This is a genomic window from Thalassospira sp. CA1, assembly GCF_059052855.1.
Window position 1 is genome coordinate 1 of record NZ_JBZCIA010000001.1, and the last position, 57,671, is coordinate 57,671.

52 protein-coding genes and 1 riboswitch (1 of these 53 running past the window's edge) are annotated in these 57,671 nt (G+C 54.8%); of the genes, 27 read left to right on the forward strand and 25 right to left on the reverse strand.

Annotation, left to right across the window (positions count from 1 at the left end):
* Nucleotides 1-53: 53 nt before the first annotated feature.
* From AC5Q5A_RS00005 to AC5Q5A_RS00035, 7 genes are all read left to right on the forward strand, one after another.
* Nucleotides 54-488 carry a YeeE/YedE family protein gene (locus AC5Q5A_RS00005; protein WP_493893889.1) on the forward strand — a complete coding sequence of 145 codons (435 nt, stop codon included), beginning with the start codon at nt 54-56 and terminating at the stop codon, nt 486-488.
* Nucleotides 488-913 carry a DUF6691 family protein gene (locus AC5Q5A_RS00010; protein WP_064780331.1) on the forward strand — a complete coding sequence of 142 codons (426 nt, stop codon included), beginning with the start codon at nt 488-490 and terminating at the stop codon, nt 911-913. The genes AC5Q5A_RS00005 and AC5Q5A_RS00010 overlap by 1 nt, the downstream gene beginning before the upstream one ends.
* Nucleotides 914-1,123: 210 nt before the next feature.
* On the forward strand, nt 1,124-1,849 hold the full coding sequence (locus tag AC5Q5A_RS00015; protein WP_493893890.1) for a type 1 glutamine amidotransferase: 726 nt from the start codon (nt 1,124-1,126) through the stop codon (nt 1,847-1,849).
* 223 nt (nt 1,850-2,072) lie between these two features.
* The gene (locus AC5Q5A_RS00020; RefSeq protein WP_493893891.1) at nt 2,073-3,743 is read left to right on the forward strand and encodes an adenylate/guanylate cyclase domain-containing protein; all 1,671 of its coding nucleotides are present in this window, start codon (nt 2,073-2,075) and stop codon (nt 3,741-3,743) included.
* Between the two features lie 200 nt (nt 3,744-3,943).
* Entirely contained in the window at nt 3,944-4,441 is a 498-nt protein-coding gene (locus AC5Q5A_RS00025) for an Hsp20 family protein (protein WP_040822570.1), read from the forward strand.
* A gap of 16 nt (nt 4,442-4,457) precedes the next feature.
* Nucleotides 4,458-4,724, forward strand: coding sequence for a DUF1150 family protein (locus AC5Q5A_RS00030; RefSeq protein ID WP_008888938.1), 267 nt, complete (start codon nt 4,458-4,460; stop codon nt 4,722-4,724).
* An 80-nt stretch (nt 4,725-4,804) separates the two neighbouring features.
* The gene (locus tag AC5Q5A_RS00035) at nt 4,805-5,641 is read left to right on the forward strand and encodes an alpha/beta fold hydrolase (protein WP_493893892.1); all 837 of its coding nucleotides are present in this window, start codon (nt 4,805-4,807) and stop codon (nt 5,639-5,641) included.
* A gap of 22 nt (nt 5,642-5,663) precedes the next feature.
* Here AC5Q5A_RS00035 and AC5Q5A_RS00040 read toward each other — a convergent pair whose 3' ends face one another.
* The 8 genes from AC5Q5A_RS00040 to cobA form a co-directional block, all read right to left on the reverse strand.
* Nucleotides 5,664-6,416 (reverse strand): MBL fold metallo-hydrolase, encoded by a 753-nt coding sequence (locus AC5Q5A_RS00040; RefSeq protein ID WP_493893893.1) that lies wholly within the window; start codon nt 6,414-6,416, stop codon nt 5,664-5,666.
* A 213-nt stretch (nt 6,417-6,629) separates the two neighbouring features.
* Nucleotides 6,630-8,120 (reverse strand): methyl-accepting chemotaxis protein, encoded by a 1,491-nt coding sequence (locus tag AC5Q5A_RS00045; protein ID WP_493893894.1) that lies wholly within the window; start codon nt 8,118-8,120, stop codon nt 6,630-6,632.
* An 845-nt stretch (nt 8,121-8,965) separates the two neighbouring features.
* Nucleotides 8,966-10,456, reverse strand: coding sequence for a methyl-accepting chemotaxis protein (locus AC5Q5A_RS00050; RefSeq protein ID WP_493893895.1), 1,491 nt, complete (start codon nt 10,454-10,456; stop codon nt 8,966-8,968).
* A 272-nt stretch (nt 10,457-10,728) separates the two neighbouring features.
* Nucleotides 10,729-11,193 (reverse strand): YcgN family cysteine cluster protein, encoded by a 465-nt coding sequence (locus AC5Q5A_RS00055; protein ID WP_008888934.1) that lies wholly within the window; start codon nt 11,191-11,193, stop codon nt 10,729-10,731.
* Between the two features lie 88 nt (nt 11,194-11,281).
* A complete protein-coding gene (locus tag AC5Q5A_RS00060) occupies nt 11,282-12,625 on the reverse strand; it encodes a cobyrinic acid a,c-diamide synthase CobB (protein WP_493893896.1) in 1,344 nt (447 codons plus the stop codon).
* Nucleotides 12,626-12,686: 61 nt separating this feature from the next.
* The gene (locus tag AC5Q5A_RS00065) at nt 12,687-13,301 is read right to left on the reverse strand and encodes an SCO family protein (RefSeq protein WP_008888932.1); all 615 of its coding nucleotides are present in this window, start codon (nt 13,299-13,301) and stop codon (nt 12,687-12,689) included.
* 143 nt (nt 13,302-13,444) lie between these two features.
* The gene (locus tag AC5Q5A_RS00070; RefSeq protein ID WP_063086011.1) at nt 13,445-14,221 is read right to left on the reverse strand and encodes a sulfite exporter TauE/SafE family protein; all 777 of its coding nucleotides are present in this window, start codon (nt 14,219-14,221) and stop codon (nt 13,445-13,447) included.
* Nucleotides 14,222-14,324: 103 nt separating this feature from the next.
* On the reverse strand, nt 14,325-15,188 hold the full coding sequence (gene cobA, locus AC5Q5A_RS00075; protein WP_493893897.1) for a uroporphyrinogen-III C-methyltransferase: 864 nt from the start codon (nt 15,186-15,188) through the stop codon (nt 14,325-14,327).
* A 226-nt stretch (nt 15,189-15,414) separates the two neighbouring features.
* On the opposite strand from cobA, the gene AC5Q5A_RS00080 reads away from it, so the two are divergent.
* Together AC5Q5A_RS00080 and AC5Q5A_RS00085 are read left to right on the forward strand one after the other, a co-directional pair.
* Nucleotides 15,415-16,533, forward strand: coding sequence for a cobalt-precorrin-5B (C(1))-methyltransferase (locus AC5Q5A_RS00080; protein WP_493893898.1), 1,119 nt, complete (start codon nt 15,415-15,417; stop codon nt 16,531-16,533).
* 83 nt (nt 16,534-16,616) lie between these two features.
* Nucleotides 16,617-17,402: a cobalt-precorrin-6A reductase gene (locus tag AC5Q5A_RS00085; protein ID WP_493893899.1), complete on the forward strand. Its 786-nt coding sequence runs from the start codon at nt 16,617-16,619 to the stop codon at nt 17,400-17,402.
* A gap of 107 nt (nt 17,403-17,509) precedes the next feature.
* On the opposite strand, the gene AC5Q5A_RS00090 is transcribed toward AC5Q5A_RS00085, so the two are convergent.
* Nucleotides 17,510-18,517 carry a complex I NDUFA9 subunit family protein gene (locus tag AC5Q5A_RS00090; RefSeq protein ID WP_064780318.1) on the reverse strand — a complete coding sequence of 336 codons (1,008 nt, stop codon included), beginning with the start codon at nt 18,515-18,517 and terminating at the stop codon, nt 17,510-17,512.
* A 223-nt stretch (nt 18,518-18,740) separates the two neighbouring features.
* Nucleotides 18,741-19,646, reverse strand: a complete 906-nt coding sequence (locus tag AC5Q5A_RS00095) for an SDR family oxidoreductase (protein WP_493893900.1) — start codon at nt 19,644-19,646, stop codon at nt 18,741-18,743.
* Between the two features lie 268 nt (nt 19,647-19,914).
* On the opposite strand from AC5Q5A_RS00095, the gene AC5Q5A_RS00100 reads away from it, so the two are divergent.
* Together AC5Q5A_RS00100 and AC5Q5A_RS00105 are read left to right on the forward strand one after the other, a co-directional pair.
* Nucleotides 19,915-20,733 (forward strand): tetratricopeptide repeat protein, encoded by an 819-nt coding sequence (locus AC5Q5A_RS00100; RefSeq protein ID WP_493893901.1) that lies wholly within the window; start codon nt 19,915-19,917, stop codon nt 20,731-20,733.
* A 105-nt stretch (nt 20,734-20,838) separates the two neighbouring features.
* On the forward strand, nt 20,839-21,867 hold the full coding sequence (locus AC5Q5A_RS00105) for a substrate-binding domain-containing protein (protein WP_493893902.1): 1,029 nt from the start codon (nt 20,839-20,841) through the stop codon (nt 21,865-21,867).
* A gap of 46 nt (nt 21,868-21,913) precedes the next feature.
* Here the strand turns inward: AC5Q5A_RS00105 and AC5Q5A_RS00110 are convergent, their stop codons facing one another.
* From AC5Q5A_RS00110 to cobU, 9 genes are all read right to left on the reverse strand, one after another.
* Complete coding sequence (locus AC5Q5A_RS00110) at nt 21,914-22,726, reverse strand: class I SAM-dependent methyltransferase (RefSeq protein ID WP_493893903.1); 813 nt, start codon at nt 22,724-22,726, stop codon at nt 21,914-21,916.
* The gene (locus AC5Q5A_RS00115) at nt 22,723-23,397 is read right to left on the reverse strand and encodes a glutathione S-transferase family protein (protein WP_493893904.1); all 675 of its coding nucleotides are present in this window, start codon (nt 23,395-23,397) and stop codon (nt 22,723-22,725) included. Before AC5Q5A_RS00115 ends, AC5Q5A_RS00110 begins: the two co-directional genes overlap by 4 nt.
* Before the next feature lie 219 nt (nt 23,398-23,616).
* Nucleotides 23,617-25,137 carry a cobyric acid synthase gene (locus AC5Q5A_RS00120; RefSeq protein ID WP_493893905.1) on the reverse strand — a complete coding sequence of 507 codons (1,521 nt, stop codon included), beginning with the start codon at nt 25,135-25,137 and terminating at the stop codon, nt 23,617-23,619.
* 51 nt (nt 25,138-25,188) lie between these two features.
* Nucleotides 25,189-25,815 (reverse strand): cob(I)yrinic acid a,c-diamide adenosyltransferase, encoded by a 627-nt coding sequence (cobO, locus tag AC5Q5A_RS00125; RefSeq protein ID WP_493893906.1) that lies wholly within the window; start codon nt 25,813-25,815, stop codon nt 25,189-25,191.
* Nucleotides 25,816-25,868: 53 nt separating this feature from the next.
* On the reverse strand, nt 25,869-26,690 hold the full coding sequence (locus AC5Q5A_RS00130; RefSeq protein ID WP_493893907.1) for an endo alpha-1,4 polygalactosaminidase: 822 nt from the start codon (nt 26,688-26,690) through the stop codon (nt 25,869-25,871).
* A 124-nt stretch (nt 26,691-26,814) separates the two neighbouring features.
* Nucleotides 26,815-27,516, reverse strand: coding sequence for a hypothetical protein (locus AC5Q5A_RS00135; RefSeq protein ID WP_493893908.1), 702 nt, complete (start codon nt 27,514-27,516; stop codon nt 26,815-26,817).
* Nucleotides 27,517-27,702: 186 nt separating this feature from the next.
* Complete coding sequence (cobN, locus tag AC5Q5A_RS00140) at nt 27,703-31,467, reverse strand: cobaltochelatase subunit CobN (protein ID WP_493893909.1); 3,765 nt, start codon at nt 31,465-31,467, stop codon at nt 27,703-27,705.
* 99 nt (nt 31,468-31,566) lie between these two features.
* Nucleotides 31,567-32,607 (reverse strand): cobalamin biosynthesis protein CobW, encoded by a 1,041-nt coding sequence (gene cobW / locus AC5Q5A_RS00145; protein ID WP_493893910.1) that lies wholly within the window; start codon nt 32,605-32,607, stop codon nt 31,567-31,569.
* Between the two features lie 34 nt (nt 32,608-32,641).
* Nucleotides 32,642-33,181 carry a bifunctional adenosylcobinamide kinase/adenosylcobinamide-phosphate guanylyltransferase gene (gene cobU / locus AC5Q5A_RS00150; protein WP_493893911.1) on the reverse strand — a complete coding sequence of 180 codons (540 nt, stop codon included), beginning with the start codon at nt 33,179-33,181 and terminating at the stop codon, nt 32,642-32,644.
* 58 nt (nt 33,182-33,239) lie between these two features.
* Nucleotides 33,240-33,430: riboswitch (cobalamin riboswitch) on the reverse strand.
* A 551-nt stretch (nt 33,431-33,981) separates the two neighbouring features.
* Here cobU and AC5Q5A_RS00155 point away from each other — a divergent pair.
* Nucleotides 33,982-34,620 carry a hypothetical protein gene (locus AC5Q5A_RS00155; RefSeq protein ID WP_493893912.1) on the forward strand — a complete coding sequence of 213 codons (639 nt, stop codon included), beginning with the start codon at nt 33,982-33,984 and terminating at the stop codon, nt 34,618-34,620.
* 20 nt (nt 34,621-34,640) lie between these two features.
* On the opposite strand, the gene AC5Q5A_RS00160 is transcribed toward AC5Q5A_RS00155, so the two are convergent.
* Both AC5Q5A_RS00160 and cobS read right to left on the reverse strand, forming a co-directional pair.
* Nucleotides 34,641-35,252 carry a histidine phosphatase family protein gene (locus AC5Q5A_RS00160; RefSeq protein WP_493893913.1) on the reverse strand — a complete coding sequence of 204 codons (612 nt, stop codon included), beginning with the start codon at nt 35,250-35,252 and terminating at the stop codon, nt 34,641-34,643.
* Nucleotides 35,253-35,282: 30 nt separating this feature from the next.
* Nucleotides 35,283-36,095: an adenosylcobinamide-GDP ribazoletransferase gene (gene cobS, locus AC5Q5A_RS00165; protein WP_493893914.1), complete on the reverse strand. Its 813-nt coding sequence runs from the start codon at nt 36,093-36,095 to the stop codon at nt 35,283-35,285.
* Nucleotides 36,096-36,291: 196 nt separating this feature from the next.
* Here cobS and cobT point away from each other — a divergent pair, with 196 nt between their 5' ends.
* The gene (cobT, locus tag AC5Q5A_RS00170) at nt 36,292-37,326 is read left to right on the forward strand and encodes a nicotinate-nucleotide--dimethylbenzimidazole phosphoribosyltransferase (RefSeq protein WP_493893915.1); all 1,035 of its coding nucleotides are present in this window, start codon (nt 36,292-36,294) and stop codon (nt 37,324-37,326) included.
* A 48-nt stretch (nt 37,327-37,374) separates the two neighbouring features.
* Here cobT and AC5Q5A_RS00175 read toward each other — a convergent pair whose 3' ends face one another.
* Nucleotides 37,375-38,604 carry an EAL domain-containing protein gene (locus tag AC5Q5A_RS00175; RefSeq protein ID WP_008888909.1) on the reverse strand — a complete coding sequence of 410 codons (1,230 nt, stop codon included), beginning with the start codon at nt 38,602-38,604 and terminating at the stop codon, nt 37,375-37,377.
* Between the two features lie 233 nt (nt 38,605-38,837).
* Here AC5Q5A_RS00175 and AC5Q5A_RS00180 point away from each other — a divergent pair, with 233 nt between their 5' ends.
* From AC5Q5A_RS00180 to rfaE1, 3 genes are read left to right on the forward strand one after another with little or no spacing between them, the layout of a single operon-like run.
* Entirely contained in the window at nt 38,838-39,794 is a 957-nt protein-coding gene (locus tag AC5Q5A_RS00180) for a UDP-glucuronic acid decarboxylase family protein (protein WP_493893916.1), read from the forward strand.
* A 30-nt stretch (nt 39,795-39,824) separates the two neighbouring features.
* The gene (locus AC5Q5A_RS00185) at nt 39,825-40,409 is read left to right on the forward strand and encodes a D-sedoheptulose 7-phosphate isomerase (RefSeq protein ID WP_120223789.1); all 585 of its coding nucleotides are present in this window, start codon (nt 39,825-39,827) and stop codon (nt 40,407-40,409) included.
* 54 nt (nt 40,410-40,463) lie between these two features.
* On the forward strand, nt 40,464-41,936 hold the full coding sequence (gene rfaE1, locus AC5Q5A_RS00190; protein ID WP_493893917.1) for a D-glycero-beta-D-manno-heptose-7-phosphate kinase: 1,473 nt from the start codon (nt 40,464-40,466) through the stop codon (nt 41,934-41,936).
* A 9-nt stretch (nt 41,937-41,945) separates the two neighbouring features.
* Here the strand turns inward: rfaE1 and AC5Q5A_RS00195 are convergent, their stop codons facing one another.
* Nucleotides 41,946-42,572, reverse strand: coding sequence for a nucleotidyltransferase family protein (locus AC5Q5A_RS00195; RefSeq protein WP_493893918.1), 627 nt, complete (start codon nt 42,570-42,572; stop codon nt 41,946-41,948).
* Nucleotides 42,569-43,645: an adenosylcobinamide-phosphate synthase CbiB gene (cbiB, locus tag AC5Q5A_RS00200; RefSeq protein WP_493893919.1), complete on the reverse strand. Its 1,077-nt coding sequence runs from the start codon at nt 43,643-43,645 to the stop codon at nt 42,569-42,571. The genes AC5Q5A_RS00195 and cbiB overlap by 4 nt, the downstream gene beginning before the upstream one ends.
* Nucleotides 43,646-44,016: 371 nt before the next feature.
* Here cbiB and AC5Q5A_RS00205 point away from each other — a divergent pair, with 371 nt between their 5' ends.
* The 10 genes from AC5Q5A_RS00205 (at nt 44,017) to AC5Q5A_RS00250 (ending at nt 54,563) form a co-directional block, all read left to right on the forward strand.
* Nucleotides 44,017-45,027, forward strand: a complete 1,011-nt coding sequence (locus AC5Q5A_RS00205; protein ID WP_493893920.1) for a sirohydrochlorin chelatase — start codon at nt 44,017-44,019, stop codon at nt 45,025-45,027.
* Nucleotides 45,028-45,060: 33 nt separating this feature from the next.
* The gene (locus tag AC5Q5A_RS00210; protein ID WP_493893921.1) at nt 45,061-45,744 is read left to right on the forward strand and encodes a precorrin-8X methylmutase; all 684 of its coding nucleotides are present in this window, start codon (nt 45,061-45,063) and stop codon (nt 45,742-45,744) included.
* Nucleotides 45,741-46,994 (forward strand): precorrin-6y C5,15-methyltransferase (decarboxylating) subunit CbiE, encoded by a 1,254-nt coding sequence (cbiE, locus tag AC5Q5A_RS00215; protein WP_493893922.1) that lies wholly within the window; start codon nt 45,741-45,743, stop codon nt 46,992-46,994. The genes AC5Q5A_RS00210 and cbiE overlap by 4 nt, the downstream gene beginning before the upstream one ends.
* The gene (gene cobI / locus AC5Q5A_RS00220) at nt 46,991-47,728 is read left to right on the forward strand and encodes a precorrin-2 C(20)-methyltransferase (RefSeq protein ID WP_493893923.1); all 738 of its coding nucleotides are present in this window, start codon (nt 46,991-46,993) and stop codon (nt 47,726-47,728) included. The genes cbiE and cobI overlap by 4 nt, the downstream gene beginning before the upstream one ends.
* On the forward strand, nt 47,725-49,674 hold the full coding sequence (cobJ, locus tag AC5Q5A_RS00225; RefSeq protein ID WP_493893924.1) for a precorrin-3B C(17)-methyltransferase: 1,950 nt from the start codon (nt 47,725-47,727) through the stop codon (nt 49,672-49,674). The genes cobI and cobJ overlap by 4 nt, the downstream gene beginning before the upstream one ends.
* A complete protein-coding gene (gene cobM / locus AC5Q5A_RS00230; protein ID WP_493893925.1) occupies nt 49,674-50,435 on the forward strand; it encodes a precorrin-4 C(11)-methyltransferase in 762 nt (253 codons plus the stop codon). The genes cobJ and cobM overlap by 1 nt, the downstream gene beginning before the upstream one ends.
* 174 nt (nt 50,436-50,609) lie before the next feature.
* Entirely contained in the window at nt 50,610-52,013 is a 1,404-nt protein-coding gene (locus AC5Q5A_RS00235) for a circularly permuted type 2 ATP-grasp protein (RefSeq protein ID WP_008888897.1), read from the forward strand.
* A gap of 17 nt (nt 52,014-52,030) precedes the next feature.
* Nucleotides 52,031-52,978, forward strand: a complete 948-nt coding sequence (locus AC5Q5A_RS00240) for an alpha-E domain-containing protein (protein ID WP_008888896.1) — start codon at nt 52,031-52,033, stop codon at nt 52,976-52,978.
* A 1-nt stretch (nt 52,979) separates the two neighbouring features.
* The gene (locus tag AC5Q5A_RS00245; protein ID WP_063086062.1) at nt 52,980-53,798 is read left to right on the forward strand and encodes a transglutaminase family protein; all 819 of its coding nucleotides are present in this window, start codon (nt 52,980-52,982) and stop codon (nt 53,796-53,798) included.
* A gap of 15 nt (nt 53,799-53,813) precedes the next feature.
* Nucleotides 53,814-54,563, forward strand: coding sequence for a proteasome-type protease (locus tag AC5Q5A_RS00250; RefSeq protein ID WP_008888894.1), 750 nt, complete (start codon nt 53,814-53,816; stop codon nt 54,561-54,563).
* Between the two features lie 72 nt (nt 54,564-54,635).
* Here AC5Q5A_RS00250 and AC5Q5A_RS00255 read toward each other — a convergent pair whose 3' ends face one another.
* The gene (locus tag AC5Q5A_RS00255) at nt 54,636-57,122 is read right to left on the reverse strand and encodes a plasma-membrane proton-efflux P-type ATPase (RefSeq protein WP_493893926.1); all 2,487 of its coding nucleotides are present in this window, start codon (nt 57,120-57,122) and stop codon (nt 54,636-54,638) included.
* 128 nt (nt 57,123-57,250) lie between these two features.
* Here AC5Q5A_RS00255 and AC5Q5A_RS00260 point away from each other — a divergent pair, with 128 nt between their 5' ends.
* Nucleotides 57,251-57,671 carry the 5' portion of a GntR family transcriptional regulator gene (locus tag AC5Q5A_RS00260; protein ID WP_493893927.1) on the forward strand. 233 nt of this gene lie beyond the right edge of the window, so only the first 421 of its 654 coding nucleotides appear in the window; the start codon lies at nt 57,251-57,253; its stop codon lies off the right edge, out of view.

Here is a 57,671-nt window from a genome sequence, read left to right on the forward strand (position 1 = left end):
GATCAATTAATTATCATACATTAATATAAATTCTGATTTTGATGGATTGAATGATGGAAAACTTCACTCCGATTTCCGCCCTGATTGGCGGTGGACTTATTGGTCTGGCCTCTGGCCTTTATCTTTTGCTCAATGGGAGAATTGCCGGGATTAGCGGCATTCTTGGCGGTTTGTTGACTCCGACCAGGGGTGGTTCTGCTGTTTTTGAACGACTGGCCTTCATCATCGGACTGGTTGTCGGTCCGTTCATCCTGATGAACACAACCGAGATCGAAGCCCAGAGTGTCGTGACAAGCTCATTACCGGTCATCGTCATTGCCGGTCTTCTGGTTGGTCTTGGCACCACGATTGGTAGCGGTTGCACCAGTGGTCATGGCATTTGCGGCCTGTCGCGGTTCTCGCTGCGATCGCTGGTCGCGACCCTGTCATTTATGGCAGCAGGCTTTGTCACGGTTCTTGTCACCCGCCATCTGATGGGAGGCATGTAATGCGGATAATTGTTTCCCTGATTTGCGGCACGATTTTCGGCTTTGGCCTTTACATTTCGGGCATGATCGACCCGCAAAAGGTTCTGGGTTTTCTTGATATCTGGGCGATTGCCGATGGGGGATGGGATCCGAGTCTTGCGTTCGTCATGGGCGGTGGGCTGGCGGTTGCCATTCCAATCTTCCAGTTTGCAAAGAACCGGACCGAGGCGGTCTGTGGCGGCGAGATGAGCCTGCCGACCAACCGTGCCATCACCACCAAACTGGTTGTTGGCGGCCTGTTGTTTGGTACCGGTTGGGGACTGGTTGGGTATTGCCCGGGTCCGGCCCTTAGTGCACTGGCCTTCGGCCATACAGATACGATTATTTTTGTGGTCGCGATGATTGCCGGCATGGGCGGCGCGCGTGCCATCGGTCTGAACAAATAAACCCGGCCAAAGACTGAACCCGATAATCTGCGGCCGGTTTGATCCCCCAGACGCTGGCCGCAGGTTTTGCAACCGCCCGTGCTTTACGCCGGGCGGTTTCGCATTTCCGGTCAAAATTTGACTAAAATCTCGCAGCACCGGGCTTGTCTTTAGCGTTAAAATCCCATAACTCAGCAAGAGCGCCACATTGACGACCACAGAGGTTTTTGCATGAAGATCGGCATTCTTGAGACCGGATTCGCCCCGGAAGAACTTCGCGACGATTTCGCCTCCTACCCCGGGATGCTCGAAAAGCTGCTCGGCGACGTTGACCCGAGTCTTGAGTTTCAAACCTGGACCGTTCTGGAAGACGTTTTTCCGGATTCAATCCGCGATGCTGATGGCTGGGTGATCATGGGATCAAAACATGGCGTTTATGAAAACTTGCCTTGGATGATCCGCCTGCAGGACTTCCTGCGCGATGCGGTTTCTGCCGGTCAGCCGGTTTTTGGCATCTGTTTCGGTCATCAGATCCTGGCAACAGCACTTGGTGGCAAGGTCATCAAGTCCGACAAGGGTTGGGGTGTGGGCGTACATGAATACGCGGTTGATGCACGCAACAGCGACTGGCTGTCTGACAGCCCGACGAAGATCCGCATCAATGCTTTCCATCAGGATCAGGTGGTTGAGCCACCAAAGGGTGCAACTGTCTGGGCAAGTTCCGACTTCTGCCCCTATGCCGGCTTGCAATATGGCGATAATGCCGCCTCGATCCAGCCGCATCCGGAGTTCATGAAACCATACGAGACCGCCCTTTTGCAGGCCCGTTATGACCTGATCCCCGATGATGTGCATGAAGCTGCCATGAAGTCACTTGAGACGCCGATCACGAGTGTCGATTTCGCGCGCTCGCTCGTGAAGTTCATGACACGAAAGCGTATCAAGTCCGCTGCCTAAGGCGCGGATCATATCGACATCACGCACCAAATCACAGAAAGCCACCGGAAATCCTGGTGGCTTTTTTCGTGCCTGAAGATGCAAAACACTTTATCAACCAAAGGTGTTGCATGATCCTGTTCAACCATGGACGCAGCAAAATGATGTGATCGACCGCAGAATGTCGACGTTCAAGTTTGGACCACCGAGAGACTGCGCAAATGAAGAATAGGCACCCGAAGCGATGATCCAGAATCTGCGGCTGTATTCCGGCCTGACCATGTTTGCCTATGTGCTGACGCATTTGCTGAACCATACGGCAGGCATCGTTTCACCGGAACTGATGGAAAAAGCCGGGGAATACACCACGGAAGTCTGGCAGTTTCCACCGCTTGAGATCCTGTTGGTGTTGTCGCTGATAACGCACTTTTTGTTGGCAACCGCACGCCTGACCAGCCGCCGCACCTTGCGCCTGCGCAAATCGGAATGGGCACAGATGATCCTTGGCCTGTGCATTCCGTTCCTGCTGTTCCGCCATATCATCGCGACCCGGGTTATCGATCTGGGCTTTGATGTTGATTCACCGTTTGAACGCGTTCTTCTGGATCTGGCCGTGTTTATTCCGCATCAGGGCATCTTGCAGGCGATCACGGTGATTGTTGTCTGGGCGCATGGCTGCATCGGCATTCATTTCTGGCTGCGGGTCAAACCGTTCTATCCGAAATGGCGCAATACGCTTGGCACGCTGGCAATTCTGATCCCGACACTTTCGCTTGCCGGTTACTCAGCCGCGGCGGCCGAGGTGATCCGCCGCGCAGAGGAAGGCGGACGCAAATATGTGTTTGGGGTGATTGATGCCGCCAATGTCAATCAGGACGCCATCACCTTCTATGAAAACGCGATTTTGCCCTTCACGATCCTGAGTGTCGCCCTTGCGCTGGCACCTTTTGGTGTGCGCCAGATCCGACAGACCTTTGATCGGGTCAAGCGCGGCCCGATGTTGAGCCTGCCCAACGGGCGTTTCGTGCGTGTACCGCCCGGTGCCACAGCGCTTGAGGCGCTGCGCGATGCCGGTGTTCCGATGGCATCGGTTTGCGGCGGGCACGGGCGCTGCACGACGTGCAGGATCCATTGTGGATCAGGCAGTGATCACCTTGCCCCTCCCGGTGATATCGAGGCCGCAGCACTCAAAAGCATTCAGGCCCCCAAGGGCATGCGCCTTGCCTGTCAGATCAGACCGCAGAATGATCTGGCGGTCGCCCCGCTTTTGCCGCCCAACGCCACCGCGCGTGACGGACGACGTCCCGGCGGACTTTCGGGCAGTGAAAGACAGGTTGTTTGTATCTTTATCGACTTGCGCGATTCGACCAAGCTTGGCGAAAGCAAGATGCCCTATGACGTGCTTTTCATCCTCAACCAGTTCTTTGCCGAGATGACCGAGGCATTGCGCGGCACAGGTGGTTATTACGCGCAGTTTACCGGCGATGGCCTGATGGCGCTTTATGGTCACGAAAGTGATGATACCGAACGCACCATCTTGCAGGCCTTTGAGGGAGCCGCCGAGATGCTGCGCCGGATCGAAGGCCTTAACCTGCATCTTAAATCCGAACTTCCCCATGCGTTGCGCATTGGAATTGGCATCCATATGGGCAAGGCAATTGTCGGGGAAATGGGCCCGCCCGGCCGCGAAAACATCAGCGCAATCGGCGATACGATCAACACCACCGCCCGCCTTGAAGCCCAGACCAAGGGGCATGGCGTACCCTTGGTGATTTCCAAGACGCTGTTTGATCACGGGCCGATTCCCTTGCCGGAAAACGCCGTGATGCATGAGGTTGCGCTGCGCGGCAAGGATCAGTCGGTTGCCTATTATGCGCTTGAAACCATGCCGGATCTGACACAAACCAAGAATTAGTCGATGTCTTATGTCTGTGCCTCAGGCAAGGCTTGACTATTGGCAGGAAAACCACATTTATTTAGTCAGGGTCTGTACCCACTTGAATGCTTAAAACGTTCGGTGCCGAATGCCTCGGGTCGAACACTTAGATGCCCGAAACGCACAATGCGTGGGATCTGAAAACAACCACACTCGCTCTGATGGAGGAGGTGCTGCAAATGTCACGAATTTCAATGTTCAACAGCCCGTTGCTTTTGGGTTTTGACCAGATCGAACGCGTTCTTGATCAGGTCTCGAAAACCAAGGCCGAGGGTTATCCGCCCTATAACATCGAACAGATTGGTGAAAACAAACTGCGAATCACTGTCGCAGTTGCCGGATTTGCCGAGGAAGACCTGTCGGTAACCACTGAAGACAACCAGCTGATCATTCGCGGCAAACATACCGATGATGACAGCGAACGTGTTTATATCCACCGTGGCATTGCGTCACGACAGTTCCAGCGCTCCTTCGTCCTTGCCGAAGGCATCGAAGTCGTCGGTGCGCATCTGGATAATGGTCTGCTGCATGTTGACCTGAACAGACCCCTACCGGAACCGGTCGTCCGCGAAATTGCGATTGGCTCGAACAAGAAAAAAGCTGTGCCGTCAAAAACCATCGACATGAATGTCGAGGACGAGGATAGCAATGCTGATCAAATAGACGGCAAAGCCTAACCAAGGAGTGGTTCAAATGACAAATCGAACAAATAACCACGATACCGAAAGCGATCAGCGGATCGGCCAGGATACCGGTCTTCTGTCAAATGGTGACTTCGCCCTGTTGGGTATTCATGATTTTGCCTATGTGCGTCCGGTTCCCAATACGGAGAACGACAGCGACGAACTGGTCTATGGCGTCTTCACCGCCGACGGTACCCATATCGCGTCGTTTGAAAACCATGCCGTCGCGGATGCCGCCATCCGCCAGCACGACATGGAGCCCCGCGCGGTTCACTAAGTCGCCTACAATGCTAAGATGCTTTTGAAGTACCCGGCCCGCCGGGTACTTTTTTCAGTTCATTCGGAGGTTTGACCAAGTTGAGCGACACGTCGAACGAGAAAGCATCGAAAACACTGTCAGAGCTGCATAACTGGCGCCTGATCCGCAATGCTCGCGGGCGCGCGGATGCCCCTTTGATGGTGCTGTCGCACGGGTTCGGGACCGATCATCGTAGTTGGCGACTGTTGTTGCCAGACCTTCTTAAACATTACGATATCGGGGTGTATGACCTTGCAGGGGCAGGCCCGAACAGCAGGGCAACATTCGAAGACGGAAGACATACATCCATTACCGCTTTTGCCGATGATCTGATAGCGATCCTTGATGAACAAGGCATTTCATCTGCAAAAATACTGACGCATTCCGTGAGCGGTATGGTTGCCTTGATCGCGGCCTGCAAACGCCCCGAGATATTTGATCATATTTCCATGATTGCGCCTTCACCACGCTATCTCAATGAAGGTGACTATCACGGCGGTTTCTCGCAAAATGATCTTGATGGTCTTTTTGGCGCAATGGAAGCAGGTTACGAAGATTGGGCAAACGGGTTTGCCCCGGTGATTGTCGGCGACGAATTTCCTCTGTTCGTTCGTGAATTTGCGTCCGGCCTTCTGGCCATGCCAACCCAAACCGCAATAAAGATAGCACGGTTCATTTTTCAGTCTGACTTCCGCGATATCCTGCCAAAAATTACGATCCCAACCACAATCATTCAACCCGCCCGGGATCCTGCCGTACCGCTGGAAGTTGGTCATTATCTGAATGCTAAACTTGCCAACAGCACGTTACACATCATCGATTCATACGGGCACCTGCCACAACTGACAGCGCCCTATGAGGTGCTTTATTGCCTGAAAGAAAGCATACCCGAATAAATAAGGTGCTCTAAGATATGGTCTAGCGGATTTCGATGACTTCGCCGGGTGCAGCGATGCGGACCTGCTCGTTCCCACGCAGCATCTGGGCCATTTCCGCGCGGACATTGCGTTTGACGTGATAAAGCCAGAAACGCGCGCCGGGCATGTCAGAGGCCAGTTTCAAAACCGTTTCCAGATCACAGTGAGCTGCATGTTGCGGGTCATGTTTGATCAGATAGGTTTCCTGAAACACCAGATCCGCACCCGTAAACAGGGCGGCGGTTTCTGCTGTTACATTGCCATCACCGGAATAGGCAAATCCCTTGTCCGCGTAGCGCAACAGGATCGCGTGATTCTGCACACTGTGATCGGACCGCGCGAAACGGCATTCAAACGGACCAATTGAATTTGTCTCGGCAATCGAATGCCAGATGATGGTAAACGGCCAGGCTGACCCAAGCCCGGTAAAACCGAGTTCCATCAGTTTTTCAAGATGCGTGCGCAATTGCGGGCTGCATAGAATGCGCAACGGCTTTGAACGGCCATCATCGCGCCAGTTCAGCATGACCGGCACAAGACCGAAAACATGATCGGGATGCATGTGGGTGAAATAGATCGCATCAATCGCATCCGGATCGGGAAACTTGGCCATCAGCCGCCCGGCCGCCGTTGCCCCGCAATCGATCAAGAGGCGAAAGTCGCCCGCAGACACCACGACCGACGAATTTTCAAAGTTCGGATCGAAGGCCTCGCCCACACCAAGAACATCAATGCGCAGATGATCGCTGTTCATTCCTTATCGCCCCGTATTTCCCCTGCAAGCCCGGAGCATATCAGCTCCAAGTGTCTCAAGCCGACATTCTTGTGACTTCCCCCTGCTTAAGGCAAGTGGTTCCCCGCAGGATACCTTGATCATCTTCAAACTGTCATATTCCATGACAAAAGGGCGGAGCCGTTTGGCTCCGCCCTTTCAATGGCAGCTTTCGATCGAAGAATTCGGCCTTGATTAGCGCGTCAGCACTTCGGCCGCTTCGCGCGTGCGCTGTACAGAGGATGCGACCGTATCGGTCGTCGTGCGAATGGCGGCAAGGTTATCTGACATGTTTTCGACAGACCGGGCCATGTCGCGCACGCTGGTACTGACATTTTCGGTAACCGCCGTTTGCTCTGTCACCGCCGAAGAGATGTTGGTGACATCGTTACGGACAGTTTCAACCGAACCACGGATGGTCTCCAAAGCACCGGCGACCTCGGCGGAAATTTCCTGAATACCGGTAATTTCCTGGGTGATGTCTTCGGTGGCACGCGCCGCCTGATTGGCAAGGTTCTTGACCTCGTTGGCAACAACGGCAAACCCTTTGCCAGCTTCGCCCGCACGGGCACTTTCAATCGTCGCGTTCAGTGCCAACAGGTTGATCTGCCCGGCAATGTTGCGAATGACTTCAACGATATTGCCCATCTCGTCAACCACGCCTGTCATGCGCTGGGTCATTTCGTTGGCGGTGTTGGTCTGCTCGTAGGCGCGCTCGGTTGCGCCCTGTGACTGGGCCATGCTTTGGGAAATCTCGGCAATTGAGGCGGCCATCTGTTCGGTGCTGGCCGCAACGTTGCGGGTCAGTTCCATCGTGTTGGTTGACGCATCAACGCTTTGAACCGTGCGCGTGTTGAGCTCGGTGATATTGTTGTCGATCTCGGTAAAGTTACCGTCGATCATTTTTTTAAGGTCGATCAGAAGCTTGGTTTTTTCGGTGATATCGGTGGCAAATTTGATCACCTTGATCGGTTTGCCAACAGCATCAAGAACCGGGTTATAGGTCGCTTCGATCCAGACTTTCTTGCCATTCTTGCCCACACGGGCGAACTGACCGGCCTGGAATTTTCCCTGGTTCAGGCTTTGCCAGAAAGCCCGGTACTCTGAAGAATTTTTCTGATCTTCAGGCAAGAACATGCTGTGATGCTTGCCCTTGATTTCATCAAGGCTGTAGCCCAGCACAGACAGGAAGTTCTCATTGGCGGTCAGAATCGTGCCATCCAGATTGAACTCGATCACCGCCTGCGAGGTGCTGATCGCATCAAATACGCTTTGCAGCAACGCACGTTCGTTACGACGTTCGGTAATGTCGGTCGCAAACTTCACGACTTTGGTTACATTGCCCTTCGCGTCGAGGATCGGGTTGTAAGTGGCTTCAAGCCAAATCAACGATCCGTCACGACGTTTGCGCGGGAAGGCCCCGGTCAGAAACTCACCTGATGCCAGTCTCTTCCAGAAATTTTTGTAATCTGCCGAACTGATGAGCTCTTCGGGGACAAACAATGAGTGATGTTTGCCGATAAGATCGCTGGCCTTGTAGCCCATCGTCTTTTCGAAGTTTTCATTCAGCGAGAGGATCTTGCCTTCCGCGTTGAATTCGATGCGTGCCATTGAGCGACCGAGCGCAGCGGTGACTTGTTGTTCATTACGCGCCTCGACGTCGCCCTTTAAAAATCCAATACCCACTTTTATACCCTTTGCGTAAACGGGTTTATCCCGTTAATTCCCGTCAGCCTCGCGGGGTTATTGACCGTTTGGTCAAAATTAAGAACGCGCAACAAGATCTCTCATACATACGCATGATAAGACCTAAGCCTGCGAGCGTTCACTTCTCATGCGAGAGGATACGGTGAGATCTTCAACACAGATCATTCCCGGTTTTCAAACGACTTGCGTTTGATGAGTCAGATGTTCGGAATTTCTTGCAGTTTTTCAAACTTTGCATCGGGTACGCTAGGCTCTCAGCCATACCGGGCGAAGTTTGAAGTATTTCTGCCGTTGAATAAATAATCCCGCTTTGAACAAATGATCACCTATACCAAACATATACTTTTGATTAGCGCAAGTGAATTTGCTTGGCTACACAGAAAAAGTCAGTTCGTGAGCAACAATATTTAATTTTATTAGTTATATTACAGCTGCTTAGAAAGCTTCTTGGCAACGACAAAAACATTCTACCGTATTCCAATGAGATTTATCTCACGCACAAGAGGATGCTTGGACCCTAGCTTGCAACCCTTTTGCATAGCTCTCGGAAAGTAATGCAATGCGTGTAGCTATTGCACCACATCGAAGAAGTTACCCAAGTGCGGACAGGAGCTTGTGAGTGCAACCAGATAATCATCCGTTCCGTTGAACGTGCGTCGATGTTCTTAGGCAACAGCGTGTTTGTACAATCAGACCCGTTCGAAACCTGGTAAACCTTCTGCACCAAGACAAGGCATGAGTCCGCATTTTGATGTCACAAACAAATGGGCCAAAGCCTTTCAGCTTTGGCCCATTTATATAGATGCACATGAGTTTGAATAATTTTAGCGGGCAAGAACTTCTGCTGCACGTTCAGTGCGATCAACCGAGTCTCCAACCAGAGTGGATATCTGATTGATTTCATCAAGATCTGATGAGAGCTGTTCTACCGCCAGAGCCATACTTTGCATGTTCTGCGATACGTCACCGGTTACCGAAGTTTGTTCCTCAACCGCAGACGCAATATTGGTCACGCTGTCACGAGCGGTTTCAATTGAACCACTTATGGCCTGAAGCACGTTGACGACCTCGTTAGATATGTTCTGGATTCCTGAAATCTCTTCAGAAATCTGGTCAGTCGCTTTGGCCGCCTGATTGGCGAGATTTTTTACCTCGTTTGCCACCACGGCAAAACCCTTTCCAGCTTCACCTGCGCGAGCACTTTCGATCGTAGCATTCAACGCCAGCAAGTTAATCTGGCCGGCAATGCCTTGAATAACCTCTACGATACTGCCCATAGACGCGACAACTTCTGACATTTTTTGTGTCGAGCTGTTGGCGGCCTGTGTCTGTTCAAAAGCCCGTTCCGTCTCGTCGCGAGATTTATTCATGCTGCGCGCTATTTCCGAAATTGAAGCTGCCAGCTCTTCAGCACTTGCCGCAACTGTCTGGACGGTTGCCGAAGTCTCCTCAGCTGAGGAGGCACCACTTTGGGCAGCTTGCTCAAGCTTCTGGATATTCTGGTTAATCTCTGAAAAATTGGTATCGATCATCTTCTTAAGATCGACCAGCAGGGAGACCTGCTCTGTAACGTCTGTTGCGAACTTGATAACCTTGAAGGGCTTGCCGTCCTGGTCGAATACCGGGTTGTAAGATGCTTCGATCCAGACTTCCTTTCCAGATTTGGCAATACGCTTGAACTGGGCTGCCTGATACTCGCCTTCACCAAGGTTTTTCCAAAATTCGGCGTATTCCGGGCTTTTGCTGTACGCGTCTTCAACAAATATACGGTGTTTTTTTCCAACAATTTCCTTGAGCTCATAGCCCATTACTTTGAGGAAATTTGCGTTCGCTGTCAGGACCGTACCATCAAGATCAAACTCGATCACAGCCTGCGAGCGATCAATCGCCTGCAAAACACTATCCTTTACAGCCGCTTCCTTGCGTCTTGCGGTGATGTCGGCAGCGAATTTAACAACCTTGATCAGTTTGCCGCGTTCATTAAAAACTGGATTATACGTTGCTTCCAGCCACACTTTTTCACCGTCCTTGCGCACACGCTGAAAGGCACCCGAAGCAAAATCCCCCGATCGCAGTTTTTTCCAAAATTCGGCATAGGGTGCACTTTTGACGATTTCGCCGGGCACAAAAATCGAATGATGCTTGCCTTTAATATCGGAGAGCGAATAGCCCATGACAGCCAAGAAGTTCTCATTGGCACGCAAGATGTTACCGTCAACGTCAAATTCGATGCGCGCCATTGACTTGCCGAGCGCTGCCGTAACCTGCTTTTCACCGCGCGCGTCAGCGTCCCCTTGCAAAAACTGAAAACCCACCTCAATACCCTCACAGCTAAATAACTATACTTTTGGAGAACAACTTGAAGGTAGATATTAGCTATGCAGCTAGTATTTCAACCACGGGGTAGGATAATTTTTCCTCAAATGGTTACGAAAGTATCTATTGCAACTTTTGGCTTGTGGATCTCTGGAGAGAAGGCATTCTCATTCTATTTCGGACTGACATGCGAAAACCCGCGATCAAATTTGCGAAACTCGAGGAAATTCGAATAAGACAGCGTCATATCTGACTGCAACTATTCGCAAATTCAGGCAGGCCACTTCACGATGTAGCGTGTCAGATCAGGATGGGCTTCGTCTTCGGGGATGGCCATGCCACGCACGGACATGCCTGCCATAATGGCCGAGTCTGCGACACCTGTCTTAAGCGGATGCCAGTCCGGAAGTGGTTTTCCCTCTGCCATCAGGCGATAGGCACATGTGGATGGCATCCAGGACAGGGTTTCGACATTTTCCTTGGAAAGCTGCACACAATCGGGAACATGCTGGGTCCGGTTGGGATAATCCTTGCAGCGACAGGTATGACAATCAAGCAGGCGACAAGCGACCGAGGTGTAATAGACAAAATCGTCTTCTTCGTCCTGCAGCTTGTGCAGGCAACATTTGCCACAGCCGTCACAAAGGGATTCCCATTCCGCTTGCGTCATTTCAGCAAGAGTCTTGGTTTCCCAGAATGGTTCAGGTGGCAATGCGACGCGGTCTTTTTTATCCATGATCTCTCTCAGTCGGGCCGTCATTGAGACATAACATAGTCTAACCCGCGCGTAATCCCCGTCGCATTCAAGTCTAACAACGGGTTGATCAACTCTCTGCGATCATGTGGAAGAAGGAGCCAAAAACACTTCCATCCACCAGACCGGCAGGGCCCAGATCAAGACCCGTCGCCGTTTTCATCCGGCAAAACGGCATGCCGTCTTCTAACAGCGTAGTCGCATAGTGGAATTCATGACCACGCAGCTTCATGCCTGCCGGACCAAACGGGGTCGGAATGCCCAGCTGCGCCTCGCGATAGCCAAGATGCAGCCTGCGGCTGGCAAAGCTGGTTTCAAGCGGCAACAGACCAAGCATTTCGTGGCGCGTACCACTGGCATCAACAAGGCCGTTGCCAAGGGTCATGTACCCGCCGCATTCGCCGTAAATCAAGATGCTTCGTTGGGCAGCATCGTGCATGCCAGCCCTGAAAACCTTGGCTGCGGCAAGGGTTTTAGCATGCAGTTCCGGATAGCCGCCGGGCAGATAAATTGCATCACAATCCGGGTTCGGAGCCTCGTTCGCCAATGGCGAGAAAAAGGAAATTTTCGTCCCCGCCGCACTCCAGCCATTCAGAAGATGGGGGTAGCTAAAAGCAAAGGCCGCATCACGCGCCACCGCAACATGACGGCCAAGCGGGGCAATCACGGGTGCGGTCGACTTAACCTTTGCAGATTTTTTGGTTTTCTTCGCCTTTCCGGCGGTTTCACCCACCAGTGCGATCAAGGCATCAAGATCGACATCTTCACTAATGATATCGGCGGCACGATCGAGAAAGCTATCAAGCTCGGCATGTTCACCGGCCTGCACCAGACCAAGATGGCGTTCCGGAAGAATCAGGTCTTCGCTGCGCCGGACCGCGCCAAGCACTGGCAGATCCGGCAGATGTTTGGCACAGGCATCGACAATCATTTGCTTGTGGCGGTCACTGCCCACCCGATTAAGGATCACACCGGCAACATTGATGTCATCACGAAATTTGGCAAAGCCGGAAATCACCGCCGCCGCAGAGGCCGACTGGCCTTTCACATCGACCACAAGAACAATCGGCCACCCGGCAAGGGCGGCAAGATCGGCGGTCGATCCATCGCCGTTGGCGGCACCATCAAACAAGCCCATCACGCCTTCACACATCAAAAAGGCTTTGCCGTGCGTGTGATCGCGGGCCAGACCGTTGATCTGGTCTGGCGTCATTGCCCATGGATCAAGATTGATGCAGGTATCGCGACAGGCGGCGGCCTGAAAGGCGGGGTCGATATAATCCGGCCCGGTTTTGGCCGCGGCAATTTTATGGCCCTTGCGGGTCAGCGCGCGCAGAAGAGCCAAGGTAATGACGGTCTTGCCACTGTTTGACGCGGGGGCCGCAATCACGATCCCCGGAATGGTGTCAGGCATTTTGGGCTGTTCTCCGAGCCGAATTTATTTGCCATGATCATGGCATTACGCGACGGAATAATCAGCCGTTGTTTTTGACCGCCTCGGTCACGCCCTTTGCCATGTCTTCCGGGCTGGTGCCGTAATTGAAGTGGCGGACGAATTTGCCTTCGCGATCCATCAGATACACGAAGGATGAATGGTCCATCAGATAGGTATCGGTATCTTCCGGCTCACCTTCCGGGATTGCTTTGGCGTAGTAAACACGAAACGCCTTGGCGGCCGCCGTTGTCTGTTCAACGGTGCCGGTCAACCCAACCATCCGATCATGGAAGTAGGGCACATATTCGGCAACCGCTTCGACCGTGTCGCGTTCGGGGTCGACGGTGAAAAAGACGGGAGTGATCTCATCTGCGATGTCTTGGGGCATCATATCAAGTGCTGTTCCCATGACCTGCAATTCGGTCGGGCAAACATCCGGGCAGAAGGTATAGCCGAAATAGGTCAGCATGTATTTGCCCTTGAAGTCATCCTGAGTGACAGTTTCGCCATCCTGATTGACAAGTGTGAACGGACCGCCAATCGACGCCGTACCGGACGAATTGGTTTCCGTGCCCATCATCATCAGACGATAGGTCAGACCGATACCAAGAACCAGGGCAATACCCAGAATTGCCAGAAGCGTCTTTTTGCTCACGCGTCCACCCTCATCTCTTTGCCGGTTACGGACAACCGATCTTTGTGTGCCACAAACTGACGGGGCACTATAAATACCCTACACATTCTTGCAAGGTCAGCACCTGTGGGAAAGCTCACACTTGATCACGCTGCCCGACCCCATCAGCCCAATGTCGTTGCTGCCAAGGCAAACAGGATCAGGCCATTAATAATCATGAGTCCACGGCCCACTGGCACCATCAGGGCCCGGAACCGCTGTGCGGCATATTGGCCGACAAAGCCTGTGACAAACAACATCGGCACCGTGCCAAGGCCAAATACCAGCATCACCGCCCCGCCATTAAGCGCCGCACCGGTGGCGGCCGCCATAACAAGCGCACCATAAACCAGACCACAGGGAATAAAGCCCAGCATCACGCCCAGCAAGTATCCCCGCCAGCCATATGGGGCCTGGAAAAGCCCACGCGCGCGGTTGCCAACCAGCTTATTCCACCAGCGTGATTCGCCGGTCGATGGCAACAACCCGCCCAGATGGGGCATCAGGCCCAAAATACCGAAAAGAAGGAAAAACACACCGGCCGCAATCAGCAACACCGGCCCGATCCACCAGACACGGGTGAGGGCGCTGATGCTGTCGGTGAAATAGCCGGCCAGCACGCCCAGCAGGCAATAGGTCGACAACCGCCCGAACTGATAGGGCAAAAGTGCCGCACCGGTGAGACGGCGAAACTCGCTCATTTTCTCGACCGGGAGCTGTTCCATCCGGCTGGTGACCTGACTGATCACGAACGGGCCGCACATGCCGACACAGTGGGTCGCACTGCCCACCAGTCCCGCCACCAACGCAGTCAGAAGCACCCCGCCATCCGTGCGTACGATATCGGCACATTGCGCCCAACCGCTTTCAAGGATGCGTATCAATACCTGCTGTTCGTCCATGATCCATCCGGGTCAAAACATATGCGCGCGATTGTACAGTCGCGCGCCCCACCGGCAACGATATATATCAATCTGTTGCCGCCTTTTCGGGCGGGATCGACGTTCAGTTCTTGAGGGGATCTGCCGGTGCGGTGATCAGATCAAGTACCTGTTCGAACGGCACATGGCGCACCGCGGTCACATCGTCTTGAGGCGAAAGCCAGTTCAGACGATCACGCAGACCGACAACCTTGCCGAGAATGCACACCGCAGGCGGCTCAACACCTTCGCGTTCGACATCATCAGCCGCCTTTTCAAGGGTGGTGATCAGAATTCCCTGTCCCGGTGTGGTCGCCTGACTGATCACGGCAAGCGGTTCATCCGCGGCCCGACCATTTGCCATCAGTTCCGACGAAATCCGGCGCAGATGTTTCATCGCCATATACATGACAAGAACGGGTGCGCCCTTGGCGAGTGCTGCCCAGTTGATATTGTCTGGCACTTCACCACTGGAGCCGTGGCCGGTGACAAAGGTCACCGACGAATTGCAGTCGCGGTGCGTGGTGGGAATACCGGCATAGGCCGCGCCAGCAATCCCGGCGGTAATGCCCGGCACCACCCGGAACGGCACATTGTGATCGACAAGGGTCATGCCTTCTTCACCGCCGCGTCCGAACACGAACGGATCACCGCCCTTAAGGCGCAAAACACGCAGGCCCTGTTTGGCCAGTTCAACCAGTTGCAGGGAAATATCGGCTTGTTTCGAAGATGGACGGCCACCGCGCTTGCCCGCATAGATGCGTTTGGCATCGGGACGCAAAAGGTTCAAAATTCGTTCATCGACCAGTGCATCAAAGACAACAACATCGGCCTGTTGCATGGCGTTGACGGCATGCAGCGTCAGAAGACCGGGATCACCAGGTCCCGCCCCAACAAGCCATACCCAACCCGGTTCAAAAACCGGAAAATCAACACCAAGGTTCGTCATCGCGCGATACTTCTACTTAAATGAAATGCAGCCATCTGTGCAGGACCGCATCAAGAGGATATGTTAAACAGCAATCAAACGATACGCACAACATATTTCCGATATTTTTTCGTATAACTTTTTAAATCACATAATTATTGATGTTTAATTGAGTTTCCCAATCGGATCTTATCCCCGCCCTCAATAGCGAAAACACCGACAGGATTAACAGGAAAAAAACCGACTGATGGCAAGAAAACCGGAAGGACCACTGCGCAAGGGATGGACGACGGGGGCCTGTGCCACCGCCGCAACCCGTGCCGCGTGGCAGGCATTGCTGTCCGGCGTTTTTCCCGATCCGGTCACCATTACCCTGCCTGGCGGAGAAACGCCGTCCTTCAAGTTGATCAAGGCGGAAAAGGGTGATGGCTGGGCGCGCGCCAGCGTGATCAAGGATGCCGGCGATGATCCCGATGTCACCCATGGGGCGGAAATCATATCGACGGTGCGCGTCGGCAAACCCGGCGGCGGCATCACATTCCATGCCGGTGACGGAGTTGGCACGATTACAAAGCCGGGCCTGCCATTGCCGCCGGGTGAACCCGCGATCAATCCCAAACCGCGCGAAATGATGATCGGACAGATCGAAGCACTTTGTGATCAGTATGGCGCAAGCCCCGATGTCGAGATCGAGATTTCCATCCCCGGGGGTGCTGAAATTGCCACCAAGACATGGAATGGGCGATTGGGTATTGTCGGCGGTTTGTCGGTTCTGGGAACCACGGGGATTGTCATCCCGTTTAGCTGTTCGGCGTGGATCCATTCGATCCATCGCGGGATTGACGTCGCGCGTGCGACCGGGCGCGAACATGTTGCCAGCGCAACCGGCAAAACGTCCGAGGCGGCCATTCGCGCATTCTATGGCCTGCCCGAAGAAGCCATTCTTGATATGGGCGACTTTGTTGGCGGGATGCTGAAATATCTTCGCAAGAACCCGATTGCCTTTGTCAGCATCGCCGGTGGCTTTGCCAAACTGGTCAAACTTGCCCAGGGGCATCTCGATTTGCATTCAAGCCGATCACAGGTCGATTTTGATCGGCTGGCAGGAACGATTGCAGCGTGCGGCGGCGATGAAACGCTGCAAGACCAGTGCCGCACGGCCAATACCGCCAAACAGGTTCTGGAACTTTGTCAGGCGGCGGACGTTAAGATTGAAGATGCGATTGCCCGTCAGGCCTGCGAATCCGCACGCGCCACATTGGACGGCGCATCGGCCGTTGAAGTCGTTATTACCGACCGCAACGGCACCATCATTGCCCGCCACGGGATTGGCGAATTTGATCAATTCCGACCGGTGGCATCATAAGCAGCAGTTCGTTAATCTGTTCCCGTGTCTGCACAACAAACAGGCCATCCAAGGTTATAAAGCAACAACAAGGTTCTTTGCCCATGTCCCTCTCCCGCCCTGCCGAACGTCCAAAACGCATTCTTATTTTTGGCGGGACCGGAGACGCAAATCGCATTGCAGAGGACCTGATGCATGAGTTTGGCCGGGATGTTCGTTTGCAACTCTCGCTCGCCGGGCGCACCAGCGCGCCGAGCCTTCCTGATGGCGTCCCTGTTCGCATCGGCGGTTTTGGTGGGCCGGAGGGCATTATCACCCACCTTAAAAACGAACAGATTGATCTGGTGATTGACGCGACCCATCCCTATGCGACCGAGATTTCGCACAATATCGCCAAGGCCTGCCATGCCGTGGCAATGCCTTGCATTCAGTATCACCGTCCGGCCTGGGAACAGACCGAAGATGACAACTGGATCATGGTAAAATCGATTGAAGACGCGGCCAAAATCCTGCCTGACGTTGGCAATCGCGCGCTGATCGCCAGCGGTGCCAAGAACCTGCATGCCTTTGAAGGGCTTGAAAAAACGTGGTTGCTTGTCCGCACCGTTGATGCCCCGCGTGATCCGTTTGATCTGGAATTTGGTGAGTGGCTGTTTGCGCGCGGCCCGTTCAGTGTTGAAAGCGAGACCGAACTTCTTGAACGTAACGAAATCGATGTGATCGTCAGCAAGAACAGCGGCGGTGATGCGACCTTTGCCAAGATCGAAGCGGCGCGGAACCTTGGCATTCCGGTGATAATGATTGAACGCCCGGGCGGGGAGCCGGTCATTCAGGCCCCGTCACGTTCTGAAATCATCGATACCGTTCGTGAGACCCTTAAGAAGGTCTGATGGTCCTGTGCACGCTGGCCAATATCCTTGGCACCTTCGAGACAAGAAAAAACCCCGCCAACGGTTTGGCGGGGTTTTCTTTTTGATCATCTGATCAGCCGTGCGTTTTAGACGAAACGGCGGAACTCACCGGATTTACGCGGCGGGCAGAACCGTTTGAGGTATGACGGCGCAATTGCCTCGAGGCTGTTGGGCGTAATGCCAAGTTCGGCAAAACCGTCCGCACCTTCGGAAACGACGTTATCGGTCTTGAGCAACCGTACCTGATCCGGGGTCAGCGGCGGGACCGGCAGGAACTGCAGGAAGAATGCCTTGATTGAGGCCAGCCAGAACGGAACCGGCATCAGAATGGCGCGCTGACGGGTGATGCGCAGCATGTCCTGCAGAAGCGCCATGAAGGAATAGGTTTCCGGTCCACCAAGTTCATAGGTCTTGCCAGCCGATTTGCCTTCGGTAAGGGCCGTGACAAAAGCATCGGCAACATCGCCAACATAGACCGGCTGGAATTTCGGGCCGCCTTCGCCGTGCAGATCTACCTTGCCTTCACCCAGATCAACTTTCGGAAGGCCCGGTGCGCCAACAACCGGCAGCATCGGCGAGAAACGCGCCATGGTGGCAAACTTGTTCAGGAAATTGTCGTTCGGGCCAAAGATCACCGACGGGCGGAAAATCACCGCATCCGGAAACACTTCACGCACCGCCTTTTCACCGGCCAGTTTGGACGTCGCATAGTTGGCAGAGGTGTTTTTATCCACACCCAGTGCCGACATATGCAAAAGCGTCTTTACACCGGCTGCCTTGGCTTCCTCGGCAATGCGTTTGGCCGCCTTGACGTGGATATTAAGGAAATTCTTGCTGCCGCGTTCATAGAGAATGCCAAGCAGGTTGATCACCGCTTCGGACCCCTCGAGCGCGCCCTTGATGCTGTCTTCGTCGCGCACATCGCAGTGGACCGGAACGACCTGGCCCAGATTGCCCATCGGTTTGAGTTTTTTGACGCGCTCAAAGCTTCTGGTCGGGACGCGAACGATAAAATCACGCTCCAGCAGACGCTTGACGATATGACGTCCGACAAATCCGGTGCCGCCAAAAACGGTTACGATACGACGATCCATGCTTGCTCTCTCCTTGCCGGTCGGGACGATGCGGACGATGCCCACATCAGATACCCGTGCTCGGTGGCCTTGGGGTCCGGAACGCCAAGACGATCCGGTCCGAAACTGATCCTGTGGAAAATCATATGGTGCCTGAACATACGGTGTCCAAACAGACGACAATATGATTTTCCGCAGGCTCTTGGGTTATATACGACCCGCAATTGTGGTCAACAATGCGGTTTTATGAAACGTTTTCGTCTCTGCCCTGCAATTTGGCCAGTATTTCATCATGAAGTGCCAGCAAACCGGCCCGATAATCCGGATAACGCAGCTTAACACCCAATTCCTGTTTGATCCGCGCATTTGAAACCCGTTTGTTGTCTTCATAGAAACTGGCGGCCATCGGGCTTAGCTTGGCGGTGGCAAAATCCTGTTCGGGTGGCGGATCGATACCCAGCAAGCCACAAGCATGGGCAATCACATCCTGAGGCGGGGCCGCATCATCATCACACACATTATAGGCCGCCCCGCAATTGGGCTGCTTGATGGATGCAAGAACCGTCTGGGCGATGTCATCAACATGGATGCGCGAAAAGACCTGACCGGGTTTGACAATCCGGCGCGCGCGGCCCGAGCGAACGGTTTCAAGCGCGTTGCGACCAGGGCCATAGATGCCCGCCAGTCGGAAGCTTTGCACACACAGATTATGACGACGGCCCAGATCAAACCAAGCCTTTTCGGCAGCCACCCGCCTACGCCCGCGCTTGCCACTTGGCAAAAGATCATCGTCCTCGGTGACTTCGGCACCATCCCGATCACCGTAAACCCCGGTGGTCGACAAATAGCCAATCCACGTGCCCGCGGGCAGTGCCGCAAGATCACTGCCATGATGATGGATCACCGGATCGCCCATCCCACCGGGTGGGGCCGATGAAAGGACATGCGTCACGCCTTCAAGCGCGCTGGCGATATCGGCAATCGGTTGATCATCGGAAAAAATGAAGGGCTCGATGCCTTCAGACTTCAGCTGTTCGGCCTTGTCCGCGCTCCGCGTGGTTCCGGCAATTTTCCAACCGTCTGCCTTAAGCTCGCGGGCAACAAGGCGGGCGGAAAATCCCAATCCGAAACAGAACAGCTTATTGGTCATCAAGGCACCTTTTGTGACGGCAAATTCGTGTGAAGGGCACAGTAACGGCCTTGCCACAGACAAACAAAGTCTTTTGGCAAAACCTTTTGGACCATGATTTGTTCCCGCAACCTGTGGCTTTCGGGAACAACAATCATCTTGTTGCCGTTTTCATGGTGTGAGACTTCACGAATGTGCGTTTACAGATATGCGCATTCAGCCATGGTGGATCGATCATGTGATCTTCTATGGTGACTGCCAGAAACTTTGCCAAAGACGGAGCTTTTTCATGTCACGACTTTTCGCGACCTCGTTCCTAGCGCGCGCCACAGGCTTGCTGTGTCTGGCGGGGTTTGTCGGCATCTATGGCGCAGGCGTGCCTTCCGCCAAGGCCCAGACCGAAAGCAACGGTGGCATGACACAGGAAGAAAGCCAGCAATATCGTGACTGCATCAAGCTGGCGCAACTCAAACCCGAAGACGGATTTGAAAGCGCGATTGCTTGGCGCGATCTGGGTGGTGGGGAACCGGCCCGCCACTGTGTTGCCGTAGCGCTGATATCACTTGGCAAATATGAAGAAGCCGCCACCCGCCTTGACGCGCTTGCCAAGGACAGCACGGCCGGGCCCGGTGTGGTTGCCGGGATGCTGGCCCAGGCCGGTCAGGCCTGGATGATGGCCGATAACCTTGAATTCGCCTGGCGTGATCAAAGCCGCGCGCTTGAACTGGTGCCCAACAACCCGCAGCTTTGGGTAGATCGTGCCATGGCGCTTGGCCTTGCCGGGCAGTATTGGGAGGCGATTGATGACCTCAATGCCGCCCTTGATCTTCAACCCGGTCATACCGAGGCGCTGATTTACCGGGCATCGGCCTGGCGACTGCTTGAAAGTTACGATTTGGCAATGACTGATATCGAACAAGTTTTGAACCGGGAACCCCAGAATGTTCAGGCGCTTTTCGAACGCGGCAAGCTCCATCAGATTGCCGGTGATAACGATCTTGCACGGCAGGACTGGTTAACTGTCATAGAACTTTCAAATGGAACCCCTGTTGCTGACGCGGCAAAAGCGAATATAGAGAAGATGGATGTTCGCACCGAATCGAACTGACGGGGACCGTCAGTTCAGAAAACAGGTTCACGGTGACCGATTTCCTTGTATATGACCGGTAGAACCATTTGCCGGACCATCACCGGATACGTTTTGGGGGACGAAATGCGTCGCACGTTTGCCTTGGCTACCCTTGCCGCATCGATGGCACTTCTGACATCACATGCCGCAATGGCCCGCGATCAGATCAGGATTGTCGGTTCTTCGACGATCTTTCCGCTGACCACCAAGGTCGCCGAACATTTCGCCAAGACCACCGGCGCACCGGCCCCGGTGGTTGAAAGCACCGGTTCAGGCGGCGGCTTCAAGCTGTTTTGTGGCGGCATTGGCGCAGAGTTCCCCGATATCGTTGACGCATCGCGCCCGATCACCGGGTCGGAAACCGCAATTTGCGCGGCAAACTCTGTCCGCGACATCAGCGAAATCAAGATCGGCTATGATGGTATTGTCCTGCTGGGCTCGCGTGAAGCACCGGGTATGGAACTTACCGCCCGTCAGCTTTATCTCGCCCTTGCGCGGACCGTTCCGGTCAAGGGCGCAAGTGTCCCAAACCCGCATGAAAAATGGTCTGATATCGATCCCAGCCTGCCGGACCTTAAAATCCGCGTTTATGGACCACCGCCGACTTCGGGTACGCGCGACCTGATGGGGCAACTGTTGCTTGATCAGGGTTGTGCGACGTTTTCTGACATCGCAAGCCTTGAGGCAACCGATCCTGACAGCTTCCGCCTGCTGTGCCGGACCCTTCGCGAAGACGGCGCCTATATCGAAGCCGGGGAAAATGATCGTCTGGTGATCAGCAAGCTTGAAAAAGACCCGACCTCATACGGCGTGATGGGCTTTAACAACTTGGAGCGCAATCGCGAGCGCCTTCAGGGGGTTCCGATCAATGGCATCGAGCCGGATTATGAAACCATCCTTGATGGCAGCTATCCTGCATCGCGTGCGCTTTATCTATACGTCAAGGATGACCATCAACAGCTGGTTCAGAGCCTGGGTGACTTTATCTCGACCTATGTCTCGGAAGCGGTGATTGGTGAAGAAGGCCTTCTGGCAGATAACGGTTTGGTACCGCTGACCAATGAGGAACGTGCTGAAACCATGACCAGTGCCGCGAAATTCGCCGGCAACTGAGCAGCTGACGGATCAACACCAATAGACGCAATTGAGCGGCCGGGCATCAGTCCGGCCGTTTTGCCATCCAGACCTGGTTGCTGGCATATTTCGGCGGATTGCCCTGGAAATCCGAAAATTCCGATATCGAAACGAAACCGGACAACTCCAACATCAACCGCATTTCACTGCGATGCACCCAGCGCAGGTGATGCCAGCAATCCTCGCGCGCAATCACATCACACCGATCATTGATTTCTTCAAACCGCCAATGTTCGCTGAACTTTTGGGTCAGGGGATCATTGGTGCGTTCCATGGCCGTGATGCGAAGCCGACTGCCCGGTTGCCCGACGCCCTCTGGCATCGGAAAGATCGGCAGTTCGACGTGCTCCGGGTCACCTTCTGGCAGGCAATAGCGCAAATCCGGATCCATCAGATCAAGGGCGATTGCCCCGCCGGGTTTCAGATGGGCAAAGGCGCGTTCAAGGGCACGACGCTGATCCTTGGCATCGATGACTTCCTGAAGCCCACGAAACGGGATGATCACCAGATCAAACTGCCGCCCCAGATCAAAGTCGCACATATTGCCAAGATGCCATGTCAGATCGGGGTAATTGGCGTATGCCTGACCCAGCATGGCAGGTGACAGATCAAGGCCTTCGACCGCGACACCAAGTTTGGCAATCGCGGCACTGATCCGGCCCGTGCCGCAGCCCAGTTCAAGCACGCCATTTTCATGCGCAAGGCTGGTCGCCAAACGCGTGTAAAAGGGAATGGGGTCTTCAAAAATCTTACGATCAAGATCAGCGCGAAGATCGTAACTGGCGGTATTTAACCCGCCTTCAGGGTAGAATTCATCAGATATGGATGAATTCTTCATTCAAAATCCAGTTCCGCGTAATGACTTGATGGCGGGAAACTTGCCTGCCGATCTGCCAGAATATCGCGCATGGCAGGGCGGCTTTTTATCCGCATGTACCAGTCCTTGGCACGTGGATGTTTTGACCAGTTGATATCGCCCATATAGTCGATCACGGATACCTGTGCGGCAGCTGCCAGATCGGCCATGGTCAGATGATCACCAGCCAGCCAGTTCCGGCGTTCAAACAACCAGCCAATATAATCCATGTGATAGGCGCCATTGGTGCGTCCAGCGCGCAGGACCTTGGTATCGGGGGTGCCGGTTGAAAAGAAGCGTTTCAGGAGCTTCTCGCCGAGCAGATGGTCAGTGACCTCCCGATTGAATTTGCCATCAAACCACGCGACAAGGCGGCGGATTTCGGCGCGTTCCTTGGGGTCGGATCCAAACAGTTTCGGCTCGTCCTCGTACACCTCGTCGAGATACTCGCAGATGACGCTGGAATCACAGAGCACCGCGCCGTCTTCTTCTTTGAGCACAGGCACTTCACCGGCCGGATTAAGCAGCAGGAAATCGTCACGCCGTTCCCATACCGGTTCAGCCGTGAGTTCGAAATCGAGCTTTTTCTCGGCCAGGACCAGACGGACCTTGCGCGAAAAAGGTGAAAGCCAAAAATGATATAACTGACGCATGAGCGTGAAGATACCCGACCAAGATGAACGTTTCGCAAAGACCCGGCATAGGGGCGCAAACATTCCATAAACCGCAACGAAGCCGGTCCGTTTCCAACCCGGAACTGCAAGATATCTCAAACCATGCAACGCGCACGAAGTAAAGACCTTCAAGTGTGCGAAAGTGCAATTTTGCTATACGTAACGCTCATGCCTGACAGAAAGCTTAAACACGCCCTGTCACGCCCGGCTTTTTGCCAGTTCCAGCATGCCATCGAGATCAAGGCAGGCTTCAAGATGATCAGCCAGTTCATCAAGGGCCGCGTCAATACTGGCCTCAAAATGCGTCATTTTGTGTGCCTCGTCCGATCGCAATGCCGCCAAAAAGGCATGACGAAAATCATCACTGCCAAACAGCCCGTGCAGATAGCACCCCAGAACCCGCCAATCACCACTGATCGCGCCATCCACCACACCATCCAAATCAAGCCAGCTTCGCGCCCGATCCGGGCCATCGGTCCGGCCCATATGGATTTCGTAGCCATCAACAGCAATTCCAGAGGCAAAAGCAGCGTTATCGCCAAGCGTCAGACCGGTTGTTTTGCGAAGCGTCTTGTCACCGGCCATGACGGTTTCAACATCCAGAAGACCCAGCCCGGCCTCACTGCCCGGTGCGCCTTCCACCCCGTTTGGGTCATGAACCATACGGCCCAGCATCTGATAGCCGCCGCAAATGCCGACCACATGACCGCCACGGCGGTAATGGGCCAGAATATCGATATCCCAGCCCTGATCTTTGACGAACCGAAGGTCTGCCATGGTCGATTTTGACCCCGGCAGAAGCACCAGATCACAATCGCCCGGGATCACTTGGCCCGGCTTGATCACCAGCAATTCAACATCATCCTCGGCCGCCAGCGGATCAAGATCATCAAAATTGGCAATACGGGGCAGATGCGGCACCGCAATGCGCAGAATTGCGTTCGTCGCATCCCCGGCCTTGCGGTGATATTTCCCGGCCTTTTCCAGCGCCACGCCATCTTCGGCAGGCAGCTTGTAGGCATTCGGCCAGTACGTTGCGATACCGTAACTTTCAAGGCCACAAGTTTCATGAATGATGCCGGTGGCCGGTTCAAACAGCGACACATCGCCGCGAAACTTGTTGATCACATAACCCTTAAGCCAGCGGCGGTCATCCTCGGACAGCAACGCATGCGTTCCAACGATGGAGGCAATCACCCCGCCACGATCAATATCACCAACCAGAATGACCGGCACACCCACCGCCTCGGCAAACCCCATATTGGCAATATCGGAGGCCCGCAAATTGACCTCGGCAGGTGAGCCGGCACCTTCGATCAGGACAAGATCGGCGTCACTTGCCATGATCTCGAAACTTTCGACCACCTTGGGCAGCAGATCACGTTTAAGGCGATAATAATCACGTGCCTTGGCGCTGGTCAGGACTTTGCCCTGCACCACGACCTGCGCCCCAATGTCGCTTTGGGGCTTGAGCAGGACCGGGTTCATATGAACTGTGGTCGCAACGCCCGCTGCACGTGCCTGAAGCGCCTGCGCGCGGCCGATTTCGCCGCCATCATCGGTAACGGCGGCATTGTTGGACATGTTTTGCGGTTTGAACGGACGCACCCGAAGGCCACGTCTGGCATAGGCACGGCACAATCCGGCGACCAGCAAGGATTTCCCGACATCAGAACCAGTACCTTGCAACATCAGAGCGGGAACGGATTGCGCACTCATTCCGGTTTCAAAACTTTCTTGTAAGTGATCCGCTAAATGATCAAGGCAGGATCAGAATTCGACACCGATCTGTGCCTTGATGCCCTGTTCGCGGAACGGGTGTTTGACCATCGTCATTTCCGTGACCAGATCGGCCGCCTCGATCAAGGTATCCGGGGCATTGCGCCCGGTCAGCACGATATGCTGATCAGGCAGTTTGTTGGCGAGTGCTTCAAGCACATCCTCAAGCGGCAGGAAATCATAGCGCAGAACGATATTGATCTCATCGAGGATCACCATCGAATAGCTTGGATCGCGCAGCATTTCCAATGCCTTGTTCCAGGCTTCGCGGGCCAGTGCGACATCCTGTGCTCTGTTCTGGGTTTCCCAGGTAAAGCCCGCCCCCATGGCGTGGAATTCACAAAGATCGGGGAATTTTTTAAGAAGCTTTGCCTCACCGGTTTCCCAGCCACCCTTGATGAACTGGACAACGCCGACTTTCATATTATGGCCGACACAGCGCATCGCCATGCCAAAGGCCGAGGAAGACTTGCCCTTGCCTTTGCCGGTATGAACAATGATCAGGCCCTTTTTATCGATCTTCTGGGCCATCATCTTGTCGCGGGCGGCCTTGATTTTCTTCATTTTTTCATCATGGCGCGCATTGATATCGACGTCTGGCTGGGTTTTGTCGGTCATTGTTTCTTCCCTTTGAAATGCCGGCCCAGAATGCGGCGAAAGCCCCCCTGGGATCAAGGGCAGTTTTGCGGAGTTTGATCAAGATCCAGATTGGCGATCACCCCCTGAAATCCGTGCTGCTTCGCCGCCGGGCAAAAGGCATTGGCATCGGCCCCTTCGTCAAGATATTCGACGGCGAAAACCGGCTTATTTTGAGAGACATAAACATCAAACTCATGCATGAAGCCAAGTCGATGGGCCGATTCCAGCAGGGCGAAATCCATCTGATCAACAAGAGCGGGCACAAGATCGGCAACATTTTTCTGCCCGATAGCAAGACCGCGCAGATGGGCCTCTTTGATCAGCCAGTTCACATAGCGCAGCTGATCATCGCGCGTGATGTCAAAACCGGTTGGCTTACTGCTTTGATCGGCTTCAAAGGCATCAATGTTATCAGGCTCAATCGCCAGAAATCCCTTGTCACGGCAAAGATCAAGACGGGCCGTGATCACATTGGCAAAAAGCTCGAACCGGCTGATATCAAGCCAGTTTTCGCCATCCCAGCCCCAATAGGGCGCGCCGATTACATCTTGCGGAAACGCCTTCGCGTCATCCCGCCAATCTTCGACAGCCCCGACATTGATATAGCAAATCGGATACTGCCCGGCAGCGCGCCAAGCCGCGACCTGATCAGTAGACACATCAAAAAGATCGGCCCCGACAACGCGGATGGCGTTATTGACATCAAGCGTGCCTTGAAGCTGCCAGTGAAACGGGCCGCTTGGGACGGGGGTCCATACTTTTGTGGTATCCGCCTGTGCGGTTTGCCCATGCGATAGCAAGCCGAGGAGAATGCCTGCCCACAGACAACAGGATTTGGGAATTGAGTTCTTCACGCGATGTATCTGCCCTGAAGTGTTGGGCAGTGAGTTTGCCCGCGCAAGCAAACCAAGACAATCCCGCAAACAAAAAGCGCGATCCTAATGACCGCGCTTTTTGCTCTTCTTGATCAATCAGGCTTTACCAATTGGCGCTTTGGCCTGTTGTCAGGCCAAGGTCACTGGTCACCAGATCCGCCCATTTATCGGGCTCGCGCATGTCGATATTGCGCAGTTCCGGGCGGCGCATCCGGGCCTTATTGAACAATTGCAGGCGATCACCGGGCGACATACGGCGCAGGCGGTCCAGTGCCTTGCGCACGGCCTCGTTGCGCGCCCCGGCCGGGCTTTGGAAGCTTTTCTCGACCACCTCTAGGCGTTTTTCCAGCCAGTCGCGACTGATCGCGACCTGTTCGATCAGAGTTTTGAAATCCCGCACCACCGGGAAGTGATCCAGACGAAGATGGGCAACCGCAACGGCCGTGCGCCAAACCTGACGTTCGACCCCTTGAAGGTAGCGCCAGTAAATCTTCACCTTGGCATTGATTTCAAACTTGGTTTGGTCCGGACCCGGAAGGTGATGGGCAAGCTCTGTCATGCCGGCATGGAATTCATCAAACGTTACTGGCCGGTGCACGCCGTTGAAACGTTCACGGACATCCAGAACTGCGCGAATGGCCCCACGGGCCGGGCGATAGCGCCCGTTGCCGTGCAAATCTGCACGCAACCAGTCTGGCATGTCGAAATCAGAAAGCAGGGAGTTGACGATATCTGCATGCCTGTCATGGGCAGGCATTGGAGTTTGCAGATAATCTGGCAAACGAACGTTGGTCTTGATATCCATCGCGGCCTCCGATCTGTTCAATCAACCTGCTTCCCATGCAGGCGATCCGATAGGGGTGCCCCGTCCCTCACAACTTATTAACAGTTGGTTAATTGAGATATGGTGCGAAAACGTAACGTTTCAACTGCCCGGTTTGTTCCGACGGTAAAATTCCCGTGATTCCAATAACAAGCAATAGTTGACGCTTTACCGTCCCAGATCGACGGAAACACTGTTGCGACGCGGCTGCCACAGCCCGCGCTCGATCGCCTCATTCAGGCGGTTCTTGATGTCTTGCAACGCATCGGGATTATGATCGGCGATAAATTCACGCACCTCGGCATCGCCAAGGTAAGCATCATAGACCAGATCAAAGTGATGATCGGCGACACAACGCGCGGTCGCGGCGAAGGCAAACAGATAATCAACTGTTGCCGCCATTTCGAACGCGCCCTTGTAGCCATGGCGCATCACGCCCTTGATCCATTTGGGGTTAACGACACGCGCCCGAACGACACGGGCAATTTCCTCTTCCAGGGTGCGGATTTTCGGGCTTTCCGGGCGGGAATGATCGCTGTGATAAACTGTGGGCTGTTTGCCCGACAGACTGCGCACAGCAGATGTCATTCCGCCTTCGAACTGATAATAGTCATCGGAATCCAGCAAATCATGTTCACGGTTGTCCTGATTGTGGACAATCGCATCAACCTTGGCGAGGCGGGTTTCAAACAGATCGCGCGCTGCCGTGCCCTCGGCTCCATTGCCATAGGCATAACTGCCCCAGGCAAGGTAAGCATCAGCAAGATCGTCTTCGTCTTCCCAGAGTTTTTCGTCAATCATCGCCTGCAAACCAGCCCCATAGGCACCGGGTTTGGAGCCAAATACCCGGAAGCCAGCTTGTCGGGCGGCCTGATCCGCGTCCATTCCCTCAGCGCGGAGTTTTTCGGTTTCAACCCTTATCCTTACGGCAATCGGATTGAGATCATCCGGTTCATCGGTTTGCTCGGCCACCGCGCGTACCGCACTGTCAAACAGATCAATCAGACCGGGAAAGGCATCGCGGAAGAAACCCGAAATGCGCAGGGTGACATCAACACGCGGTCGGCCCAGCACTGATGCTGGCATGATTTCAAAACCGGTCAACCGGCGTGATGCACTATCCCAAGTCGGACGCACCCCCATCAGGGCCAACGCCTGTGCGATATCATCACCGCCGGTGCGCATGTTGCTGGTTCCCCAAACAGACAAACCAAGGGCGCTTGGCCATTCGCCGTGATCCTGCACATGGCGTTCCAACATTAACTCGGCCGACTTCCACCCCAACTGCCAGGCTGCCGGGGTCGGGACAGTACGGGTATCAACCGAATAGAAATTCCGGCCGGTCGGCAGCACATCCGGGCGGCCACGGGTCGGGGCACCGGAAGGGCCAGGTTCGACGAACTTCCCGGCAAGGCCACGCAAAAGGCCCTCAATCTCGGCCGGGCCGCAGCCAACAACGGCCGGGCGAATAGTCGTTTCGATATCAAAAATAACGTCACAGACGGCCGACCATGCCGGATCGGCCTTCACTGTGCCCCTGACCAGATCACGAGCCAAAAGCTCGATCCGCTCCACGGTATCACCGGTGGTGCGCCATGGCCCGATATCACCCGCATCATAGGCCGCCAGTACATCAGGCTTGGCGCCGGACCAAAATTCGGCAAAGGCACAATCAAGCGGATCAAACGCCGGATCCCCCAGAATATCCTTGGCAATCGCGCGATGCAGGGATGCCTTCGGTCCGGATTCTGCCCCGCGTGGCAGGCGTGCAAGTGCCACCAGAAGATCGGTCAGAAGATCCCCATCCGGGGCCTTGCCATAGATATGCAACCCATCACGGATCTGAAGTTCCTTGAGTTCGCACAGATAGTTATCAAGCTTGGCAAGCGCGCTTTCTTCGTCCTCGTCGGGCTCGATACCGCAATCACGGTACAGGCCGATGCGGATCGCCAGTTCAAGGATGTCGCGTTTCAGGATCACAAGGCGACGGGGATCAACCGCGGCCGCGTCATAATATTCATCGACCAGCGCTTCTAGATCCTTAAGCGGGCCGTAGCTTTCTGCACGCGTCAAAGGCGGGGTTAGATGATCAAGGATTACCGCCTGTGCCCGGCGCTTGGCCTGTGTGCCTTCACCCGGATCATTGACGATGAACGGATAGAAATGCGGCGTCGGACCAAAAACGGCCTCCGGGAAGCAATCCTCGGACAGGGCCAGTGACTTGCCCGGCAGCCATTCCATATTGCCATGCTTGCCAAAATGAATGATGGCGTCGACGCCAAACACATGGCGCAGCCAGATATAAAAGGCGAAATAGTTGTGCGGCGGCACCAAATCGGGCGAGTGATAGCTTTCAAGCGGATCAATGTTATAGCCGCGCGCAGGCTGCAACCCGACCACCACATTGCCAAGCGGTAAGATCGAAAGCGCAAAGGCATCCTGATCGGCCAGATAAAACGGATCATTTGTCGGATCGCCCCAGGCCTCAAACACCTGACCCCGGATGGTTTTCGGCAGGCCATCAAACGCCTTTCGGTAGTCCGTGCGAGACAAGGTCACGCGAATTTCGCGGTTGGCAAGCGATTTGAAATCGTTGGTCGGCCCGGCCTTGATCGCAGCAATCAGGGCGTCGCCATCTTTCGGCAGATCATTCACCCTGTATCCTTCGCCCTGCATGGCGCGGAGTGTTTCGATCATGCCGGCTGGCGTATCAAGCCCGACGCCGTTGCCAAGACGCGCATCCTTGTTGGGATAGTTTGCCATGACCATCGCCACCTTGCGCGCGCTGGTGTCAGTTCTGCGCAACCGCACCCAATTGGCGGCAAGTTTGGCCGTAAAGGCCACGCGATCACGCACCGGGATGTATTTCACCAGATCAATCTGGGTCAGGTCATCCTTGCCAGCCGATCCCTTGAACGATACCGCGCGTGAAAGGATACGGCCATCAACCTCGGGAAGCGCCACATTCATCGCAATATCGCGCGCGGCCAGACCATTCACACCCTCACGCCAGGCTTCTTCGCCACCACCAGACAGCACCACCTGAAATACCGGGACATCCACCGCGTCAAACGGACCATTTTTTCGTTCTGAACCCGGAACAGATATCGCAAAGCCGGTGGTATTCAGGATCAAATCCGCACTGGTTTCTCCCAACCAGTCATCGACCAACGCTGCAGCCAACGGATCCTTAAGGCTGGCAACAAAAATCGGCAATGGATTCAGACCATTGGCACAAAGTTCCTCAACCAGCGCGTCAATAACGTCGAGGTTGGCCGCCTGAACCAGAGACCGATAGAAGATGATCGGCGTAACCGGTTGATTCTCAATCCAGTTAACCCGGATTTCATCAAGGCTTGCCTGCGCCTTGCCGGGCCAATAGCCCCCGGCCTTGACCAGCGGGGCCGCCGGTGACCAGCTCCAGTTAACGCTTGAATTTAACTTTTCGTATATAAGGCGAAGTAAATTCTCGGAATTTTGCGGTCCGCCTTCGATCAGGTAACGCCAGATATTCTGATATTCGCGCCCCTTGACGGTCGAAAGCGTCAAAAGCTCCGCATCGGGTTGATCATCACCTGGCAACAGGACCAATGGAATGTCCTTGGCACGCGCAAGCGCAACCAACTTTTCGATGCCATAATCCCAATAACCGCGCCCGCCCAGAATGCGCACGATGATGAATTTGGCGTCGGAAAGTACATCGTCGATATAAAGATCGACCGACATGTTGTGGCCAAGCTGCAGCAAACTTGCCAGACGCAGTGACGGGGTTTCATCGCCAAATGCATCTACCAGCCGCGCTTGCGCCCCGGCAAGGCAAGCGAGCTCAGACTCGGCCGCAGACAGGATCACCACATCGCCTGGTTGCTGTCCAAGGTCAACGGCCTCACTGCCATCTGTCACCATTCCGGGCTGGGCTGCCAATAGATGCATCGCGCGATCCGTATCCTTGTGCGTTTGGTCTTCAAAAAGTTTGAAACCGGATGATTTTTAGCATCCGGTTTCAGGTGAGCTTTATCAGGTTAAATTGGATCAGGCGGCCTTGATGGCGGCCTCGATCGCAACGCGATCCAGACCATGCAGGCCAATCACCACCAGTTCGGACCGACGGGTTTCACCATCCGCCCACGGACGGTCGAAATAGCGCTGAAAACGTTCACCAACACCCTGAACCACATGGCGCATCGGTTTGCCCGGCACGTCCAGGAAACCCTTGATGCGCAGCACGTCAAATTGACGCACGACATCAATCAGGCGCTTTTCAAGGTTGGCCGGATCACTAATCGCATCAAGCGAGACAACAAAGCTGTCGAAATCATCATGGTCATGTTCGTGACCATCGTCATGATGGCTTGGACGACTATCAAGGTCATCCTCGGCGGCAGCCCCCAGACCAAGCAGGATGGTATTTTCAACCCGAGAATGTTCGGTCGCGATAATCTTGACCGACGGCTTTTTCAGCTCTGCGCGGATATCGGCTTCGACCTTGCTGCGTTCAGCATCGGTCAAAAGGTCCGTCTTGTTCAGAACCACCATATCCGCACAGTGGAGCTGTTCTTCAAACAGTTCTTCAAGCGGGCTTTCATGATCAAGATTTTCGTCTGCTTCGCGTTGCGCCTGCACCGCATGATGGTCATGGGCAAACAGCCCATCACGCAGGGCAGCGCCATCAAGAACCGCCACAACACCATCAACGGTCACACGCGACCGGACTTCGGGCCAGTTAAACGCCTTTACCAACGGTTTTGGCAGGGCAAGGCCAGATGTTTCGATAACGATATGATCTGGTGGCGTGTCACGATCAATCAGGCCCTGGATGGTTGGCAGGAAGTCATCGGCCACGGTGCAGCAGATACAACCATTTGCCAGTTCAACAACATCATCCTCTTCGCAGCCTTCAATGCCACAGCCATTGATGATACCGCGATCAACACCCAGATCGCCAAATTCATTGATGATCAGCGCAATGCGTTTACCATTGGCGTTTTCCAGCATGTTGCGGATCATGGTTGTCTTGCCAGCGCCCAGAAAGCCGGTAATGACGGTTGCCGGGATTTTGCCTAATTGTGCCATTTATGAAATCCTTAAAATTCAATTCTTTATGTTACTATTTAACCTGCATCGGAATGCCGGCCACCACAAGGGTGACCTTGTCTGCAATCTCAGCAATGCGTTGATGCAGGCGTCCGGCGTGATCGCGAAAGGCACGCGCCATCGCATTTTCAGGCACGATGCCAAAGCCAACCTCGTTTGAGACAAAAAGCACCGGCACAACAAGTGTTGGCAGCAGGTCACAAAGAGCCCCGATCTCGGCATCAATGTCGCGATCTTCAAGCATCAGATTGGTCAGCCACAAGGTCAGACAATCAACCAGAACCGGCTTGCCGCCTGTGACATTACAGGTCTGCAGCGCCGAACAAAGTTCGAGCGGCTCTTCCAATGTCTGCCAAAGATCACCGCGTGATTGTTTGTGAAGATCAATTCGGTTGGCCATTTCGTCATCCCAGGCACGCCCGGTTGCGATATATGTGCCACCACCCGCCTGATTGATGATGTTTTCAGCAAACCGGCTTTTGCCGGATCGCGCCCCGCCAAGGATTAGATGCGTCCCGCCAAATGGGCCGTCAGGGGGTAAAGTCTGGGTCATCCCGTTTCTTCCTCGCCATGGCCTCCCACCGAGGCCCGATTGCGTCGTCACCTTCCTTCGAATAGTGACACCTTCGGCAGGTTTCCTGGCTGCGGGCATGAAAGCGATCCGCCTTCCCGGTTTCCCGGTGGCTGGTCTGGCGCGTTGGCACCGACCCGGATCTCCCAACCCGATACAGTTGCGGGGGCAGCATCGGCCTTGCACCGATTTCCCATCACCGAACGATGCGCCGAACCTAGCAGGTTTGCCAAAAATGCCAAAGGTCATTCTCGGCACTTAACCCTTCGTTACCACCCCACCCTAATCGGAAGGTCAGTATTTGTAAGAATTGTCTGCTTGAGAGGTCATACCATTTCAGCCAACATCAAGCCGTTGCGCTGGAACTAGGGTCAGGACCTATTAATTTGGTTTGAATGGCAGACGTTATATTTGCGAAATCCAAGGAAAAGACCGCCGGGCGGGTTAGTATCCCGCACAAGGGATTTGACGCTGGAGTTTGCAAATATAACGTCTGTCCTTCGGATTAATCGGATTTGCACGGGCTACTTTGTCGTAAAACCTTGAAAGATAAATATCTTCTTGCAGTTTTACTCCGCGTATCCGCACAAATCTGTTTAACCATTCAAACCAAATTAATAGGTCCTGACCCTAAAGACGGAACAATCCGCAATCTGGCGAAAACCCGGGATATAGACACATCACCCGGCTGGCTGCAGGAAATACTGCACCGAAACTCTTGGGGTAATCTGGATTTTTCAAGACCAATGGCAATACGTTCTCACCTATCCAAAATCCGACAAATGAACGCGCCAACCTGGACCACATCGTCTCGTAAGGACATGTGGCTGGGATTGCTGGACCGTCTGAACAGTTCTGATCGGTCATTTCAGGATTTTCTTGAACAGCACGCAACCGATGGCGAGATCACTCTGGCACGCCGCCATGTGCGTGACATCTTTGCCGAGGATGCCTCAAAGGGTGTAATCGCAACCATCATCTGGTCCCATGAACGCGGCATTCGCGTCAATGCGCTGTCGCTGCTTGTGCGCGATATGCCGACCTTGGTGACCCTGATGTCGATCTCGGATTTCGGACAGGACGAGTTGAACGAGCTGCTTTCCCAGCCCGGCATTTCTGTTCCGACTGCCAGCAAGATGTTGTCTGCCTGCGGCAAGACTTATTGCGGAATGCCGGCTGCCATCATTGATGACACCATCATCCAGGTAATTGAAAACGCATCCTTTGCCGGTGATTTCCCGAATGTTGCCAAATTGCGCAGCAAATCGCGCAGCCGTCCGGTACCCTATTATCAGGCCTATCTGCGCGATGTTTTCGACATCTGCGAAAAGCATGATCTGAACCCGGATATGGTTGACCGCTATCTGGCAGAACATGCCCTTGATGACATGGCATCCGATATCGAGCTGGCCTCTGCCTGACGGAACACCCCTTAAGCTCCTTAGAAGCGCTGATTGACAGCGGTCACGCGCCAGCCCGGTTCGTCGACACCGTCGATATATTCAAGCGTGGTCAGCCCCAACGTGTCGATATGAAATGCCAATGCGGTTTCAAGGGACAAACCCAGTGCATTGGCCATTATGGCGCGCACCGTTCCGCCATGAACGACGGCGACAATATCCTTGCCCGCCCAATCCGCACTCAACCGACCCAAAACCGGACCAACACGGGCAACCACATCGGCAAAGCTTTCACCCTTTGGGGGGTGTTGGCGGGCAAAGTCGGTCCAGAACCGTGTTGTTTCCCCCTTGGGCAAATCATTCCAGTTCTGCAATTCCCAATCACCAAAATGCTGTTCGGCAAAGCCGCTTTCAGCCTGCGGCACTACGTCTTTATCCATGAAGGCCTGCAGACTACGGGCCGTATCATGCGTACGTGACAGATGGCTGGTCACCCAGACGGCATCACCCGGCAGTTGCCCGGCAAGGGCAGCCAGTGCCTTTTCATCGGAAAGGTCGGCAGGCATGTCACTTTGGCCATAGACCAAGCGTTTCGGATTTTGGACGGGGGCGTGACGCACCAGCCACCAGCGGGTTATTTTCAAACTGCTCACGGCATTCCTTCTTGTTGCTGTGCTGGTTGATCAAAGGGCGGCAATAAACGCGATACCGACAAACAGTTCGGTCACGATCTGAGTTGCCCCCAGAACATCGCCGGTCTGGCCACCGATCTGCCATTTCGCGACCGCCGCAACAATACCCACCGCCAAAAGTCCACCCATGAGAATGGCCATCGTCGCAAACAGACCCGATAAAACAAGCGACAGGATCAAAGCAAGGCCAACACCCAAACCGACCATCATCACATTTGGCGTTCCGGCCCCCTTGCCCAAACCATCGGCCCGCGCCGGAGGCAAGATATGCATCACGACTGGCATTGCTGCCCGTGATGTTATTGCCATCACCAGAAACAGGATCGCAGCCTGCCCGGCATCGCCCGCCGCAGAAAGCAAAATTAGACGCAGACCGAAACACAGGATCAGGGCAACAACGCCATAAGTACCGATCTGGCTGTCGCGCATGATTTCAAGTTTGCGTGCCCGCTCAAACCCGCCGCCAAACCCGTCGGCGCAATCTGCGATGCCATCTTCATGCATTGATCCGGTCAACAAAACCATGCCTGCCAAGGCGACAATTGCAAAAATCAGGATGTTCGCTGTCAGGGAATAGACCAGCATCGCCGGTAGCATGGCAAAACCAGCCAGCAACAAACCGACCAACGGCCAAGACCAGACCGATCTTGCAATCACCTCAGCGCGGAAATCCTCGATACCCTTGACCGGAACGCGGCTCAGCAATGCCAGGGCGCGCCAGAAATCGGAAATAGGCGAAACCTCGACGTGGGCATCTGTCGCTGTGTCCGGGCTGGGTTTGTCAGGTGAATCCGAGCTTTGCATATTTGTTTCGTTTTGGTTATGATCTTTGGATAGCATAAATTTCCGATTTTCAAACTGGCAATCTGTTACGCACAGGCCTAGTTTGGCCCGACTTCCTGAACCGCCTTACACAATTGGTTTCCGAGCCTAATCCTTACCACCCCGGAAGCCAAGCGGAACACTAGTTAGGCACCTTTGTCGCCAGCCGGAGACCAAAATGTTCAACCCGAAACATCCGCCCCAAAGTCTTGAGGAAATTCGCGCACTTCTCGCCGAACTTCCCGAAGTCGATCAGGAAGCGCAGGCCGCCGTGGCCCAGCGCGAACCGACATTGACCAAGCCTGCAGGATCGCTCGGACGGCTTGAGGATTTCAGCCTTTGGCTGGCAGGATGGCAAGCAACATCACGGCCCCGCATGTCGCGGCCGCGCGTTACCGTCTTTGCCGGCAGTCACGGTGTCGTTGCGCAAGGTGTTTCGGCCTTCCCGGCCAGCGTGAACCAGCAAATGGTGGAAAACTTCATCAATGGCGGGGCTGCGATCAACCAGATTTGCAAGTCTGTCGATGCCGAACTCCGCGTCATGGAAGTCGCCCTTGAAATCCCGACCAACGACTTTTCCCACGAACCGGCGATGGATGACGAAGGCTGTGCCGAGGCGATGGCCTTTGGCATGAGTGCAATTGAAAAGGGACTGGATCTTTTTGTGCCTGGCGAAATGGGCATTGGCAACACCACATCGGCGGCGGCAATTTCCCATGCACTTTATGGCGGGAATGCTGCGGACTGGACCGGTCGGGGAACCGGGATTGATGACACTACCCTTGACCGCAAGACGCGCGTCGTAGGTGATGCCATCATCCTACATAAAAACCAGATGCATGACGGATTGGATGTTCTGCGCTGTGTTGGCGGACGCGAAATTGCTGCTATGGCCGGTGCCATCATTGCAGCGCGCTTTGCACGGGTTCCGATACTGCTTGATGGCTATGTATCTTGTGCGGCGGCAGCTGTTCTGGCTGCGATGCGTGCGGATGCACTTGATCATTGTCTTGTTGGGCATGTATCGGCAGAACCGGGACATGCGCGGCTGATTGAGAAACTTGGCAAGGAAGCACTGATCAATTTCGGCATGCGCCTTGGCGAAGGATCAGGTGCTGCACTTGCCATCCCGCTTTTGCGCGCAGCCGCAGAATGCCACACCGGCATGGCAACCTTTGAAAAAGCCGGAATTGATGGAAAGGAAGAGGCCTGATCCTCAGCCTTACAAGTGAGACCACCCAATAGCGCCAGCAATCTGGCGCTATTTTTTTGTCCGTTCGTTCATCAGGTGCTCGACATGGCGGCCCTGGAACATGGTGATATTGATCGAATGACCAAACTTGATGGCGCGTTCGTCGTCACAACGGCACAAAATAACGCGGGTATCACCGGACTCAGCCACAGCGGCGCGCATGGCTTCGCGATGCTCTTCATCCATGTTTTCCATTTCCGGATCCCAGAGCATCTTGATCATATCAACGCCAAGCTTGTTACGGTTGATATAGGGCAGGGACAGATAACTGATGCCATCGATACAGATACGATAGCCACGATCACGGCAGAAATCGCGCGCAAAGAAGAACGCACCAAGATCGGCAAAAATATCGATTTTCTGGAGCTCAAGCACGATTGTCCCGCGCTGCCCGGCCTTGACGTTACTATCGAACGTCAAGAAGTCCGGTGACAACAGTGTCGAGACGTTCAAATTGATGCTTACTGACCCGGTCACTGATGCGTCATTTGATCGGGTCAGAAGCGACAGCATGCGCCGATCCAGAATTTCGGTCAGATGCTGAAACAGCCAGCGGTTCGAGAGAACATTGACATCTGGCAGCAGCGTGTCCTGCAAATCCTTGATCGAGATGAACAACTCGTGGAAAACCGGCGTCGGGTTCGCATCACCCACCACGGCACAAATCGCCTGTCGACGCATCAGGTTGGACAGATCCGCACGCCGCAGAGACTCATCAATGCGCCCCAAGATCTTCGGGGTCAGCGGCGCGCGATCATCGCTGAGTTCCGGATGGTCATTGTGTCGCTCGGCTGCCTTGCTGACGATTTTGGGGCGATTGGCGTTGGCACGGACCAGCAACTGTGTCAGATGCAGGAATTCTTTATATTGCTGCCCGACATCGAAATAGTCGGTAAAGGTCGCAGGCGCGCCGCTTTCATCCTTGCCATCACTGATCAATGGATCGTCGTTGAACAGGAATTTCAGCCGGAAAATGACGGCATTCACCTCGTCCATCTCTGCGGCATCAAAGATGAAAATCAGATCCTGGTTGGACAGGGTGAAAATACGCCCGGTGACTTCCGGTACGATTTCTTCAAACGCCGTAATCGCCGTGCGGATGTGATGGTCACGCCGGTTAAATGGCAGCAATTTAGAAAAATGCACATGAATCGCACCAACGCCGTCCTTGCGCCGCTCAAGGCGCCGTACATAGTCAACGAGGAAGGCTTCGGGCGATGGAAGTGAACTATCAGACATAAATGCAATGACCAGAGAATTGTTTCGACGGAATCACAGCCGCTAATCTGCCCGAACCACGATAACGCCGGTGCATTAACAGGTTATGTATTTAGCATTCATGCATGTTGAAACCAAACCCGAATATCGGTGAATTTCAGACACGTCCAAGAAAAGATAAGTCGTAGCTTTCCGCAAACCAAGCTGCTAGTTTCAGCCCGTTTTGATATCCGAACAAAAAGGTTGGAAACGACATGTGGCGACGCAAGCGCATTTTGGTAACCGGTGGTGCAGGTTTTTTGGGTTCGCATCTTTGTGAACGCCTGCTGAACGAGGGCAATGACGTTCTGTGCGTCGACAATTTCTTCACCGGCACCAAGGACAACATTGTCCATCTTCTCGATAACCCGCATTTCGAGCTGATGCGCCACGATGTTACCTTCCCGCTCTATCTTGAAGTCGACGAGATTTACAACCTTGCGTGCCCAGCATCGCCGATCCATTACCAGCACGATCCGGTCCAGACGACCAAAACCAGTGTTCATGGTGCGATCAACATGCTGGGTCTCGCCAAACGCGTTGGCGCCAAGATATTCCAGGCCTCGACCAGCGAAGTTTATGGCGACCCTGAAGTCCATCCGCAGACCGAAGATTACCGCGGCAATGTCAATCCGATCGGCCCGCGCGCCTGTTATGACGAAGGCAAGCGCTGTGCTGAAACATTGTTCTTTGATTACCACCGCCAGCACGGTCTGGATATCAAGGTCGCCCGTATCTTCAACACCTATGGCCCGCGCATGCATCCGCAGGACGGCCGTGTGGTGTCGAACTTCATCATCCAGGCGCTGCATGGCGAAGACATCACCATTTATGGCGATGGCCAGCAAACCCGATCCTTCTGCTTCTATACTGACCTGATCGAGGGCTTTGTCCGCCTGATGGCAACCGACAAAACGGTTACCGGGCCGATGAACCTTGGCAACCCATATGAGATCACCATTCGTGAGTTGGCAGAGCGCGTCATTGAGATGACCGGCGCCAAATCAAAGCTGATCTTCAAAGACCTTCCGGCCGATGACCCGCTGCAGCGCAAGCCCGACATTACCTTTGCGCGAAACACACTTGATGGCTGGGAACCGACTGTAAGCCTTGAAGATGGCCTCGGCTCGACAATTGAGTATTTCCGCAATCTGATTGCAAAACACGGCTGAGACGATTTAGCGAGCAGGACCTGAATACCCATGGATATCAAAGCCTTTTTCGACGCCGAGTTTGACGAGCATCTTGATCTGGTCAACAAGACCCGCGAAGCGACCCGGGATGCTTTTGTTGAGCTTGTCGAGATTTGCACCGATGCGCTGAATGACGGCAACAAGCTGCTGTTTTTCGGCAATGGCGGGTCGGCCGCGGACGCGCAGCATATCGCAACCGAATTCACGGTTCGCTATATCAATGACCGTCGCGCCCTTCCGGCGATTGCGCTGACCACCGACAGCTCGGCCTTGACCGCGATCGGCAATGACTTCGGGTTTGATCACCTGTTTTCGCGCCAGATCGAGGCGCTTGGCAATCCGGATGACGTTGCGATTGGCATCTCAACATCCGGCAACAGCAAGAACGTCAATCTTGGTTTGGCCAAGGCCAAGGAAATGGGCCTGATTGCGACCGGCTGGACTGGCAAGACCGGTGGAGACATGGTTGATCTGTGTGATCCGCTGATGATCGTGCCGAGCAACACCACTGCCCGCATTCAGGAAATGCATATTCAGATTGGCCAGATGCTGGTCGGTGCGCTTGAACATACGCTTGGCCTGACGAAGAAATAACCGGCGGCCCAGAAAATCCGCCTGAATACTCTGACAGCATAAAGAACTGCGACCATGACCGATCTTAGCCATCTGGCCCGACAGGTTGAACAACTGACCGATGCCAAAGTCCTGTGCATTGGCGATGTCATGCTTGACCGGTTTGTCTATGGTTCAGTCACCCGCATCTCGCCCGAGGCACCCATCCCCGTCATCCGGGTTGAGCGCGAAAGCGCCATGCTTGGGGGTGCTGGTAACGTCACGCGCAACGCAACAGCCCTTGGCGCATCGGTTCAGTTCCTGTCGCTGGTTGGCGATGATCTGCCCGGCCGCGAAGTTATGGAATATGTCGCCGCTGACAAGGGTGTTGAGCCCTATATCCAGACCGAGCGCAACCGTCCGACAACGATCAAAACCCGCTATATCGCGGGCGGGCAGCAATTGTTGCGCTCTGACAATGAAACCACCAGCGCCATTGCACCAGCATCGATTAGCAATCTTTCGACACTCGCGGGTCAGCTGGCAGGGGATGTCTCAGCGATCATTCTGTCTGACTATGGCAAGGGTGTCTTGCATGCCGATGTCGTTGCCGCTGCGATCAAGGCAGCACGCGCAGCCGGAAAGCCCGTCATCGTCGACCCGAAGGGCAATGATTACAGCATCTATCGTGGTGCCACAGTGGTGACGCCCAACCGCGCAGAGGCCGAAGCGGCAACTGGCATTGCCATAAACAGCGACGAAGATGCCATCGCCGCCGCGACCAAGATCATCACCGAATGCGGGGTCGAGAATGTCCTGCTTACCCGCAGTCAGGATGGCATGACGCTTGTCACCAAGGATGGCGAGGCTTTGCACCTTCCAACCGAAGCCCGCGAAGTATTCGACGTTTCGGGTGCCGGTGATACGGTTGTCGCCTGCCTCGCATCCGCCGTTGCAGCGGGATCGAGCTTGGCTGACGCGGCACGCATTGCCAATGTTGCCGCCGGGATCGTGGTTGGCAAGATCGGCACCGCGGTTGTTTACCCGGACGAGCTGATTTCCACCCTGCATCATCATGATCTGATGATCGGTGAAGCCAAACTGATGCCGCTTGATCGCATGGTCGATCGCGCAGAACGCTGGCGGCGTAAGGGATACACTGTCGGTTTTACCAATGGCTGCTTTGATCTGTTGCATCCCGGTCACCTCAGCCTGCTCAAACAGGCACGGGCAAATTGCGACCGCCTGATTGTCGGGCTGAATTCCGATGCATCTGTCAAACGCCTTAAGGGCGAAGCCCGCCCGGTCCAGTCCGAGGCCGCACGTGCAGCCGTGCTTGGATCGCTTGAAACCGTCAGTGGCGTGGTGATTTTTGGCGAAGACACCCCGATTGAACTGATCAAGGCGATCAAACCGGACATTCTGGTCAAGGGTGCGGATTACACCATCGACAAGGTTGTCGGGGCCGAAATTGTCCATGGCTATGGCGGCAAGGTGGTTCTGGCTAACCTTGAAGACGGCTTTTCCACCACTTCGACCATCGCACGGATGAACAAGGGCAACGACTAAGCGTCTTAATTAAGCCTGACCTTCCTCGTCAGGCCAAGGCGTTACGACCAGATCCGGCCATGTCTTTTGCCAACGACCAACCTTGGTGTCATACACCTCTTTGACGGGTAAAACCGTGTTCGGGATCACCCGACCTTCCATGACAGCAGCAAGACCAAACGGCGCATAAATGCGATAGGCGTCTATTCCGCTTTTGCCCGCCTCCTTGCGCACGCCAATGGCAGTTGTCTGATAGGCAAACCGGTCAATGCCATCACTGGCAGCACGCACCGCACCATAAGGCACACCGAATTTTTCCGGATACCAGATCGGTACCCGCGCCTGATTGCGGATTTCAACGGAAACCGGGATATCAGCAAACAGGTCGGAGCCTTGGGCGATCATATGATCTTCCGCCTGCCATGACGTATCGGGATCGAAATAAAAAAGATCATAATCGGCAATATCGGAACCCGGGGCGCGATTGGCCGTGATGTTCCAGATCGTCTGTGCAAGGCATCCGGCTGTCAGCCACCAGTCTTTGATCCCGAATGCTGAAAACCGGTCGAGAATGATTTGGTTGGTGCGGTTTTGCAGGATCCCTTCAAGGAACTCGCGGCCCAACGGAATATCATTGGCGCGCCGCCCGGCACTCATAGCCCGACCCAGAGAACTTTTAGAACAATTGGCCACGCCGCATTGATCAGGCATGAGGTCGTAAAAAGCCTAAGCGCACGGTCGATATCAAAAGCGGTCAGATCGGAACAACCGTTGCCGATATAAGGATCATCGACCATTTCACTGCCATATTGGCGCGGCCCGGCAAGGGCGATTTCAAGCGCGCCAGCGAAGGCTGCTTCCTGCCAACCGGCATTGGGCGATTTGTGCTTTTTTGCGTCTGACACCATGATCTGCCAGGCAGCTTTGCCACTTGTTTTCTTACCGATCACGGCGGCAAGGCAAATCACACCACCGGCAATCCGCGCAGGGATAAAGTTCGCCACATCATCAAGTCGCGCGGCGAACCTACCGAAATAAAGATAGCGTTCGTTGCGATGACCAATCATCGAATCAAGTGTGTTGATCGCCTTGTAGGCGCAAATGCCAATTGGCCCACCGACCACATACCAAAACAGTGGCGCAACAACCCCATCTGAGAAGTTTTCTGCACAACTTTCAATGGCTGCCCGGCTGATACCTGCCTCATCGAGCGTGTCGGGGTTGCGCCCGACGATCATCGAAACCGCCTTGCGGCCACCAGCGATACCATCTTTCTTAAGCGCGTTTGAAACGGCCTTTACGTGTTGATAAAGGCCTTTTTGGGCAATCAGAACCGCCACCAAAAGGACTTCGGGCGCTCTGAAAACGTCGCCAAGTGATGAGACAAACTGCACCACACCGCCAAAAGCCGCGGCGACCGCAATCACGATCAGACTGGTCACAGCACCGCGCAAAAGTCGGTCCGGGTTGCTGCGGTCTGTGCGGTTCAGGCGCCTTTCGAACCACGCAATCAAATTGCCAATCCAGACCACCGGGTGCCCGATCCGGCTAAACAGCCACGGGAAGTCACCAAACACCGCATCCAGCAGCAGTGCCAGCACCAGCATTGAAAAAAGCGGCCCGAAAAACGCAGGTTCCGGGATCAGAAAATCGGTGAATGTCGGTTCCATGGCGGCAATGTGCGCGGTGATCGCCAACCCGTCAATCAGAATGACATGGTGAATGCGCAAACCAAATTAGTGCTGTGAAATTTGCCATCGGGTTTTGGGTTTGATAAAGAAGTTTCATACGAATTTTTATTTTATCATAAATTATGTTGATCAATCCTGTTTGCCCCGCAGTGCGTAACGCAAAACACCGCAACCTGATCACCCGCCAGAACCGAAGGACTGAGTCCGCCCACAACATATTCCATACCGGGCCATATAAGGCCCACAATAAGTAGTATTTTCATAACCCAGCCCCTTTGCACATCATCTTGGCGTAGCTGCCGCTTGCATTCCGCAAGCCAATCGGTGAAAACGGGGGTGGCATCGGGTACCGCATGGCAACAATGTCATGTGAAGAACACCATCAAAGAGAGACAAAGGAGCAGCCTTTTATGTCCCCCAAAGGCGCAGTAATGATTTGCGGTCATGGTTCGCGCGACGAACGCGCGGTTTCACAGTTCAACGCCATGGTTGAAGCTATGAAACAGACCCACCTGGCCGACTACGATGTCGAAAGCGGCTTTCTCGAATTTGCCCACCCGATCCTGCGTGATGGTTTTGAAAAGCTCAAAGCCATGGGCCACAAGAAAATCTATGCCCTTCCCGGTATGCTGTTTGCCGCCGGTCACGTCAAAAACGACCTGCCGAGCGAAGTAAACAATTTCGCCCATGAAAATCCCGATATCGAAGTTCTTTTCGGCCGCGATCTTGCCATTGATCCCAAGCTTTTGATGGCAGCAAAGGAACGTATCGAAGAAGCCCTTGCAGGTGCTGATGACAGCATTGATCGCAAAGACACCCTGTTGATGGTGGTTGGGCGCGGCACCAATGACCCGGACGCCAATTCCAATGTCTACAAGGTTGCCCGTATGCTTCAGGAAGGCATGGGCTTTGGCCGTACCGAAATCAGCTATTCCGGTGTTGCCCATCCGCGCGTCAATGCGGGCCTGCGCGAAGCGATGAAACTGGGATACAAGCGCGTTGTCGTCTTCCCGTATTTCCTGTTTGCCGGCATTCTGATTGACCGTATCTATAGCCATACCGACGAAGTCGCGGCGGAATTTGGTGATGTCGAGTTTATCAAGGCAGGCTACCTCAAGGACCACCCGATGGTTCTTGAAAGCTTTGCCGAACGTCTGACCGAGATTGATACCGGCGACAACAATATGAACTGCCAGCTGTGCAAGTATCGTGAGCAGATCATTGGTTATGAAGGCGATGTCGGCACCCCGCAGGTCGGTCACCATCACCATGTGATGGGCATTGGCACCGATGGACACAGCCATGATCATGGCCATCATCATCATGGTCACGGCCACGGGCATCACCACAACCATGATCACGGTCATAGCCATGGCCACAGCCATGATCACGACGACGCGAAGAAATCGACCGGTTCCTGACCGGTCGACCCCCATCCTCTGAAAGGCGCGGCAATGTTTGACTATCTGCGTGACCCGCAGGAAATCTATGCCAAAAGCTTTGCCACCATCGAGGCCGAGGCAAACCTTGCGCGCTTTTCAGATGCGGAGCGGCCTGTTGCCATCCGCATCATTCATGCCTGTGGCATGGTTGAGATGGCCGATCAGATTTCCTTTGGCGGGGATGTTCTCCGTGCAGCCACGGCGGCACTGTCTGCCGGAAAACCGATCCTGTGTGACGCAGAAATGGTGCGCCATGGCATCATTTCCCGGCTTCTGCCCAATCAGAACCCGGTACTTTGCACACTCAATGATGGCGGTACCCACGACCTTGCAGCCCGGATGGGAACCACACGATCAGCCGCCGCGGTTGAGGCCTGGACAGATCGTATCGAAGACGCAATAATTGCCATCGGCAATGCGCCGACCGCCCTTTTCCATTTGCTTGAAGCGATCCATGACGGACGATTGAATAAGCCAGCGGCCATTGTCGGCATGCCAGTCGGCTTTGTCGGGGCGGCTGAAAGCAAGGATGCCCTGATTGCAAATGCCAATGGCATTCCGTTTGTCACGCTACGCGGTCGATTTGGCGGCAGTGCGGTAGCAGCCGCCACGATCAATGCCCTGGCACGTCTGGCGCGCGAAGATGAAACGACACCTGATGGAACCTTTGACCGCAAATCAGGGGGTGCATCATGAACGAACAGGCACCGATCAAGGGACGGATCACGGTTATTGGCATTGGCGAAGATGGCTATGAAGGCCTTTCACCAATGGCGCGCAGCATCCTTGAAAATGCCAGCGTCATTTTTGGCGGTACACGCCATATCGCCATGTTACCCGGTTCCAACACCGCAACCCAGAACAAATGGATCACACCGTTTGAAGCCAATCTGCCGCTGATCGAAGATTGCATCGATCAGAACCCGGTCGTGCTGGCCAGCGGTGATCCGATGTATTTTGGCGTTGGCAACACGCTGATTAAATATTTCGGACCCGAACCAATATACGCGATCCCGGCACCATCAAGCATTTCTCTGGCCGCCTCCAGGCTTGGCTGGCCACTGGCCGAGTGTGATGTGATTACGCTGCATGGCCGTGATCCGGAAACATTGCGCGCCCATTTGCGTCCGCATGGCAAACTGATCGCACTCAGTGCTGATGGCTCGACCCCGGCCCTTGTCGCCGTCATGCTGTGTGAAGCCGGTTTTGATCAAAGCCGCATGTCGGTGTGCGAGCGGCTTGGCGGCCCGGAAGAACGCATTACCACACAAACAGCGCGCACCTGGCAATCCACCGCCACCTCGATGCCCGATATCAAATCGGTTGACCCGCTTAATCTGATCATGATCGATCTTGAAGCCGGGCCAAACGCCAAACCGTTGCCCAACGGACCGGGACTGCCCGATGATGCCTTTATCCATGATGGCATGATCACAAAATCGGAAATCCGCGCCCAGACACTGGCATCGCTGGCGCCGTTTGATGGCGGTGTTTTGTGGGATCTAGGGGCCGGGTGCGGGTCGATTTCGATTGAATGGAAACGCATGGGCGGTCGGGCTGTTGCAATTGAACGCGACGGCGAACGCTGCGCGATGATCAAGAAGAATGCCATTCGACTTGGCGTTCCGACCCTTGCGATTGAACAGAAATCCATTGAAGAAGCACTGAGTTTTGCCGATCGCCTGCCCAAGCCCGATGCGATTTTCATCGGCGGAGGCATTACGATTGATGGGTTGCTTGAAAGCTGCTGGGATCTGTTGCCGCTGCATGGGCGGCTGGTCGCCAATACGGTGACGCTTGAAGGCGAAGAAAAATTATTACGGTTTTACAATAAAAACGGTGGCAGCTTGTCGCGCCTGTCGATTTCACGACTGGTGCCGCGCGGCAGCTTCAAGGGCTGGAGCAACCTTGCCCCGGTCACCCATTACCTCGGAGTAAAAGCATGAGTGCGGAATTTCCCGCAAGCGATAGCCTTCCGGTTGCCGGAACGGCCTATGGCCTTGGCATCGGACCGGGCGAGCCTGATCTGATCACGCTTAAGGCCTATAACATCCTGCAAAAGGCCGATGTGATCGCCTATCCCGCCCTTGAAGATGGCGTCAGCCTGGCGCGTCAGATCGTTGATCCGCATATCCCCGAAGGCCGGATTGAAATCGCCATTCGCATCGAAATGGGCAAACCGGCCGATCCGATCTATGACGCGGCTGCCATCGAAATCGGCAAGCATCTGGCAGATGGCAAAACCGTTGCCGTTCTGTGCGAGGGTGACCCGTTCTTTTATGGCAGCTTCATGTATCTGTTTGGCCGTTTGGCCGAGGCAGGACACCCGGTCAAAACCGTTCCCGGTGTCAGTTCAATGATGGCTTGTGCCGCCCAGCTTGGTGCGCCATTGGCCGCCAAGAACGACGTGTTGCAAGTCATCCCGGGACCGCTTGATGCCGACCGTCTGCGTGAACAGCTGGCCAAAACCGATGCGGCCGCCATCATCAAGCTTGGTCGTCATTTCGCCAAGGTTCGCGGTGTGATCAACGAACTCGGCCTGACGGATCGGGCGCGCTATATCGAACGTGCGACGCTTGAGACCCAAAAAATGGTCCCGCTGGGCGATTTGCCGACCGACGCCAAGGCACCGTATTTTTCCATGATCCTGATCCACCGTCGCGGAGACGCATGGCGATGACCGCCCAGAACACCCAGAATAAATCCGCTGTACCGACTGCGCCAATTGCCCCGATCGCGGTCATCTGCCTGACACAGCGCGCCCTTCCGACCGCACGTAAAATTGCATCTAGCCTGCAGGGTGCATCGGTGCATGGCTTGCGCACACGCGTTTCGGTCAAGGATGTTGATGTCGCCTTTGATGATACCATTGCGCATCTGCAACAAACCTTTTCATCCGATCATGTCATCATTGGCGTCTGTGCATCAGGCATTCTGATCCGCGCACTCGCACCGCTTTTGGCCGGCAAATGGCAGGACGCCGCCGTGCTTGCCGTTGATGAAGCCGGTGATAACTTCATCCCGCTTCTGGGCGGGCATCATGGCGGGAACCGACTGGCGCGCGATCTGGCTGATCGTCTTGGGGGCAATGCCGCCATCACCACCCCGGGCGATGCGATGCTGGGCCTTGCGCTTGATGAGCCGCCAGTTGGCTGGACACTTGGCACGCCCGAAACGGTCAAACCTGCCACAGCGGCCCTTTTGGCTGGTGCCTCTGCCCGGATTGAGGTTGAGGCAGGCTCAGCCGCGTGGTTGACCAATAGTGCTATTGCCCAGTCCGAAGACGGCAGCATCCTGATCACCGCCACCGCCCGCGAAGGTGCCAATGAAGATGCGATCAGCGATGGGGCCGAAACCGCAATCACCTATCACCCACCGGTCCTGGCACTTGGTGTCGGCTGTGAGCGCGGCTGCCCGGCCGATGATCTTTATGATCTGGTGATGGAAACACTGGCTGGTCAGTGCCTGAGCCCGAAGGCCATTGCCTGTGTCACCTCGATCGATCTGAAGGCCGATGAGGCCGCAGTCCATGAGCTGGCCCAACGTCTGGGCGTTCCGGCCCGGTTCTTTGATGCCCAAACCCTTGAGGCCGAGGCAGACCGTCTGGTGACGCCATCTGACGTCGTGTTTGCTGAAACCGGCTGCCATGGCGTTGCCGAGGGTGCGGCACTGGCCATGGTCGGTCCGAACGGCAAGCTGATTGTTCCCAAACACAAAACCAACAAGTCCACCTGTGCCGTCGCCCTGTCACAGGATGACATCATCCCCGAGAAAGTCGGCACTGCGCAGGGCAGGCTTTCGATCGTTGGCATCGGTCCGGGCCAGATCGGCTGGCGCAGCCCAGAGGCCACCGCCCTGATCGGTCGCGCAACCGATATCGTCGGCTATCAGATGTATCTTGATCTGCTCGGTCCGCTGATTGACGGCAAGGATTGCCATCACTCCGATCTTGGCGCCGAAGAAGCCCGTGCGCGCCACGCCCTTGAACTGGCCGCGACCGGAAAGGACGTTGCACTGATCGGGTCAGGGGATGCCGGCATCTACGCGCTGGCAACACTGGTGTTTGAGTTGTTGGATCGTGAAGATCGCGCGAATTGGAACCGGGTCGCGGTTAAGGTATCACCCGGTATTTCCGCGCTTCAGGCGGCGGCATCACGCATTGGCGCGCCACTTGGTCATGATTTCTGTGCGATTTCGCTTTCTGACCTTTTGACACCGCGCGAAGACATCCTGCGCCGTCTGAAATCAGCGGCCGAAGGTGATTTCGTGATTGCGTTCTATAACCCGGTTTCCAAACGCCGCCGCGATCTTTTGGCCAAAGCGCGTGATATCCTGCTTGAACACCGCAACGAAGACACCCCGGTGGTTCTCGGTCGTCAGCTTGGCCGCCCGGATGAGGAAATCACAGTCGTTCCACTTGCGAAACTAGAAGTCGACATGGTCGATATGCTGACCACAGTTTTGGTCGGCTCCAGCAACAGCCGCCACATCACCCGCGGCGAGAACGAATGGGTCTATACCCCGCGCGGCTATGCCAAAAAGGGCCCGGATGCGGCTAAAGCGCCGGTTCACAGCAGCACTGACACTTCCAAAAACGACACTTCCAAGAAAGGCGGGGCAGAATAATGACTGTTCATTTCATTGGCGCCGGTCCCGGCGCCCCGGACCTGATCACTTTGCGCGGCCTGCGCCTGATCGAAAAATGCCCGGTCTGCCTTTATGCCGGATCGCTGGTGCCCGAAGAAATCGTGACTGCGGCCCCCGAAGGGGCGCATGTAGTAGATACCGCCCCGATGAACCTTGATGAAATCATGGCCGAAATCGAAGCCGCCCACGCCAAGGGACAGGATGTTGCACGCGTGCATTCCGGTGATCCGTCAATCTATGGCGCAATTGCCGAACAGATCCGCCGTCTTGATGATCTTGGCATTCCCTACGACATCACGCCGGGCGTTTCGGCCTATGCCGCGACGGCTGCGGAAATTGGCGCGGAACTGACCCTGCCCGATATTTCCCAGACCGTGATCCTGACCCGAACCGCCATGCGGTCGTCTGGCATGCCAGACGGCGAGAGCCTTGCTGAACTTGGCAAGTCGCGTGCGACGCTGGCGGTGCATCTGTCGATCAATAATCTGGCCAATGTGGTGCGTGATCTGACCCCGCATTACGGCGAAGACTGCCCGGTTGTGATTGCCTATCGCGTGACCTGGCCCGACCAGCAATTCATTTTTGGCACCCTTGGCGATATCCGTTCCAAGGTCAAAGGCAGTGGTATCACGCGCACGGCCCTGATCATGGTCGGTGAGGTTTTCGGTCGGAAAGATTTTACCGACTCTAGACTTTATGCCGCCGATCACACGCACGTTCTTCGCCCGGCAAAAGCATGATCTGATCGGGCGGACTTCGTGTCCGCCCGTTTTTTGTACAAACCCTCTGATCAGCAAGTTTATTTTTTCGGCAGAACAGCAATTTGCTGAAAAATATGTCATTTCAACTGTGAACATCCTTGACCGCCCCCTGCCCGGCACCCTTTAATCAAAGGGAAATAAAGGGGAGAATGCATGTTCAACGAGATGAGTGTTGACGACCAAATTCGCGAACCTTATCGCGCCTTGGTTGACTGGATGGAAGCAAGCGGCCCCGAGGTTCTCGAACAAAAGCGCCTTGAAGCTGAAACGCTGTTCCGCAAGATCGGCATTACATTTGCTGTTTACGGCGAGGGCGGAGATCCCGAGCGGCTTATTCCCTTTGATCTGATTCCCCGCATTTTCACATCTCAGGAATGGCGCAAGCTTGATCGTGGCGTCAAACAGCGTGCCCGGGCGCTGAATGCGTTTCTTTATGACGTTTACCATAATGCCGAAATCATCAAGGCCGGTATCGTCCCGGCCGATCTGGTGTTTCGCAACGATGCGTTCGAACCGGCCGTAATTGGCATTGATCCGCCGCGCAATGTCTATAGCCACATTGTGGGTGTCGATATCGTGCGCACCGGTCCTGACGATTTTTATGTTCTCGAAGACAACTGCCGCACGCCATCTGGCGTGTCCTATATGCTCGAGAATCGCGAAATCATGATGCGCATGTTCCCCGATCTGTTCAAAAGCCTTCGGATTGAGCCGGTCGAAAGCTATCCGGACATGTTGCTGAAAACGCTTAAAAGCATCGCACCGCGCAAATGCGACCGCGACCCCAATATCGTCGTCCTGACGCCGGGTGCGATGAACAGTGCGTATTATGAACATTCCTTCCTTGCCGATCAGATGGGGGTTGAGCTGGTCGAAGGTCAGGATTTGTTTGTTCATGAAGACCGGGTCTTTATGCGCACCACCCGCGGACCGGCCCAGGTTGATGTGATTTATCGCCGCATTGATGACGCCTATATCGATCCGCTGTGCTTCAGACCGGACTCGGTTCTGGGCATTCCCGGGCTAATGAATGTTTATCGGTCCGGCGGGGTGGCGATCTGTTCGGCACCAGGTGCCGGTGTTGCCGATGACAAGGCGGTTTATACCTATGTGCCTGATATGATCCGTTTCTATCTGGGGCAGGAGCCGATCCTTAATAACGTGCCGACATGGAAATGCGGCAAGCCAGATGATCTGAAATACGTTCTCGAACATCTGGGCGAGCTTGTGGTCAAGGAAGTCCACGGGTCAGGTGGCTATGGCATGCTGGTCGGTCCGGCATCAACCAAGGAAGAGCAGGCCGCCTACGCCAAACGGATTGAAGCCGATCCCGGTGATTTCATCGCCCAACCAACCCTGTCGCTTTCAGCCTGCCCGACATTCGTTGAAAGCGGCGTTGCGCCGCGTCATGTCGATTTCCGGCCCTTCTGCCTTGTTGGCGATGATGTGCGCCTGACACCGGGCGGTTTGACCCGTGTCGCGCTGCGTGAAGGGTCACTTGTCGTGAACTCGTCGCAGGGCGGCGGGGTCAAGGACACCTGGATCATGAGCGATTAAAAGGAAAGGGTTGAGAGATGCTTAGTCGTACCGCCGAAAACCTTTTCTGGTTGTCGAGATATGTCGAACGGGCCGAAAACATGGCCCGCCTGATGGAAATGGGCTATCGCATGGCCCTGATGCCGGCTGCGGCAAGTGGTAACCGTTCGGAATGGGAATCAGTCCTTTCTGCATCCGGATGTGCCGCGGGATATGATCCCGATGCGCCGTTGCGTCAGGAAGAGGTTGCCAATTTCCTTATCTTTAACCGCGACAACCACTCATCAATAATCAATTGCTTTGAGTATGCGCGCGCCAATGCACGCGCCATGCGTACAGCCATCACCGCAGAAATGTGGGAGGCGCTGAACAATGCGCTGATGGAACTGCGGCGCCCGTCGATGCACAATCTGGCCAAGAACGAATTGCCGGAATTCATCGACTGGGTCAAAAAGCAGGGTGCGCTGTTCCGCGGGGCCACCGATTCCACGATTTTGCGCAATGACGGCTATGACTTTATCCGTCTTGGCACCTTTATCGAACGCGCGGACAACACTGCACGACTTCTGGACGTCAAATATTACGTCCTTCTGCCGGAAACCAGCATGGTCGGCGATGGGGTCGATAACTATCAATGGACAACGGTTTTGCGAGCAGCATCGTCGCTCCGCGCTTTCCACTGGGTCTATCGTGATGATTATTCACCACATCGCATCGCGCATTTCCTGATCCTTAATCCGTTCAGTCCGCGATCGCTTGCCCACTGTTCCGAACAGATTACCCAGCATCTTGAAAGGCTTGCCCGCCACTATGGTCAACGCCACAGCGTTCATCGCCAAGCGGTCGAGATGTATTCATTGCTGACGCAAAGTGACATGGACGAGATCTTCTCAGGCGGGTTGCACGAATTCCTGACCGACTTCCAGGGACGCAACCGTATCCTGTCGCTTGCCATCGCTGACGCATATCATTTCGGGGGGCAGTAAGATGCGCTTGACCGTCGAACACAAGACCCATTACCGCTATGAGTATCCGGCCTATCACGCGGTGCAGAGCCTCAAACTGACGCCCGCTGAGTTCGAAGGCCAAAAGATCCTGAGATGGTCGATTACAGCCGAAGGCTGCAATATCGGCGCGGAATTTACCGATGGCAACGGCGATATCATCAGCACCCTGACATCAAACGGCCCCGTCGAGGCAATTGAAATCGTCGTCACCGGCGAGGTCGAAACCACCGATACAGCAGGCGTTTTACGTGGTCACAAGGAACGCGCCTTTCCGGCCGTATTCCTGCGCACGACGCCCATGACCAAATCCAGTGCCGCCATTCGCAAGCTTGCCGACAAGGTCGCAAAGAAAACCAAGGACGGCACAGTGTTGGAACTGGCGCACGGTCTTGCCGCGGCAGTCGCCGATGCCATTGAATATGCGCCGGGTACAACCCATGTGCACACAACGGCTGCCGATGCGATTGCTGATGGCAAGGGTGTTTGCCAGGATCATGCCCACGTTCTGATCTCGGCGGCACGCCATCTTGGCATTCCGGCCCGCTATGTATCGGGATATCTGTTTGCCGATCATGAAGGCAAACCGCATGAGGCATCCCATGCATGGGCGGAGTTGCATCTGCCAGAGTTCGGCTGGGTCGGGTTTGATCCGGCCAACAAGTGCTGCCCAACGGATAGTTATATCCGGCTTGGATCAGGACTTGATGGTCAGGTCGCCACCCCGATCCGGGGCGTACATACTGGTGGCGGAAACGAAGATTTGGATGTAACAGTCGTCATTGCGCAGTCACAACAATAGTCGGACTACAAAAAGATGACCTACTGTGTCGGGTTGATGCTGAACGAAGGGTTGGTTTTCCTTTCGGACACGCGGACCAATGCGGGCCTTGATAACATTTCACGTTATCGCAAGATGTTCACTTGGGAAGTCCCCGGGGAACGCGCGATTGTCGCACTTTCAGCTGGCAACCTTGCCATTACCCAGGCAGTGATGAGCACCTTGCATGAGGCCATCGACGATCCCGAAACCGAGCCGGGCAACTGCATCCTGAGCGCACCAAGCATGTTCCGCGTCGCCGAACTGGTTGGCGAAGCCATGCAGAAGGTACAGCTGAAATACCACGACACCCTTGAACAGCATCATGAAAGCAGTGCTGCCTCGATCATGATTGGCGGACAGCGCAAGGGCGGTGATCAACGCCTGTTTCTGGTTTATGCCGCGGGCAATTTCATCGAGGCCACATCCGATACGCCATACCTTCAGATTGGCGAACACAAATACGGCAAGCCGATCCTTGATCGTGTAATCACGCCCGACACGCCGATCCAGGACGGGGTGAAAGCGGTACTGTTGTCGATGGATTCAACGCTTCGCTCCAACCTGTCGGTTGGTATGCCGCTTGATCTGGCTGTTTTGCCTGATGACGCTTGCAAATTTTCTGAGATCCGCCGGATCGAGGCCGAGGACAGGGGCTTCCGCGCACTATCTGACGCTTGGTCGAATGCTCTTCGCGATGCCTTTGCCGATATGCCCGACGAACATTGCGATATCGCCGCAGAATAAGCACCTCGAATACGAAGACCCAAAGCCGGGCCTAATAAGTGGTCCGGCTTTTTGTTTCTGGATGTTCCGATCTTATCGGTGGCGATGAAGCGATCCTTCAACCCGGGCCAGATGGCTGTGATGACTATGATGGCGATGAGTCAAAAGGCGATAGACCCAAACCTTGATACAGCCCGCCACCACAAACCAGCACAACGCATACCCCCAAACCACCAGCGCATGGTACCAGCCAATCGCTGGCACAAACCAGCCATAGACAGCCGCCAGCGTACCAATGATCTGGGTAATCTCGGTTGCGAGAAACAGCTTCATGCTGGGATAGGGTTTCTGCCAAAAGAACCCTTTGTGCCGGGTCAGATAAATCGTCAGATGCCCGGCCACCAGAAGCTTGAGGAACACCAGTGTCTGGACTTCTTCCGGCGGCAAATGCAGCCACGTTTCCGACACCCAAAGCAAGGCAAAGGATGATGTGACCCCGATAGCCCCCAACAGGGATGCCATGGTGAGCGTATTGCCCATATTCCATCGCACCGGGTGTTCGGCAACCTCGGCATTGTCGTAGGCAATCATCATGATCGGGAAGTCATTGAGCAACGCCAGCAACACGATCATCACCGCCGTGACCGGGTAGAAATCAAACACCAGAATTGAAATCGTCATGAACAACAAAACCCGGATGGTTTCGGAAATCCGGAAAGTGGCGTAGCTACCCATGCGTTCGAAAATACGCCGCGACTCTTCAATTGCGCTGGTAATCACCGAAATGCCCGGCGCGGTCAGAACAAGAACGGCCGCCGCCCGCGCCGCATCGGTGGCATTTGAAACCGCGATGCCAATATCGGCCTGTTTCAGGGCCGGGGCGTCATTCACCCCGTCGCCTGTCATGCCGACAATATGGCCGCGATCCTGAAACTGGCGGACAATCGCGTATTTATGTTCAGGAAAGACGCGGGCAAAACCATCTGCCTGCTCGATCATTACCGGATCAATCGCCTGATTGTTGCGATCAAACACTGCATCGGCGGGCAGGATATTTTGGCCCAATCCTAGCTGGCCGGCGACTTCGCGGCCAATCGCCTCGTGATCGCCTGTGATCATACGGATATCAACACCCTTGTTGCGCAGTTCGGCAATGGTTGATGCCGCGTCCTCACGCGGCGAATCAAACAGCGGCAGCAACCCCAGAAACTGCCAATTGCCGTCTTTATCGGTGCGGGCGACACCAAGCGCACGGTATCCGTGCTCTGCCATGATTTTGATCGCATCCATCACCGGACGATAAGCCGCGACACTTTCGATATCTGATATCTCATCCTCACACAGTAAAGCCAGAACCGCTTGCGGCGCCCCCTTGGCAACCTTGATGATCTGACCATCATACGCAACCTCCGCCTCGGCCCGTTTGCGTACCGGATCAAACTGCCGGAAAGTGGTGATGTCATAGCCATCAAGCTTTTCACGATTGCCAAGGATCGCAAAGACCGCGCTATCAATCGGGTCATGGCTGTCGGCCTCTGATGCCAGTGCAGCGGTACGGATCAGATCGCTTTCATCGTTGGCATCAATCAGCACCGGGGTTCCCACAGTTAAATGATTTTGCGTCAATGTCCCGGTCTTGTCAGAACACAGGATATCCATCCCGGCCAGTTCCTCGATCGAGACAAGGCGCGACACAATCGCTTTCATCCGCGCCAGCTTTTCCGCCCCGACCGCCAGTGTCACCGAAAGAACCGCTGGCAAGGCCACCGGAATCGCCGCCACCGCCAGGATCAAGGCAAACAGCAAGGTTTCCATCAACGGATCGCCACGATGCAAGGCAACGGTCATGATCAACGCAATCAGGCCCAGCGTGATCAGGATCAGAAAATTGCCAATACGCAGAACCGCGCGCTGAAAATGCGATTGTTTGCCAGCACTTTTGACCAGACTTGCCGTCCGGCCAAGATAGGTCGCCATGCCTGTCGCGGTGACCATTGCGGTCATCTGCCCTTGTCGAGCAACGGCGCCGGAAAAGACCTCATCCCCGATTTTCTTGTCAATCGCCATTGACTCACCAGTCAGCGAAGACTGATCAACCCGCAAATAATCCCCTGAAAGCAGCTTGGCATCGGCCGGGATAATATCGCCAAGCTTGATGCGGATAATGTCACCCGGCACCAGCTCACGGGCTGGAAGATCCGACCAAGCACCATCGCGCAATACGCGGGCATCCGGCGCAAGGCGCTGTTTGAGCGCAGCAATGGCGTTGTCTGCTTTGAATTCCTGCCAGAAGCCGACTCCGGCATTGAGCAACAGCATCACGATGATGATCGCAAAGTCCGACCAATGCTGAACCACAGCCGAAAGGATGGCGGCAACTTCGATCATCCACGGGATTGGCCCCCAAAAGAACGACAAAAGCTTTTTAAGCGCGCTGGTTTGATCATCCTTCAGACGATTTTCGCCGAACTTCTCAGTCCGCCTTTTTACCTCGCCCTGTCCAAGCCCGTTTTTAGGGTCTGTCTCAAGCAGGGACGGGTCAATCTGGGGGTTATCGCGTTTGGCAGTCTGTTCCATCATGATGGCACCCTCTGTGCCGCTGTTGGCAATATGGGGAACTGCAATGTTTCTAGAATATATTGCAGCGCACAACATTGTCGCACATCAATCAGGTCGACAAATCAGGTGTCACAAATTATCTATAAAACATGACAAAGAACACCACAGACACCACGGTCGCGGGCCGCATTACCCGGGCGCTGGCGGAACGGATCATTTCCGGCGAATTCGCACCGGGCATGAAACTGCGTCAGGATCACTTCGCCGAGGAATTCGGTGCCAGCCACGTTCCAGTGCGCGAGGCGTTTCGTCGGCTGGAGGCACAAGGCCTTGCGGTCAGCGAACCACGGCGTGGTGTACGGGTTGCCAGCTTCGATGTCGCCGAGGTGCGCGAAGTTGCTGAAATGCGGGCGTCCCTCGAAGTTCTGGCACTGCGCCAAGCTGCCCCGCATTTGACACCTGAAATTCTTGATGCGGCAGAGGCCCATAACCGTGCAGGCGAAAATGCCACTGATGTCCATGGATGGGAACAGGCCAACAGGGCTTTTCACCGTGTCATCCTGGAACCTT

What these genes read in the sequence shown, in the direction of transcription:
- cobI (WP_493893923.1), top strand. Translation starts at nt 46,991, where the DNA reads ATGAGTGCGGAATTTCCCGCAAGCGATAGCCTTCCGGTTGCCGGAACG.
- AC5Q5A_RS00080 (WP_493893898.1), top strand. Translation starts at nt 15,415, where the DNA reads ATGGCAAGAAAACCGGAAGGACCACTGCGCAAGGGATGGACGACGGGG.
- cobO (WP_493893906.1), bottom strand. Translation starts at nt 25,815, where the DNA reads ATGACCGACAAAACCCAGCCAGACGTCGATATCAATGCGCGCCATGAT.
- AC5Q5A_RS00085 (WP_493893899.1), top strand. Translation starts at nt 16,617, where the DNA reads ATGTCCCTCTCCCGCCCTGCCGAACGTCCAAAACGCATTCTTATTTTT.
- AC5Q5A_RS00245 (WP_063086062.1), top strand. Translation starts at nt 52,980, where the DNA reads ATGCGCTTGACCGTCGAACACAAGACCCATTACCGCTATGAGTATCCG.
- AC5Q5A_RS00060 (WP_493893896.1), bottom strand. Translation starts at nt 12,625, where the DNA reads ATGCCTGACACCATTCCGGGGATCGTGATTGCGGCCCCCGCGTCAAAC.
- AC5Q5A_RS00240 (WP_008888896.1), top strand. Translation starts at nt 52,031, where the DNA reads ATGCTTAGTCGTACCGCCGAAAACCTTTTCTGGTTGTCGAGATATGTC.
- AC5Q5A_RS00250 (WP_008888894.1), top strand. Translation starts at nt 53,814, where the DNA reads ATGACCTACTGTGTCGGGTTGATGCTGAACGAAGGGTTGGTTTTCCTT.
- AC5Q5A_RS00015 (WP_493893890.1), top strand. Translation starts at nt 1,124, where the DNA reads ATGAAGATCGGCATTCTTGAGACCGGATTCGCCCCGGAAGAACTTCGC.
- cobW (WP_493893910.1), bottom strand. Translation starts at nt 32,607, where the DNA reads ATGGCACAATTAGGCAAAATCCCGGCAACCGTCATTACCGGCTTTCTG.
- cobJ (WP_493893924.1), top strand. Translation starts at nt 47,725, where the DNA reads ATGACCGCCCAGAACACCCAGAATAAATCCGCTGTACCGACTGCGCCA.
- AC5Q5A_RS00070 (WP_063086011.1), bottom strand. Translation starts at nt 14,221, where the DNA reads ATGGACGAACAGCAGGTATTGATACGCATCCTTGAAAGCGGTTGGGCG.
- AC5Q5A_RS00090 (WP_064780318.1), bottom strand. Translation starts at nt 18,517, where the DNA reads ATGGATCGTCGTATCGTAACCGTTTTTGGCGGCACCGGATTTGTCGGA.
- AC5Q5A_RS00025 (WP_040822570.1), top strand. Translation starts at nt 3,944, where the DNA reads ATGTCACGAATTTCAATGTTCAACAGCCCGTTGCTTTTGGGTTTTGAC.
- AC5Q5A_RS00115 (WP_493893904.1), bottom strand. Translation starts at nt 23,397, where the DNA reads ATGCGTCAGTTATATCATTTTTGGCTTTCACCTTTTTCGCGCAAGGTC.
- AC5Q5A_RS00235 (WP_008888897.1), top strand. Translation starts at nt 50,610, where the DNA reads ATGTTCAACGAGATGAGTGTTGACGACCAAATTCGCGAACCTTATCGC.
- AC5Q5A_RS00195 (WP_493893918.1), bottom strand. Translation starts at nt 42,572, where the DNA reads ATGAGTGCCGGGCGGCGCGCCAATGATATTCCGTTGGGCCGCGAGTTC.
- AC5Q5A_RS00120 (WP_493893905.1), bottom strand. Translation starts at nt 25,137, where the DNA reads ATGAGTGCGCAATCCGTTCCCGCTCTGATGTTGCAAGGTACTGGTTCT.
- rfaE1 (WP_493893917.1), top strand. Translation starts at nt 40,464, where the DNA reads ATGACCGATCTTAGCCATCTGGCCCGACAGGTTGAACAACTGACCGAT.
- AC5Q5A_RS00020 (WP_493893891.1), top strand. Translation starts at nt 2,073, where the DNA reads ATGATCCAGAATCTGCGGCTGTATTCCGGCCTGACCATGTTTGCCTAT.
- AC5Q5A_RS00175 (WP_008888909.1), bottom strand. Translation starts at nt 38,604, where the DNA reads ATGTCTGATAGTTCACTTCCATCGCCCGAAGCCTTCCTCGTTGACTAT.
- AC5Q5A_RS00180 (WP_493893916.1), top strand. Translation starts at nt 38,838, where the DNA reads ATGTGGCGACGCAAGCGCATTTTGGTAACCGGTGGTGCAGGTTTTTTG.
- cobM (WP_493893925.1), top strand. Translation starts at nt 49,674, where the DNA reads ATGACTGTTCATTTCATTGGCGCCGGTCCCGGCGCCCCGGACCTGATC.
- AC5Q5A_RS00255 (WP_493893926.1), bottom strand. Translation starts at nt 57,122, where the DNA reads ATGATGGAACAGACTGCCAAACGCGATAACCCCCAGATTGACCCGTCC.
- AC5Q5A_RS00030 (WP_008888938.1), top strand. Translation starts at nt 4,458, where the DNA reads ATGACAAATCGAACAAATAACCACGATACCGAAAGCGATCAGCGGATC.
- AC5Q5A_RS00210 (WP_493893921.1), top strand. Translation starts at nt 45,061, where the DNA reads ATGTTTGACTATCTGCGTGACCCGCAGGAAATCTATGCCAAAAGCTTT.
- AC5Q5A_RS00095 (WP_493893900.1), bottom strand. Translation starts at nt 19,646, where the DNA reads ATGACCAATAAGCTGTTCTGTTTCGGATTGGGATTTTCCGCCCGCCTT.
- cbiE (WP_493893922.1), top strand. Translation starts at nt 45,741, where the DNA reads ATGAACGAACAGGCACCGATCAAGGGACGGATCACGGTTATTGGCATT.
- AC5Q5A_RS00155 (WP_493893912.1), top strand. Translation starts at nt 33,982, where the DNA reads ATGAACGCGCCAACCTGGACCACATCGTCTCGTAAGGACATGTGGCTG.
- AC5Q5A_RS00205 (WP_493893920.1), top strand. Translation starts at nt 44,017, where the DNA reads ATGTCCCCCAAAGGCGCAGTAATGATTTGCGGTCATGGTTCGCGCGAC.
- cobS (WP_493893914.1), bottom strand. Translation starts at nt 36,095, where the DNA reads ATGCAAAGCTCGGATTCACCTGACAAACCCAGCCCGGACACAGCGACA.
- AC5Q5A_RS00005 (WP_493893889.1), top strand. Translation starts at nt 54, where the DNA reads ATGGAAAACTTCACTCCGATTTCCGCCCTGATTGGCGGTGGACTTATT.
- AC5Q5A_RS00185 (WP_120223789.1), top strand. Translation starts at nt 39,825, where the DNA reads ATGGATATCAAAGCCTTTTTCGACGCCGAGTTTGACGAGCATCTTGAT.
- cobT (WP_493893915.1), top strand. Translation starts at nt 36,292, where the DNA reads ATGTTCAACCCGAAACATCCGCCCCAAAGTCTTGAGGAAATTCGCGCA.
- cobN (WP_493893909.1), bottom strand. Translation starts at nt 31,467, where the DNA reads ATGCATCTATTGGCAGCCCAGCCCGGAATGGTGACAGATGGCAGTGAG.
- AC5Q5A_RS00110 (WP_493893903.1), bottom strand. Translation starts at nt 22,726, where the DNA reads ATGAAGAATTCATCCATATCTGATGAATTCTACCCTGAAGGCGGGTTA.
- AC5Q5A_RS00100 (WP_493893901.1), top strand. Translation starts at nt 19,915, where the DNA reads ATGTCACGACTTTTCGCGACCTCGTTCCTAGCGCGCGCCACAGGCTTG.
- AC5Q5A_RS00055 (WP_008888934.1), bottom strand. Translation starts at nt 11,193, where the DNA reads ATGGATAAAAAAGACCGCGTCGCATTGCCACCTGAACCATTCTGGGAA.
- cobU (WP_493893911.1), bottom strand. Translation starts at nt 33,181, where the DNA reads ATGACCCAGACTTTACCCCCTGACGGCCCATTTGGCGGGACGCATCTA.
- AC5Q5A_RS00010 (WP_064780331.1), top strand. Translation starts at nt 488, where the DNA reads ATGCGGATAATTGTTTCCCTGATTTGCGGCACGATTTTCGGCTTTGGC.
- AC5Q5A_RS00105 (WP_493893902.1), top strand. Translation starts at nt 20,839, where the DNA reads ATGCGTCGCACGTTTGCCTTGGCTACCCTTGCCGCATCGATGGCACTT.
- AC5Q5A_RS00135 (WP_493893908.1), bottom strand. Translation starts at nt 27,516, where the DNA reads ATGGATATCAAGACCAACGTTCGTTTGCCAGATTATCTGCAAACTCCA.
- AC5Q5A_RS00040 (WP_493893893.1), bottom strand. Translation starts at nt 6,416, where the DNA reads ATGAACAGCGATCATCTGCGCATTGATGTTCTTGGTGTGGGCGAGGCC.
- cobA (WP_493893897.1), bottom strand. Translation starts at nt 15,188, where the DNA reads ATGACGAACCTTGGTGTTGATTTTCCGGTTTTTGAACCGGGTTGGGTA.